Below are 54,975 nucleotides of genomic sequence, written 5' to 3' on the forward strand. Positions count from 1 at the left end.
ACGACATCGTCATCATCATCGCCTCCGCGCTGATCGTCAGCGCCGGGATCGCCCGGTCGGGGGTGATCGATGCCCTGGTGCGTCCGGTCGCGGCCAAGCTGAGCACGCCGACGCGGCAAATCGCCTTCCTGTGCGGGTCGGTCGCCTTCATATCGGCGCTGATGAAGAACATCGGTGCGCTCGCCATCTTCCTGCCGATCACCATGCAGCTCGCGCGGCGGCACCGCACCGGCGCGCACCGGGTGCTGATGCCGATGGCCTTCGCCTCGCTGATGGGTGGGCTGATGACGCTGGTCGGCACTTCTCCAAACATCATCGTGTCCCGTGTGCGCACGGAGATCGTCGGGCAGCCCTTCGCCATGTTCGATTACCTGCCGGTCGGGCTGGGCATCACGGTGATCGGGCTGCTGTTCCTGATGGTCGGCTGGCGTCTGCTGCCGCAGGACCGCAGCGGCGCCCGTTCGGCGGAGGAAACCTTCGCGGTTGAGAACTATGCCAGCGAGATGCGACTGCCGGGCTCCTCCTCCTTCGTCGGCCGCACCGTCCGCGACGTCGAAGCGCTGGCCGAAGGCGAGGCGCGGGTGATCGGCCTGATCCGCGAGCGCTTCCGCCGCTATGTGCCCGACAGGCATTGGACCCTGATAGCCGACGACGTGCTGGTGCTGGAGGGCGACGCCCCGGCCCTGCAACGCCTCGTCCAGGGGGCCTCGTTGGAGCCGCTCGGCATCCTTGAGGGCGTTGAGGGCGAACTGCTGGCGGTGGAGGCGGTGGTGACACCGGACTCGCCGTTCGCCGGCAATTCCGACCGCCAGCTCGACCTGCGGCGGCGTTTCGGCGTCAGCCTGTTGGCGGTCAGCCGGACGGGGGAGCGCATCGCGCGCCGACTGCGCCATGTGATGTTCCGCGAGGGCGACCTGCTGTTGTTGCAGGTGCCGGCCGAGCGCTATCCCGATGCGCTGGCCGATGCCGGTCTGATTCCGCTGGCCGAGCGCCGCCTGCAGATCGGCCGGCGCCGGCCGGCCTGGGTGCCGGTGGGCATCCTGGTCATCACGATGCTGGTCCTCGCCTTTCATCTTGCACCACTGGCGGTCACCTTCCTGGCGGCGGCGGCGGCGATGATCGTCACCGGCGTTCTGAGCGTCGAGGACGCTTATCACGCGGTGGAATGGCCGATCATCGTCCTGCTGGCGGCACTGATCCCGGTTAGCGGCACGCTGGAGAGCACCGGGGCGACCCAGGTGATCTCCACCCTGCTGGCCAATGCTGCGCGTGGCCTGCCGGCAGTGGCCTGCGTAACGCTGATCATGGCGGCGGCGATGGCGGTGACCCCCTTCCTGAACAATGCGGCGACGGTGCTGGTGATGGCGCCGATCGGCGCGGGCGTGGCGCAGCAGCTTGGGCTGAGCCCCGATCCCTTCCTGATGGCGGTGGCGGTCGGGGCCGGCAGCGATTTCCTGACCCCCATCGGCCACCAGTGCAATACGCTGGTGATGGGGCCGGGCGGTTACCGGTTCGGCGATTACCCGCGGCTGGGCGTGCCGCTGTCGCTGATCATCCTGGCGCTGGGCACCTGGCTGATCGTCATGGTCTGGCCGCTGAGCGGCTGAGCGGGGCGGGGAACAACGGCAGAAGCGGGCCGTTCCTTATGGCCCGACAACGAGGATCACGACCGTGCTGGTTTCCGAGATCATGGCGAAGGCGCTGGAGTTCATTTCGCCCGATGCCACCGTGCAGGATGCCGCGACGCTGATGGGCGAACTGGATGTCGGGGCCCTTCCGGTCGGATCGGCCGACGATCTTGTCGGCATCCTGACCGACCGCGATATCCTGTTCCGGGTGGTGGCGGAAGGCGGTGACAACACACGGATGCGGGTGCGCGACGTGATGTCGAGCGCGCTCTTCAGCTGCCGCGACACCGACACGCTGGCCACTGCCATGGACATCATGGGCGCATATCACGTGCGCCGCCTGCCGGTGCTGGACGGGGACGGACAGGTGGTCGGCTGGGTGACGCTGAGCGACATCTCGCGCCGCCTGCTGCTGGACACAGACACCATCCGCGAGGCGCTGAGCGAACTCAGCGCCAGCGGGCAGGACGTTTGAGGGGCTGCGGTCCTAAAGCCGCAACCCCATCTGCCGGTTCAGCCGGACCACCAGATCGGCCGGGAGACCCAGGCGCTGGGCGAGATAGCGCAGGTAGGAGCGGTTGATGGGCGCGTTCTTGTCGACTGTCGCCAGCGATACGGCATAGAAACACGCGGCCAGCCGTGGGGTATCGATACGGCGGACCAGCCCCTCAAGGCATTGCGGCTCCTCGACCATCCGCTCCAGCCGTGTCCGGCTTTCTTCGTCGAGGCTGCTGGTTTGGAGCCTGCCGCGGATCCGGCCCAGCTCCGTCGCATCCAGTTCGCCATCGGCTTGGGCTGCTGTGGCCATGGCGAGAACCAGAATATGGGTCTCCTGCGCGCTGGCGGTTCGGAAGTCGGAGGGCGCCCGGTCGAGCAACTGGTGACGGTTGCGCAGATGGGCGTCGAGGATTTGCCGGGCCAGCATGCCATGCAGCGCCGGTTCATGACCGGGATGGAGCTTTGCCGGTGCGGGGTCGGCCGCCGTGTCAACTATGGGGCCGCCATCCGCGAGGGGAGTTTCCGGCGTGCCGCCGAACAGGCGCTTCAGAAGGCCGGTCTGGGGAGCGTTGAGCATTCCGCGGCTACTCCCCGGCCGGCTGTGGCCGGCGTTGCATGGCAGTATCGATCTGGCTCAGCAGACGGGAGAAGTCGACCGGTTTGGGGTGATAGTCGTCGCAGCCCGCCTGCAAGGTCTTCTCGCGGTCGCCGGACATGGCGTGGGCGGTCAGCGCGATGATCGGGATGCCGGCGGTTTCCGCCTCCGCCTTCAGTTCCCGGGCGGCGGTCCAGCCATCAATGACCGGCAGGTTCATGTCGAGCAGGATCACGTCAGGTCGCTCGCTGCGTGCCATCTCCACCCCTTTCCGGCCGTCGAAGGCGAGAATGACGTCGAACCCGCGCCGTTTCAGCCGGCGCGACAGGAAGTCCCAGATTTCCTCGTGATCCTCGACCAGCAGCAGCTTAGCCATAGGTACCTCCTGTTCCATCCGTCGTGCTGGCTCCCGTTCTCCGTTCGACGGAAGCCGGCCGCAGGCGTGCGATCGCTTCCTTCAACTCTTCGATCACGCCATCAGCTCCATCCTCCGCCATCGGGATGATGTCCCGTACGTGGCCGCGCAGTTCCTCGGTCTCGTCGTGTCCGATCTCCTGGGCGACGACGATCACCGGGATACGGCTCCAGTCCGGGTTGCGGGACAAAGCCTTCAGGAAGGCGAAGCCGTCCAGGCCGGCCATGACTGGATCCAGCAGGATCACGGTCGGGATGGCAGCGGCGAGACGGCGGAAGGCCTCCTCCTCCGTTTCGGCCGCGCCGATTTGCCAGCCGTCGCGGCCCAGTTCGGCGGTCAGGAGAGCGCGAGTCTCGTCCGGCTCCATCAGCACCAGCGCCGTGCCGGGCGCCTGTCCGCTGAGACCGCTCAGCACCCGGTGCAGGCGCTGCCAGTTCACCGGCTTGGTGAAGTAATCGGCGGCTCCCAGCGACAGCGCCAACCCCATCTCGCGGCGGGACGAGATGATGATGACCGGGATGTCGGCGAGGTCGGGCTCCGCCTTCAGCACGGACAGCACCGACCAGCCGTCGGTCCGCGGCATCATCACGTCGAGCAGGATGACGCGCGGGCGGATTTGCCGGGCGATCGACAGGCCGGTCTGCCCGTCGGCGGCCAGCGCCACGCCGAAGCCCTCGCGGTGCAGGAAGCGGGCGAGCAGCTCGCGCATCGCCTGTTCGTCGTCGATGATGAGGATCGTCTCGCGCGCGGCCTGGGATGGCGTGACCTCCTCCACCCGCAGCGGGTCGGCATCGGCCGCACCCGGCAGCCGGCCGTGCCGCAGGTCGGCGGGAAGGCGGAGCGTGAAGCCGGTGCCCTGGCCCGCTGCCGTGTCGACGGTGATCTCGCCACCCAGCATGTCGGCGAAGGCCTTGGTGATCGCCAGCCCCAGCCCGGTTCCGCCGAAGCGGCGCGTGGTGGAGCTGTCGGCCTGCATGAAGCGCTCGAACAGCCGGCGGACCTGTTCCGGCGTCATGCCGATTCCGGTGTCGGTGACACGGAAGACGACCATGTCGGCTGGCATGACATCCTCCGCGTCCCGCGGGTGGGGTGTGGCACGTTCGACGGACAGAGTGATGGTGCCGTTCTCGGTGAATTTGGCGGCGTTGCTCAGGAGATTGAACAGGCATTGGCGCACCTTCACCACGTCGGTGTGCATGACGCCGAGCCCGTCCGTCACCTCCACCGCCAGCCGGTTGCCCTTCTTCGACACCAGCGCCTCAACTGTCGCAGCGACCTCGCGCGTCAGATCGGCGATGTCGGCGTCCTCGCCATGCACCTCCATCTTGCCGGCCTCGATCTTCGATATGTCGAGGACGCCGTTGATCAGGTTCAGCAGGTGACGGGCGTTCGCCTCGATCTTCTCCAAATCGGGCAGCATGCTGTCGACGCCGAGGTCGGCCAGCTCCTCCTCCAGCATCTCCGTGTAGCCGATGACGGCGCTGAGGGGCGTGCGCAGCTCGTGGCTCATGTTGGCGATGAACAGGCTCTTGGCCCGGTTGGCCTCTTCGGCGGCCAAGCGGGCGGCCTCCAGCTCCTCCTCCACCCGCTTGCGCACGCTGATGTCCTGCATGGCGCCGATCATGCGCAGGGGCTGGCCGATGGCGCTGCGCAGGACGAAGCCGCGGTCGAGGATGCTGGCATGGCTGCCGTCGGCACGTCGGAAGCGGTATTCATCGTTCCAGCGCGTGCCGCCGCCGTCGATCACCGCATGGATGCCGGTCACCACATGATCCTGGTCGTCGGGGTGGATGTGGTCCATCCACCAGGAGGCGGAGGTCTCTGTGGCGTCGGCGCCATAACCGAAGAGGGTGCGTACCGCCTCGTTCCAATGGATGCGGTCCGACGACAGGTTCCAGTCCCAGATGGCGTCGTTGGTGGCCTGCGCCGCCAGCCGATAGCGCTCCTCCGTCTCGCGCAGAGCCTCTTCGGCGCGTCGTCGGGTGGTGATGTCGGTGTGGACGCCGACCCATTCCTGAACGGCGCCGCTGGCATCCAGCAGGGGAACGGCGCGGACCAGCATGTCGTGATAGACGCCGTCGTACCGGCGCAGCCGGTGTTCGGCCTTGTAGATGGTCCGCCCGGTCCGCGCCGCGCGCCAAGCTTCGGAAGTGTGGGGGCGGTCGTCGGGATGGATGGCCTCGACCCAGCCGGTGCCCTTCAATTGATCGAAGGTCTGGCCGGTGAAATTGCTCCAGCTCGGCTGCGGTCCCTCGAAACGGCCGGCACCGGAGGTGTTCCAGACGATGGCGGCGGTCGCCTCCACCAGCGATCGGAAACGCTCCTCGCTGAGGCGCAGCTGTTCCTCCGCCCGCTTGGCGTCGGTGGTGTCCCAGGTGACACCGATCAGGGTGAGGCTGCGTTCCGGCGTGCAGTCGGTCACCAAGCCGCGTGCCACCGCCCAGCGCGTCTCGCCCGAGGGCAGCAGGATGCGGAATTCGGCGTCATATTCCCCGCGCTCTCGCCGGGCGGTGTCGATGATCCCGGCGATCCGCGGCTGGTCGTCAGGATGGACGCGACCGGTGACGTCGGAACCACAGATCGGCTGATCCGGGGTGAAGTCGAGGATCTCGCGCAGCCGGGCGTCGGCTTCGATGCGGTCCTCCTGCAAATTCCAGGACCATGCGCCGATCCGCGCCGCGCGGAGCGCCAGTTGCAGCCGCCGTTCCGCCTCCATCACCCGGGTTTCGGCCTTGCGCTGTTCAGTGATGTCGGTGTTGGTGCCAAGCCAGCGCAGGATGCGGCCGTCCTGGCCGCGCACCGGCACGGCACGGGACAGGAACCAGCGGTGGTTGCCGTCCTTGCCGCGCAGGGGAAAGATGTCCTCCCACGGCTCGCCCGAGCGGATGGCGCGGAAGAAGCCGTCCGACGCGCGGTCGACATGGTCGGGGTGGTGGACGTTGCGCCAGTTCCAGCCTTCCGTCTCGCCCGGTTCGGCGCCGGTGAAGTCATACCAACGGCGATTGTACCAGTAAACCGCCCCCCCGGAGTCCGCCATCCAGGTCAGCTGCGGGATCAGGTCGGCGAGGCTGCGGAACTGGGCCTCGTTTTCGCGCAGCAGGGTCTCGGTGCGGCGGCGCTCGGCGGCGTCATGGGCACGGTCGATGGCACCGCCCAGCAGGTTGGCGACTCCCTGGAGAAAGGCGGCGTCGGCACTGTTGAATTGGCCTTTCCGGCGACTGTCGATCTCCAGCACGCCGAAGGGCTCGCCCTCACCGCGGATGATGACGTTGATGGCGCGCGTCACCCCATGTTCGGCCAGCAGATCGGGACAGCGGAAGCGGGACTCGGTTCCAAGGTCGTTGGAGATGACAGGAGCGCCGGTCTGCAGCGCATAGCCGGCGGGGGAGGCGAGGTCGGTGCCGACCGACCGCTTCCCGACCACTCCCGGATTCCAACCGACACCGGCACGGACCAGCAGCCGGCCGGTGCCGTCGGGTTCCTTTATCCATTCCAGAGCCTTGCACAGTTCCGCTTCCAGCCCTTCGGCGCAGAGGGCGGTGGCCTGCTGCAACAGGGTGGGGACGTCGGTGCTTTTCAGGGCGGCGATGCCGAAGCGGGCCAGCAGGAAGTGCTGCCTCTCCCTGCGGGTCAGGGTCTCGGCAAGCTGCCGGCTGGACGGAGTGGCGGTTTGGGGTGCTTGGGCAGGGGGCATGAACCATGGACGGGTGGAGAGGGAGAACAGAGGAAACAGCCGGCGGCGGCATTCGTTCACAACGGCGTGGTGGGTACCGCTCACGACCAGCCCCATCACGGATGGAGTTCACGTATCCCCAGGGATGGCATCGGCGGTTCGCTGCTCGCCTGGGGCCCCGCCCGCGCCGCCGCAATCTTATGAAGTTTTTCTGTATGTGCTCCACTTCTGGAGCAGGATACCGGATTAATTGAAAGGTAAACGATGAGGGCAGTGGAGATATGAAATATTATCTCTACGCATTCCATACAGTAGTATGATTATTTAAAAAGACAATATTTCGATAATCAGTTGACTCATGGAGATTTGTGAGATATTGGATGAATATATCCGCATATATGCACGCTTTTCCGCGCGCTGGAAGGTCTTTGTTCGGGCGTTTCTTTTCGCTCTTATTGCTTGCGAGCAACCTGCAAAGCTCATTGGCGATCCTTGAGGGATAAGGGAGCCATTCAGCTGACGTCAGCTTTTTCAACGCCGAAGAGTTCGTGCGCCGCCGGACTGGTGGCCGTCACGATATCCTTGCATTGCCGAACCGCGCGAGCGCGAAGGACTGGAACTGTCCGTCAGCACTCGTCGCATCGTCCCTGAGGAGACCGTTCGCGCCATGACTTTCAGCATCAAAACGCACCGTCTGCATCAGGACGGCACCCCGGTCGAACTTGTCGCCACTCCGAACATGGGCGGAACCGTCCGACCCCTTTACCTAATCCTGCACTTTACCGCCGGCACATCCGGGAATGGCGCGATCAGTTGGCTGGCCAACCCTGATGCCAAGGCATCGGCCCACCTTGTCGTTGACCGCGATGGAAGTGTCACGCAGATGGTGCCGTTCAACCGTATTGCGTGGCATGCCGGCAAGAGCAGGTGGAACGACCTGGAGGGCATGAACGCCTATTCGATCGGCATCGAGATCGTCAACGCCGGCAAGCTCAAAAAGAGCGAATCCGGAACATGGACCAGTTGGTCAGGCCAGAAGATCGAAGCCGACGACGTGATCGTTGCCACGCACAAACATGAATCGTCGCCGGCCGGCTGGCATCGCTACACGTCGGAGCAGATCGCGGCGGTCGTCGCCATCGGAGCAGCCCTCAACACCCAGTATGGCTTCCTTGATGTCCTCGGCCACGACGATATCGCCCCCGATCGAAAGGTCGACCCCGGCCCCGCATTTCCCATGGTCAGCGTGCAGTCCAAGATTTTGGGCAGGGTCTGAACGCGGGGCACATGGTAGCTCCCAGGCCAGCTCCAACCGCCCGGATTTGCACCTTTTGGTTGATAGTGCCGGGAGCTGCGAATGGTTCCAGCCGATATGGCTGGAGTGATCCCCTAACAATGCACGGCTAATCCCTAAAAAAGAGGACGGCAATGCTTGGCGCAATACTTGAAACCGCCATCGGCTTGATGCTGGTCTTTCTTCTGACGTCGCTGGCGTGCAGCGTGCTTCAGGAAATTTTCGCCAACCTCACGAGTTGGCGTGGACGCAATCTGCGCAATGGCATCAGGCAACTCCTCAATGACCCTGACATGAGCGGGTTTGCCAAGATGTTTTACGAGCATCCGCTTATCGCCGGTTTGTCGAGAAACTGCTTGCCGTCCTATTTGTCGGCGTCGACCTTCGCCAAGGTGGTGGCCGACCTTGTCGAGCGGGAAGGCCTGCCGAACAACGGTGCCTTGACCGAGCCGCTGGCGGCGGTAATGCGCATCGCCGGCAGCGATCCGGATAAGTTCCGTGCGGAGTTGGAGGCCTGGTACAATGAGGCGATGGACCGTGTCGGCGGCTGGTACAAACGCAACGTCCAACTCGTCCTGTTGATTCTGGGATTCGCTGTCGCGGTGGGCCTCAATATCAATACGCTGGCGATCGCCCATACCCTGTGGACACAGCCCCTGGTCCGGGAACTGGCCGTTGCCCGTGCTGGCGAGATCGTTGGGGAGGCAAAAGCGAAAGCGGAAACGGCGCGGACGCAGCCTGCCGATGCGGGATCGAACGCCGGTCCGGGGAAATCGGAGCCGCCGGGAGTGATCCCATCGCTCCAGAAGCAACTGAACGATCTTCAGGTGCCGGTTGGCTGGGGTGGCGGCCTGCCGAACTCGACGATGAAATGGCTTGGAGCGATGGCGGGTTGGCTGATCACCGCCTGTGCCACCGCCCTTGGAACCCAGTTCTGGTTCAATGTGCTCAGCACGGCGTTGCGGTTGCGTGCCGCGGGTCCGAAGCCGGATGAAGCCACCAGCTGAGCAGTGGCGAAGGACCGATGAACGGCGACAGGTGCCGTCGGTGGCTTCGTCGTGGTGTTGAGTCGCTGTTTCTTCGAGATGGTTCAGAAGACGGCGGCCGCCGGCATCGCGCTGACCACTGCCATTTCCGCCCAGACTTCGCTGTGCGTCGGCTTCGCCGAAACGGTGGGGGGTGTCGCCTGTGTCTGTTACGGCCGTTGCACCATCCATCCAGCGCCCTTGCGGGTGGCGACGCCTGCATGACTGACTTAGGGGGGCTGATTCGCGCAATCGACACGGCAGGTCTGTCAAGTGGTCATACCACTTGACGATATGTCGCGCCCTGTCGCTGCGGTGCAGCATGCTAAGGGAATGGATGGGAGACGCGCCGGGGTCGGCCCGTCCACGCCTCCCCCTGAGGAGTGCCTTTTCCGATGAATCGCGATGTTTCGTCCCACCGCTGGTCCGTTGCCCCGGCCCAGCGTGCCCTTGACCATGAAACACTCGATGCGGACATTCGTGCCGCTTTTGCCCGGGTGGTTGTCTGCCTGCGCGGTGAGGTCGACGCGCTCGCACGGCGCATGGCCGATATCGGTACCGTCGAACTGGTGGAGCGGGATGGCGGATTGCAGGTGCTCTACCGATCCCATCATGGCGAAGACGGGGGTGAAGGGCTTCACCGGCTGATCGGTGACTTCGACCTGCACCTGACGCATGACGGTCGGGTGGCGATCCACATGCGGATCCGCGGCGATGTGCCGCCGGCCGAGAGTCTGGACTTCGACCGCGCGACGGTGGAGCATTTCCGGACCCGGCTGCATGCGTTTGAGACCGGCTGTCGTTGCCTTCCCATAGCACGCGCCGCCTGAAGGGGCTTGGTGAAGCTCGGGAAGCGGGCTTTTTGCGGACTGTCGCTGTCAGGGCGGGCCAAGTCTTTCGCCCGCCTGCAGCGCGGAGGAGAGATCATGTCCATGGACAAGGAAGTGGTCATCGCGGCGCTGCGTTACGCGGCTGAACTGCATGACGGCACTTATCGGCCCGACAGGGCGCGCACGCCCTTCGTCTCGCATCTGTCGGAAACGGCGGAACTGGTGGCGCAGGCCGGCGGCACGCCCGCCGAGATCGCCGCGGCTTGGCTGCACGATGCGGTGGAGGACGGGTTGACCACCGTTGCCGATCTCGCCAAGCGATTCGGGCAGGAGGTCGCCGATCTCGTCGCCGCGGTCAGCGACGCGCCGGAGGATGTCGGCAAGGCGATTGCCGAGCGCAAGGCGATACAGGCCGCCCGTCTCGCCGCTGCCCCGGAAGGAGCCAAGCGCATCAAGCTGGCCGAGCAGATCTCGATCCTGCAGGCACTGGCGGTCGAACGCCCGCTGTCCTGGAGCGTCGAGCGTGCCGATGCCTATGTCCAGGGCTCCCGCCTCGTCGCCGAGGCCTGTGCCGCCGCCAGCCCGCTGCTGGCCGAACGCTACGCCGCCGCCTTGGCCGGGGCGACGCATTGACCAAGCCGAGGTCAGAAGGCTGAAGAACGCCAGAGCCAGACCAGGCCGGCGACCGCACCCGCCGCCAGCAGAACCAGCGCCAGGATGATGGCAAGTGCTGTGCGGCGGTCCTTGGCCTCGCGCTGTTCGGCCTCGCGCCGCTTCTTCATCAGATGTTGCTGCTCCGGGCTGAGGAAGCGGCCGGCGGCGGCATCGCCCGTGGGCACATAGCGCACCCGGCCGCGGCCCTTGGATGTCTTGCTTGCCGCCGCCGCGCTTCCCCTGACGGAGGTCGCCAGCCCGCCCTGGGTAAGTCCGCCCTGGGCCAATCCACCCTTTGACGGCCGGGCGGCGTTGACCGGCTCCACCGCCGCCCCGCGAACCGCGGTCGCCTGCCGGCCCTTGCGTTTGCGCGGCAGTTTCCGCCGTCTGGTCGCCATACCCCTCTCCCCGCTCGCAAATCCGTTACCGCGGCGGCGAGCATAGCTGCCCGTTCCGTCCGGCGCAGCCAATCACAAGATGATCTCCGGAAAGTCACATAAGCCCATGCGAATGGCGACATGCCAACCCGAAATCCGCAGGGCCTAAGAGCATATGGTCTGTGGCGAACCGGCGCACACCCCAATGGTTTGTGGCACTAATATGGATACTAGTATACCAATTCATGAGCCCGCCGATGTTCCCTGGTGGGTGTGACTGCAATCGATTGGGAGGGTCACCATGCTCAAGAAGGCTGCTTTCAAATCCGGCCATATCCGCTCGCGCCGCGTCCTGCTGGCGACTGCCGCCGCCGGGCTGGCGATGTCCGCCGCCATAGTGCCGCTGAACGGCACGCTCGCCGCCGATGACGACCAGCAGCTGGTGGCGAAGGCGGTGAATGCGCTTCGCGACGCCATGCTGGCGGGCGACGGCACCACCTTGCTGGCGATGACGATGGACCAGTTGACCTACGGCCATTCCAACAGCCGGCTTGAGGACAAGGCCGCCTTCGTCGCCAGCCTGGACGGCAAGAAGGCCTTCAAGGAACTGGACCTCAGCGACCATGCGATCCAGGTGATCGGCGACGTCGCTGTCGCCCGCCACACCTTCGATTCGGTCAACAACCTGGCCGACGGCAAGACCAGCACCGCCCATATCAAGGTCTTGCAGGTCTGGAAGAAGGTCGACGGAACCTGGAAGCTGCTGGCTCGTCAGGCTTCCCCGCTTCCTGCCGCCTGATCCGGCCTTCTGCCGCCTCCCGTCCGCAAAGGCCGGAGGCGGCAGGGCACCGGTCATAAGGCCGCCAATCAGCGCATGCAATTTCCCACGATCTGGTAACAGAGCGTGGGGTCGCGCCTGTCATTGTAGCGGACGGCGGTGACCTGCCCGTCATGCAGTTCGACGGTGGCTTCGCAGCTGTAGGTTCGCGACCATGTCGTCACGTCGGGCTGCCAGAGCATCGGTCCGCGCGGGCCGAGCCAGGGGCTTGGCTCCCAATCCACGTCGCGGTCGACCAGGGTCTGCCGGCGGGTGTAGACCAGATACTCCGCATTGCCGGAGACGGCGGAGCGTTCGGGGACGCCAGCGCAGGACAGCAGGTTGCCCTTGCTCATCCCGACCATCGCCTCCGGCGCACGCAACGCCAGTTCTGCCTGCGGATTGGCGCAGGAGGCGCACAGCATGGCGACGGCGGCGAGAAGTCCGTCGCGCCCAGCCCACATCATTCGCTGACACCCGATGGTCATGTCTGATCCTCCGCGGCGATGCGCACCCGAACGGGACCGTTCTCCAGATAAAGCGTTCCGCCGGATGAACAACAGTGCTTAGCCCTGAAGGGTGTCGTACAGCAGCTTCAGGTTCAGCACGACGATCAGGCCGGCGACGATCCAGGACAGCCCGGCGACCCAGCCGGGAACGGCGAAGCGGCCCATCTTGCCGCGGTCTGTGACGAAGCGGACCAGTGGGATGACCGCGAACGGAAGCTGCATCGACAGCACGACCTGACTGAACACCAGCAGTTGCGCCGTACCGCTTTCGCCATAGAGTGCGGTCACCACCACCACCGGGATGATGGCGAGGCCGCGGGTCATCAGCCGGCGCACCCAGTGCGGCAGGCGAAGCCGCAGGAACCCCTCCATCACGATCTGCCCGGCCAGCGTCGCCGTAACGGTGGAGTTGAGGCCCGAAGCCAGCAGCGCCACCGCGAACAGGGTGGAGGCGATGCCGAATCCCAGCAGGGGTGACAGCAGTTCGAAAGCCTCGCCGATCTCCGCCACCTCGGTATGGCCGCTGCCGTGGAAGACGCTGGCTGCCAGGATCAGGATGGCGGCATTTACGAACAGGGCCAGCATCAGCGCGATGGTGCTGTCGACGGTGGCCCAGGTGATGGCGTCGCGACGCCCCTCGTCGGTGCGCGGATAGGCACGGGTCTGCACGATCGAGGAATGAAGGTAGAGATTGTGTGGCATCACCGTAGCGCCGAGAATGCCAATGGCGACATAGAGCATGGCGGGGTTGGTCACCACCTCCGTCTTCGGCACGAAGCCGTGCAGCACGGCGGCGACCGGCGGGGAAGCGGCGATGATCTGGACCAGGAAGCAGCCGGCGATGATCGTCAGCAGGGCCACGACGAAGGCTTCCAGATAACGGAAGCCGCGCTGCATCAGCAGCAGCACCAGGAAGGCGTCGAGCGCAGTGATCAGCGCGCCGCCGATCAGCGGAATGCCGAACAGCAGGTTCAGCGCGATGGCGGTGCCGATGACCTCGGCAAGGTCGCAGGCGATGATCGCCGCCTCGCAGGCCACCCACAGCATCAGGTTGACGGGGCGCGGGTAATGGTCACGGCAGGCCTGTGCCAGATCGCGCCCGGTGACGATGCCAAGCCGCGCTGCCAACGATTGCAGCAGGATCGCCATCAGGTTCGACAGCATGATGACGGAGAGCAGCGTGTAGCCGAACTGCGACCCGCCGGCGAGGTCGGTCGCCCAGTTGCCGGGGTCCATGTAGCCGACCGACACCATATAGCCCGGCCCGGCGAAGGCCAGCAGCCGGCGCAGCCACAGGCCGCCCTGCGGTACCGCGACGGAGGCATGGACCTCCGGCAGGCTCGGCCGGATTTCCGCGTCCGCGCTGGCGTATCTCCAGGCGTTGTGGGGCGGCACGGCGGCTTCGGCTTCCGACATCGGCGTGACTCCCGGCCAAAATGCGAACTGGTATCAATCAAGTATGTACCGGGACAACGAGTATGCAAGATGCTATACTTTCAGCATCCGAACATTTTTCCGGGTGGGTGGGGCGTGACTGACAGCGATGCGGACCTGCCCGATGCCGAACTTCATGCCGAAGGTTTCCGCAAGACGCGGGAGGCCCAGCGCTCCGCACTGGCCGAGGATTACGTGGAGCTGATCGCCGACCTGATCGAAAGCGGGCAGGAGGCGCGGCAGGTCGACATCGCCGCAAGGCTGGGGGTGGCGCAGCCGACCGTCGCCCGCATGCTGGACCGGCTGGCCGCCGACGGGTTGGTCTATCGCAAGCCCTACCGCGCCGTTTTCCTGACCGATTCCGGCAGGCGGATCGCCGAGGAAAGCCGGGAAAGGCACCGGACGGTGGTGGCCTTCCTCCGTTCCCTCGGCGTCAGCGCCGATACGGCGCGCATCGACGCCGAAGGCATCGAACACCATGTCAGCGCCGAGACGCTGGACGCCTTCCGCCGCGCCCTGGCGAAGGGGGGATGACCTGTCAGTGCGACCCGCAGGAACCGCTGTGGCGTTTCACCGCCCGCGGTCCTGCTGCCTCGCAGCCACGACAGACACCGGAACAACCGCCCGTTCGTGACGGGACCGGCCGCCCGGCCAGCCGGCGCAGGCGGTTGCGCAAACCTGCCGGTAGCAGCATTGTCCAGGTCACCCAGGCGAAGGCCGCGGCGACGATCAGTCCGACGATGACGTTCTCCATCATGGCTCATCCCCCCAGCAGGGCGCTGGACAGTCGGAAGGTGATGAAGGCGGCGCCATAGGCGAGCGCCGTCATGTAGGCGATCATCACCAGCATCCAGAACCAGCTGTTTGTCTCCCGCTTCACCACCGACAGGGTGGAGACGCATTGCGGGGCGAAGACGAACCATGCCAGCAGCGACAGCGCCGTCGGCAGGCTCCAGTCCGCCGCCAGGACACTGGCGAGCGAGCCGGACAGCGCGTCTCCCGTCTCGCTCAGCGCATAGACGGTGCCCAGTGCGGCCACCGCCACCTCGCGCGCCGCCATGCCCGGGACCAGGGCGATGGCGATCTGCCAGGTGAAGCCGACCGGGGCGAGCAGCGGCGCCAGAGCATGGCCGAGCATTCCGGCAAAGCTGTAGTCGATGGCCGGACCCGTCGCGCCGTCGGGTGCCGCCGGGAAGCTGCCGAGGAACCACAGCAGGATCATGATGGCGAAGATCACCGTGCCGGCACGGGCCAGGAAGATCCGTGTCCGCTCCAGCAGCCCCAGCAGGATGTCGCGCGGGCTGGGCAGCCGGTAGGACGGCAGTTCCATCAGCAGCGGCTCGCGGGCGCCTTTGAAGATCGTGCGCTTCAGCACGAAGGCGACCGCCAGCGCCGACAGGATGCCGGCGGCGTAGAGGGTGAACATCACCAGCCCCTGCAACCCGATCATGCCGCCGGCCATGCTCCGGTTGGGGACGAAGGCGGCGATGATCAGCGTGTAGACCGGCAGCCGGGCCGAGCAAGTCATCAGCGGCGCGATCATGATGGTGGCCAGCCGGTCGGCGCGGTTCTCGATGGTGCGGGCCGCCATGATGCCGGGGACGGCGCAGGCGAAGCTGGACAGCAGTGGGATGAAGGCCCGGCCATGCAGCCCGACCCCGCCCATCAGCCGGTCGAGCAGGAAAGCCGCCCGCGCCATGTAACCTGTGGATTCCAGCATCAGGATGAAGAAGAACAGCACCAGGATCTGCGGCAGGAAGATCACCACGCTGCCGACCCCGGCGATGATGCCGTCGGTCAGCAGGCTTTTCAGCATGCCGTCGGGCAGGGCGGCACCGGTGGCGGCCTGCACCCAGCCCAGCCCCCTGTCGATCATGTCCATCGGCACGGCAGCCCAGGCGAAGACCGCCTGGAACATCAGGAAAAGCACCAGGAACAGGAAGGGCAGGCCGATCGCCGGATGCAGCAGGGCGGCGTCGATCCGCCGGGTGGCGATGGAAGGTTTTCCCACATCGCGGAGTGCTGCGGCCAGGATGCTTTCCACCTCCTGGTGATAGGCGCGCAGGTCGTTGGCCGACGGTTCGCTCCAGCCGCAGGGGGAGGAGCCGCAAGGCGCGGGGACGAGGCCGGCCGTCATCGCCACCATGCTGCGGTCGATCTGGTCGAGCAGCCCAACCACCCCGGTGCGCCTGATCGCCACCGTTGGCACCACCGGCACGCCGAGTGCTGCCGACAGGGCGGCCGCATCGACGCGGCAGCCCCGCGCCTCCGCCACATCCATCATGTTGAGCGCGAGGATGATCGGCCGGCCGAGTTTCTTCAGCTCCAGCACCAGCCGAAGATGCAGGCGCAGGTTGGTGGCGTCGGCGACGCAGACCATCACGTCGGGTGGCGCTTCGTGCTGGAAGCGGCCCAGCACGACGTCTCGGGTCACCTCCTCGTCGGGTGAGCGGGCGCGCAGGCTGTAGGTGCCGGGCAGGTCGACGATCTGCACGCGGGTGCCGGCGGGACTGAGAAATTCGCCGACCTTGCGTTCGACCGTCACGCCGGGATAATTCGCCACCTTCTGGCGGGCGCCGGTCAGCGCGTTGAACAGGGCGGTCTTGCCGCAATTGGGGTTGCCGACGAGGGCGATGCGCGGCGGGACGCCCATGAAGGCCGAAGTGGATAGAACGGTATCGGTCATCGCGGAAACCTTTCCGCAGGAGGAGGAGGCGAGGCTCAGCCGAGCGTCACCAGAACGGCGTGTGCCTCCGCCCGGCGCAGGGCCAGGGTGTGGTCGTTGATGCGCACGGCAAGCGGATCGGCGCCGGGGAATCCCTCATGCAGGATTTCCACGCGGGCACCTTCGATCAGGCCCATCTCGATCATGCGGCGTTCCAATTCGCCGGGCGGTAGCGGGGTGGCGACGGCAGACTCGTCAAGACCGGTCACCACCGCGCGCTGGCCTTTGCGCAGCGCGCCGAGACGGCATCCTTCGCCTGTGCGGGAGGGGGGATCGGCCGAGCTGCCGGGCGCATTGGCGGGCGCGTGGCCGTAAATCCGACAGGGGGCGGGAGCAGAGGTGGCGTCGCGGGCGGAGCCGGACAGCGGCGGAATCATGGGGAGACACCTATGGGCAGCACGCCAGTGAGGGCGCGCGGAGTTGCGGCAGGGGATTTATGGCACTGGATTTGTGACAGTGGCCGCGACCCCGACAATGATGCGAATCATTTTCATTTGCGATGTGACGAAGCGTCGCGGAGCTTTGCCATCGAACCTGGAATGGCTTTAGGAGGTGGCGCGCGGTGCCGATCGGCCGAAATTTTTTTATTTTTTCCTGAAAAAAAATTGTCGGGGCCTGACGCTCCGTTCCTATTCCGCTCCTGCGTCATATGAAATTAAGGCAGCTTCTCAAATTCGATGATCGGAAGCTTGGACTTTGCTGCGGCGCAACCAAGATCTGTATTCAGATTATAAAAATCGCGGTTTGCGTGGTGGTGGACGCCAGGTGGGGCCAAAATCGGTATCCCTCCTGTAGAGTGCTCTACGAAATCTGACTGTCTGGGCGCGTATCTCCGGATTTTTCAAAGTATTTTCAGGATCCGTGGCATCAATAAAATGCATATCCACGTATGATCCATGATAATAGAAGCTTTTATTTTCGGTACAAATTCGGTTTACCAATTCTTTGGAGTTAGCAACTAGCTTCCAAAGCACTTCCTTGCAGCGGTTGTGTGTCTGGAGCTAACAATGCAACCAAATTCGGTCGCACGTCCGCGCGTGACTCTGCCAATTCTGACAATATTCAGCCTTGTTTTGTTTTCTTGTCTGATTTACGCAAAATTTTACGGAAACGTAGGGTCGGAAGCAAAGCTTTCTGCCGCAGAAGTTGTGTCGAGTGCAGCGCTCGACCATGTGGCGCTGCTGGCAGCCTTGATTTCGGTGCTGTCGGTGGCCGCGGGCCTGCTGTGGCCTGCCGCCCTGCGTGTGGCCGGCGCCACGCCATTGCGGGCGCTGGCAATGGTGGGTGCGGCGATGCTGGCCTTCAGCGCGGCAGCCCTGCCGCGGCTTGCGGGGCTGTTGCAGGTCGAGGCCGTGCATGGCTTCCTCTATGATGCGGCCGTGCTGCTGGTCGTCTGCCTGCTCCTGGCGTTCGAAGGGGTGCTCCTGCTTGCCGCTTGGCCGCGCGGAGGGCGAGGAGGGGCTTCAGAGCCGGCATCGGCGGTGGCCAGTATGCGCACCGCCCTGTTCCTCTTCATGCTGGCAGAGGAACTGTCGCGATCCTTCCTGCCACTCTACACGCGCGACCTCTACACACCCGTTTCCGGCCTGTCGGAGACCCTGATGATGGGGTTGCCGATCGGGCTGTTCATGTTCCTGGTCGCCGTCTTCACGCCCTTTGCCGGCGCCTGGGCCAACCGGTTCGGCAGCCGCCGCACGCTGCTGCTCGGCACCTTGCCGGCGGTGGCGGGGTTTGCCGGAACGGCAATGGCCGGTTCGCTGGCTGAACTGCTGTTGTGGCGCGGTGCCTGCGCGCTCGGCTATGCGGTGATGTTCATCGGCGCCCAGGGCTTTGTCGCCCGCCACACCGCGGCGGACCGGCGTGCGCGCGGCATGGCGCAATTCGTCGCCGCGGTGATCGTCGCCGGCCTGTGCGGCGCACCGTTGGGCGGCATCCTCGCCGATCAGTTCGGCTACCGTGCCACCTTCGTGGTCTCGGCGCTGCTGGCGCTGGCGGCCACCGCGACGGTGACGCTTCTTCCGGCCGACCGGGTGGAGCGTGTGCGGCGGCGGCCCTTCCGCGTCGGCGATGCGGCCGCATTGCTCGCCAATCCCCGATTCCTGGCGCTGCTGCTGTTTTCCTCGGTGCCGACGAAGCTGATGCTGACCGGATACCTCTTCTATCTCGTCCCGGTCTCCCTCCATGCGGCCGGCGAGACCCCCGCCGGGATCGGCCGGTTGATGATGACCTATGGGCTGATCATCGTTCTGCTCGGCCCCGGGGTGTCGAAGATGGCCGACCGGTCCGGCCGCCATGCCCTGTTCGCCGGGCTGGGCGGGCTGATCGGCGGAGCCGGCGCCCTGGCGATCCTGCAGGAACAGGGTGTCACCGGGGTCCTGATCGGCATCGCGGCGCTCGGCATCGCTCATGCCCTCAACAACGCCACCCAGCTGGCCCTGGTGCCGGAGGTCTGCCGCGCCGACTGTGCCCGCATGGGCGAGTCCAGCGTCTTCGCAATCTACCGCCTGCTGGAGCGCGGAGGTTCGGTGATCGGCCCGCTGCTGGCCGCGGCGCTCGCCGACCGTTTCGGGATCCAGGCCGCGCTGGTGGCGCTCGGTGTGCTCGGCATGCTGTGTGGCACGGCCTTCTGCGCCGTCTTCCTGCTGACCCCTTCAACCGCCCCGACGGCGGGGGAGGCCGCAAGATGATCCGTCCGGCTGCTCCGCCTGCATCCTTCGGTATTCCAAACCACGACCGCCTTACTTCCATCGACCCCACACCCATCGATCACGGAGGCTTCGACGCCCATGCCTGACCAGATGCTCGTGGAGCCCACTCGGACCATGCCCGTCCCCTCCCTTGCCGGAGAGTCTCTTCCCGCCTATGGCCGTCATGACCGCGCCATGGAAGCGTTGTGCGCAACGCTTGACGCGCTCGGCGTCAAATCAGCCGAGGATATGAGCTGGAAGAAATACGAAACGATCATGCGGGTGATCGAGCCGCTGGTCGGCGCCGGCCACAGGCTGCGCCATTTCGACTATACCCACAGCGCCGCGTTGCAGCCCGGCACGGTGGATCGGCTGCGCAACGACTACACGATCCGCTTGGCTTACACGGAGTGGGGCAGCTCGCGGAAGCCGGCGCTGCTGTGCCTTGGCGGCATCGCCAATTCGGCCCGACGCTTCGACTATGTCGCCCGCGCGCTGTCGCATCACTACCATGTGCTGTGCCTCGACTGGGCGGGGCGCGGGCGCAGCGGCTGGCTGGCGGACCAGTCCGATTACAGCTTCGAGGGCAACGTTGCCCAGGTCCTGGCGCTGATTCGGCACAAGCAACTGGGTCCGGTTACGCTGCTGGGTTCCTCGCTTGGCGGCAGTGTCGCGATGCGGGTGGCTGCGGAGGCGCCGGAACTGGTTGAGCGCCTGATCCTGAACGACATCGGCCCCTTCATCCCGACCGAACGCCGCCGCCGCCGTGCCGAATCCGTTGCCCGCCATTATGTTTTCCGCCATCCGGCCCAGCTGTTCCACCGCACCGGGGCGGCCCAGAAGAATGACGGGCCGGTGGACGACACCGTCCTCCTGCACAACAGCTTCCACCAGACCCGCTGGTCGGAGGAGAATGGCGGCCGGGTCTACCGCCACGACATCCGCGCGCTGCAATGCTACCGCGACGGTGCCGCCCAGGACCATGACCAGTGGGACGACTGGCAGCGCATCGACTGCCCGGTGCTGCTGGTGCACGGCATGATGAGTGATGCCCTGCAGGACGCGACCATCGCCCGGATGATGGACAAATCGGCCTTGAGCGTCCTGCACGTGCCGGATGTCGGACATACGCCGACATTGAGCGATCCGTTGCACATCGACGCCTTGGCCCGCTGGATGTCAGTGCCTCACGCCCTTCCGGTGGAAAGCACCATCGGCTGGACCACGGATGCCGTCCGCATCCTGTTCCGCTGAGGGATCGGCGATGACCGACTGCTTCCATTTCGTCCGGCATGGCGAGACCGAGGACAACCGGCGCGGCGTCCGCTGCGGCGGCGACCGCGACGTGCCGCTGACCGATCGTGGGGTCGAACAGGCAAGGCTGGAGGCGGAGCGCTTTCGCCGCTCAGGCCAGACCTGCGACCTGGTGATCACCGGTCCGTTGCAGCGCACCGCCACGACGGGGGCCATGTTCGCCGAGACGCTGAACCTGCAGCTTCTCCGGCGTGACTGGCTGCGGGAGCGCGGCCTGGGTGAATGGAATGGTCTGCCGATCGACCTGACCCGTCCCTGGTTCGCTGCCGGAGAGACGCCGCCGGGCGGGGAAAGCGAAGATGCCTTTGCCGCCCGCGTCCTGGAGGGTATCCACGAACTTGCCAATGGGCCCGCTGGCCTGCTGGCCCGCCGGCCGCTGCTGGTCGGCAGCAAGGGAATCGGCCGTATCCTGCTGCACCGCCTCGCCGGCCAGCCGGGTGTGGAGCTGGGGAATTGCACGGTCGTGACCTTCACCCGCCTGTCCGCTCAGCTGGGCGGGCCTGGATGGTGGCGGTGCGACCCGCCGGAAGACCCGCAGATGGCGAACGCCGGGGCCTGACCTTCGAGCCGGTCTGATGATCAATCGAAAATCGATGCGTGGATGCCGCGCGATGCCGCGTGGATCAGGAGTGAGGAGAGGGGCGATGAAGCTCAAGATTGGTACGCGGCTTATGCTGCTGGTGTTCGGCGTGGCGCTGCTCAGCACGCTGGCCGGGGCGACAGTCCACCTGACGGGGACGCGCGCGAACCTGATCGAGCAGCGCAAGGCCAAGGTCAAGGAGATGGTCGATGCCGCAGCCTCCGTCGTCGCGCTGTATGGCGAGCAGGAGAAATCCGGCAAGCTGCCGCGCGCCGAAGCGCAGGAGCGTGCCCGCGACGCCGTTCGCGCCATGCGTTACGGCAACGGCGAGTATTTCTTCGTCTATGACTATGCGGGTGTCAGTCTGGTGCACGGTCTGCGTCCGCAGGTCGAGGGCAAGAACCTGCTGAATCTGAAGGATCCCGACGGCGTCTCCTTCAACGTCCTGATGACTGAGGCGGCCAAGTCCGGCGGCGGTTTCGTCGCCTTCCGTCACAAGCGCAGCGACGATGCCGAGCCGACCCCGAAGATCGCCTATGCCACCGGCTACCAGCCCTGGCAGTGGATGATCGGCACCGGCGTCTACACCGACGACGTCGATGCGGATTTCCGCGCCCGCGCCTGGCGCGAGCTTGAGGTCTCGCTGCTGCTGCTGGCGATCAGCGTCGGCATCGGTATCTGGGTGTCCCGCGGGATGTCGCGTCCGCTGCTGGCGATCCGTGATGTGCTCAGCCGCATCGGTGGCGGCGACCTGACCGTCGCGGTGCCCCATGCCGGCCGTCCCGACGAGATCGGCGACATGGCCCGCGCCGTCGCCGGCCTCGCCACCACCCTGCAGGAGGCCCGCGACGAGAGCCAGCGCGCCGAGCTGGAGCGTGCCGCCCGCGACCTCCAGCGCGAACGCCTGTCGATCCGCGCCGCTGAGTTCGCCCGCGCGATGGACGAGGTCGTGGCGACGCTCAGCACCACCACCGTGGCCCTGAACGAGCGTACCGCGGCCCTGACCAACGACGCCGCCAGCACCACCGACGAGGCGCGTGCCGCCGCCGGAGCGGCGCAGGGCGCCTCCGACAGCGTCGAGTCCGCCGCCCAGGCCAGCGAGGAACTGCGCGGTTCCATCGCCGCGATCAGCCGTCAGGTCGAAAGCGCCGCCCAGACCGCGTCCCGCGCGGTGACGGAAACCGCCAACACCACCGGCATCGTCACCGGCCTCGCGTCGGCCGCCGAGCAGATCGGTGCGGTGGTGGAACTGATCAACTCCATTGCCGGCCAGACCAATCTGCTGGCACTGAACGCCACCATCGAGGCGGCGCGCGCCGGCGAGGCCGGCAAGGGCTTCGCCGTCGTGGCGAGCGAGGTGAAGAGCCTTGCCACCCAGACGGCGAAGGCGACGGAGGACATCCAGTCGCAGGTGGGCGCGATCCGCGGGGCGACCGCGAACGCCATCGGCGCCATCGAAAGCATCGCCAGCCTGATCACGAACCTCAGCGCACTGAACGGTGAGGTAGCATCTGCCGTACAGCAGCAGGAGGCGGCGACCCACCAGATCTTCGCCAACGCCCGCACTGCCGCCGACAACTCCCGCCGCGTCACCAGCAGCGTCGGTTCGCTGTCCTCGACCATGACGACCACCAGCGAACGGATGCGTCTGGTCTCCACCAGCGTGGAGAGCGTTTCACAGCAGTCGGAGCGCTTGAAGGACGAGGTCCAGCGTTTCGTGTCGGAGGTCAATGCAGCCTGATCGGCTGATCTGATCGGGCGGCGGCAGGGGGCGGGGCTCCAGCGGTTCATGCCGCCGGTGATCCGCCCCCGTGCTTTTTTGGGGTCTCTATTCAGCCCTTGCCCCGCTCGGGGATCCGCAACCAAATAGGGGCCGTTGAACGGGAAGGCACACGATGACAGAGACCCCACAGGATCCCTTCGCCGCGGCGGCGTCCTTCAATGCCGGCGTCTATGGCACCGGACAGCGGCCGGTGCGGGCGGACCGGCTGACGGAGGCGACGCGGCGCCTGCTTCAGGCCGCCGGCAGCGAGGCGGAGGAAGCCGCCGTGGTCGCCGACCATCTGGTCGAAGCGAACCTGCGTGGCCATGACAGCCACGGCGTCGGCATGCTGGCGATGTATATGCCGGCGATCGCCGCCGGCCTGCTTCACCCCAACCAGCATGCCGCCGTGATCGGCCGGTCCGGCCCCTTCCTGGCGGTTGGAGGCGGCAGCGGCTATGGACAGGTCATCGCACGGGAGGCGATGGACCTCGCCATCGAACAGGCGCAGCAGGACGGGCTGGCGGCGCTGTCCCTGCGCGACAGCCACCATATCGGCCGGGTCGGATCCTATGGTGAGCAGTGCAGCGATGCCGGACTGGTCGCGCTGGCCTTCGTCAATGTCGTCACCCGTCCGTCGGTGGCACCGCATGATGGCACCCGGCCGCGACTGGGCACCAACCCGATCTGCATCGCGGTTCCGGCCACACAGTCCACGCCTGCGCTGATCCTCGATTTCGCCACCAGCGCCGTCGCCGTCGGCAAATGCCGCGTCGCCATGGGCAAAGGGCAGGAGATGGCACCGGGCCTGCTGCTCGATCCGCAGGGACAGCCCACGCGGGATCCCGGCGTGATGTTCCAGGATCCGTCGGGTGCCCTGCTGCCGCTGGGAGGGTACCTGGGTGGGCACAAGGGATTCGGGCTGGCCCTGATGTGCGATGTGCTGGCCGGCGCGCTGGCATCGGCGATGCCGGGGACGCCAGCGCATCAGAATTCCGGGCGTGTCATGAACAACATGTTCGCCATCGTCTTCGACCCGGCGCGTGGCGGAAACACCCAATGGGCGGCGAACCTCGACGATCTGGTCGCCTATCTCCGCGACACGCCCACGGCACCGGGGGCCGAGGCCATCCAGATGCCGGGCGAGCCGGAAACCCGCACCCGCCGTCGGCGTCTGGCCGACGGCATTCCACTGGACGGCGCAACGCTGGCGATGCTGGACAGCCTGGGCCGTGAGCGTGGGCTGGAACTTGGTGAACTGCTGGGTTGAAAGCCTTTCGTCAGCCCAGCAACCTCAGCGTCGCCTCGTCGGGACGGCCATCGCAATAGCGATCCAACGCCTTGCGGTAGAGATCGCCCGCCTCCCCCGCCGTTTCAGCGAAAAGGGTCATGGAGGAGCGGAACTTCAGGTCGTCGGGCGAGCCGAGGATCTCATGGAGCGTCCGCCCCTGCACGGTCAGCAGGGCTTCCGTCGCCTGGACCAGACGGGGGGCCAGGATCGGGTGCGCCAGATAGGCCCGAGCCTCGTCCAGGGAGGTGATGCCGTAGAACTGCGCGGTGGGGGAGCGGCCCAACGCGCGCAGCTGTGGGAAAATGAACCACATCCAATGGCTGCATTTTCGCCCAGCGCGCAATTCTTCGAGCACCGTGGCGAAGACCGGATTCTGCGCAGTGACGAAGCGCTGGAGGTCGAAAGGATCGCAGTTCGGCATGGCATCGCTCCTCATCCCTGGTCTTGCTCGACAGATCGGTTGGATGGCGATGCTTCGGAACGGCTTTATGCCTCGTCGTGCGGGTCAGCCGCCATCGATCTCCACCCGCATGCGGACGAGGTCACGGTTCCAGGTGATCCGGCATTTGTCCAGGTTCAGCCGGGTCATGTAGACGTAGGCCGAATTGCCGACATCCTCGAAATTGCGGCTCTGGCTGGCGGGGTCGAGAAGGGCAGGGTAGTCGAAGGCCGCCGCGTCGCCGCAGCCGTAGCGGAACAGCAGCGGGGTGGTCCACAAAAGCTCCGGCTTCGACCAACTCACCAGATCACGCGACGTGGTGGTCCAGATGCCGGTGCGGCCGTCGCGGGTCATCGCCAGCGTGGCGATGAACAGGCCGCTGGCGCGGTGGCGGACGACGCTGCGCACGGTGCCTTGCAGGATGTCGGGGGCGACCGGCGCGCAGACATGAGCGTTTGGCGGGTCGCCGGCACCGGCTTCGTGGACGAAGCGCACCGAATAGGATTTGCCGTCCCAGCCGCGCCAGGATTGCGGATCGGCGAGGTTGTCGGTCTGCATCAGGCAGGCGCCGCGCTGCTGCGCTCCGAACCGTTCGGCCCAAAGGAAGGCGTACCAGTGGCCGCCGTTGCGGACGATGTTGCTGGGTGCGAAATAGCCGGTGCGCTGGCCGACATCGCCGCCATAGGGGTAGGGCAGCGTCGCGACGCTGTGGTTGGGCGGGGCGGCGCTCAGTCGGAAGCTCGCTCCGCCGTCGCTGGAAACCGCTGAGGTGATGCTGTTGCGCCAGCAGCGCATGTATTCGCCGGACGGGCAGAGCGCCCGGCGCTTCTGACCATGGAACTCGTTGCTGACCAGGGCGAAGACCGTGCTGCCGTCCGGCGTGTAGAAGGATGAGATCCAACTGCGGTCGTCGTTCAGCCGCGGATCGTCCCGGCCGTGGCCCTGGAAAATCACCCGGCAATTCGGCCGAACGGCGTCCAGCGACGGGCCGGTCAACGCCCGCGCGGTGGAATGCGAGGCGATCAGATGCACCGTGCCATTTGCATCGCGGAAGGCGCGCGCCGGCGTGTCCGGCGCATCGCTCTCGGTGCAGGCGTCACGCTGCCAGGAGGTCACCGTCTCGGGCTCCCCCGACGTCCTGATCGTCAGCGCCTGGGTGGGAGCGGCCACCATGCCCACGGCCAGCGCGAGGGCTGCGGTCCGGCAGAGCATGGCAGCCTCCACTTGACCCGTCACTTGCCGTTCGCGATGGACTTCAGGAAGGCCGCCGGCTGGAGCCGGTTGGCGACCAGGAAGTCCAGGTAATGGGCTGCCGACTCCGCACGATGGCGGTCGTAGGCGTCGGGATCGAATCTGATCAGCGACTTCAGGCGGTTGCGGGTCAGCGGCATCGTCAGGTCGGCGGCATCGGCATAAGGCACGCCGGTGTTCTCGCACAGCTCGCGGGTGCGGGAATCGATTGTTACAGTCAGGCCCATCCGCTCCGCCTGGATCGCCAGCGCGACGCCGTGATAGCGGCAACCGATGGTCAAATCCTGCTGGCGCAGAGTGTCCATCCAGGCCGGCACGTCATAATAGGAGCGCATATGGTTGCGGCACCAGGCCTTGAACTCCTCGAAGGAGTAATGCGGCACGGTGTGGCGGTGGATTTCCTTCAGCGCATGCGGGTCGATGCTGTCGAACAGCCCGCGCGAGGCGCGGATCATCTCGCCCATCGACTGGACGACATACTGGCCGGGCGCGATCGGGTCCATCATCAGCGCGATCAGCTGGTGTTCGATCTCGCGTGTCTTCACCCAGGCCTGATGGCCGCCGGCCACCGTGATCGAGCGTGGCAAGTCGAGCGCCGACCAGTTGGCATGGATCTTCCGGCCCAGGCCCGGCGCCTGATTGAGGAAATGCGACGGGCAGCCGCCGGGCAGCGAGCCGGTGATCCCCAGTTTGTCCAGCTGTGCCGTGGTGAAAGCGCCACGGGTGTAGATGTTGGACGAACTGGACGAAGACGGGTTCGATGCCGCGATCACTTGTGCCCAGCGTAGCGTGCCGGGGCTGAGTTCGATGTCGTGGTCGTAGCTGTTCGCCTGGGCGCCGAGACCGATGGCGACGATGGGTAGGCCGGATTTTTCCAGATTTTCCGCCATCTGGCCATAATCGGTGTGGCGGCCCAACTGGTTGGCGCAGGGGATGACGATGATGTCGGCGTTGTTCCGCAGCGTTTCGGCCGAGGAACCCCAGCTGAAATGCTTCACCGGATTGGTGATGTGGCTGCAGATCGAATGCACGAAGGCGAGGTTGCCGTTGTTGTGCCCGATCCCGTTGTAGAGGTCGTCAAAGGCGGCGTTTGAATAGAGGCCGAGATTCGGTGTTTTCCACAGCACCGCGACACGCAGAGGCTGGGACGGTGCACAGCCGGATGCCTGTCCGGAAGAGTGCGGCCGGTCGACAGGATTATCGATGGCGATGTCTTCAAGCATGTCGGCTCTAGCCTCGGGTCGGTGGATGCTGGAAACATGACAAGGCTAAGCGCAGAAGAGGTGAGGTTGCAAGTGACATCCGAAAAATAGCACGGATTACTTTTTGAAGGACGGTGTTTAGATTTTCTATATGTTTTCATTATTGTATTTTTTCTTTGAGGTGTGTGCCGATATCCGAGCAACCATCTTATGAATGTCGTTTGAATTTCGAGGAATGTTCGGTGATTGAACGGGGGTTGAAAGCCGCCGCTGGTCGTCCTATCTGGTAAACCGTTCCCGATGATCGACGCGGGAGCCATGCGTCAGCCAGGGTGCCAGGAAATTATCCTGGGCTCCCCTTTAATGCGTTCTGAAAATTACTATATAGAGTCCGTTGCGCCTCTGGTGGACCGCCCCGATAGACTGGTTTCCGACCATATGACCATGCCGCTTCCACCGGTTCGGCCGCGCTGATCGCGCGGTCCTGCCGTTCCTCTCCAGCCCTGTGGCGTGCCGGCTGCTGTGACCTCCTTCCCCGGTTGCGGCGCTGCCCGCAGGGTTGGAGAGGACCCTGCCTCCACTTCGTTTCTGCACCGGGGCCGGTGCGCGCCGTCCGGCAGCGTCGAATGCCGGCAACGCAAAGAACCAAGAACCGACCGTCAACAGGACCGACCCGAACAGCGCCGGGGCTTTGCCCACGGCGCCGTTCCCGTCGGTTGGGAGAAAAAGAGACACCATGCAGCGAAATGCTGAAACCCGCAGGACCGAGACTACCCGTACCGCCCAAACCCGTGCCGTCGCACCCCGCACCGCCGAACCGATGCAGCTCTATTTGCAGGACGCCCGCAAGTACCAGTATCTGACGCCGGAACAGGAGCATGAACTGGCCGTCCGCTGGCACGAGCATCAGGACCCGGCCGCCCTCGACAAGTTGGTCGGCAGCCATCTGCGGCTCGTCGTCAAGATGGCGCGCGGCTATCTCGGTTATGGCCTGCCGTTGGCCGATCTGGTGGCGGAGGGCAACGTCGGCGTGATGCAGGCGGCGCAGAAGTTCGACCCCGGGAAGGGCTTCCGCTTCGCCACCTACGCCTCCTGGTGGGTGCGTGCGGCGATCCAGGAATATGTCCTGCATAACTGGTCGCTGGTGAAGATCGGCACCACTGCCGGACAGAAGAAGCTGTTCTTCAGCCTGCGCCGCCTGAAGGCACGGATGCAGGAGCTGGAGAGCGGCGATCTGTCGCCGGAGGCGGTGGAGAGCATCGCCACAGAACTGAACGTGTCGAAGGCCGAGGTGGTGGAGATGAACCGCCGGCTGGGCAACGACCGTTCGCTGAATGTCGGCCTGTCGGAGGATGGCGACGCCGAGTGGCAGGATCTGCTGGCCGATGACCGGCCGGACCAGGAGACGACGCTTGCCGACTCCGAAGAGCGGCGCCGGCGTCAGCAATTCCTGAAGCTGGGGCTTGGCGTGCTTGACGACCGCGAGCGCCGGATCCTGGTTGCCCGCCGTCTGCGCGACGAGCCGCTGACGCTGGAGGAGCTGAGCCAGACCTTCCACGTCTCGCGTGAGCGTGTGCGCCAGCTGGAGGTGCGTGCCTTTGAAAAGCTCCAGAAGGCAGTGATCGCCACCGCCAAGACGGAACAGATGACGGTGGAAAAGAACCGCCTGCTGGCAGATGCCTGATCGGGCGGGGCAAAGCGTGATGTTGAAAGGGCGCGGGTTTCAAAAGCAGCGCCTTTTTCCGTGCCGACGCTCACTCGCCTTCGAATGACACCACCCGCATGTCGCGTCCGGCAAGCAGGCTGCGGTCATGACCGCCGCAGGCCGGACAAGGTGAAATCAGAGTTGCCGGAGCGTAGTCGGTGCCGCAGGCGATGCAGTGAGCCTTCAGCGCGATGTGGTTGATGCACAGAACTGCCGAGGCGGCCGGGGTTCCCTCGGTCACCAGGGGGAAGCAGAACAGCAGAGCGTCGGGATCGACGGCGGATGCGGCGCCGATGTCGATTGTCACGCGGGTGACCCGCGTCACCCCCTCCCGCGCCGCACAGTCCGTGACCAGGGAGACGATGCTTTCGCACAGCGACAGTTCGTGCATCGGAATTCCCCGAACTTGTCTTCAGTCAATCGTTTCAAGTCTTCACCACAATTGACCATGGTGCGTTGATGTAAATCATATCGGCGCATGCAAGGCGGTGATAAGAAGGTTGTGTCTGCTTCAAGGATTGTAAGACCCGCCTTCCAGACAAAGTCTCCAGACGGGCCCTATGTCTTTCTGATCATAACGGGCCGGAATGATGAACAACAAAACGGCACGCCGCCTCCTCTTGAGCAATCTCCGCGCCTGCGGATCGCCTTCCGTCGTCGCCAGCTGCCATCCGCCTTGAGGGCGCCCCGGTTCCCGACGGACCGGGCCAGTCCCCCGGCCGGTCCTGCGCGGGGTCCGACAGCCATCCCGTCCTTCTTTCCTCCACGCCCGGCGACTCTTCGCCGTTCCGGCGAAGACGCCCGCTGTGCGCGTCTTTCTTGAGGGATCGCGGGACGATCCGGGGGTTCGCCCAGGGCCGGGCGCGCGAGAACAGCTGCGGGATTCAAGCCGCGGCCAGCAATGGCGATCGTGCCCGGCATGAAGGAGGTCATCGACCATGAGCATGATGCTGATGATCCATCCGGACAAATGCACCGGATGCCGTAACTGTGAACTGGCCTGCTCCATGGAGCATGAGGGGAACTTCCGTCCGAAAGCCTCCCGAATCCATGTCTATACGTGGGAACGCGAAGGCTTCTCCGTTCCCATGATGTGCCAGCAGTGCAAGGACGCCGCCTGCGTCACCGTCTGCATGCCCAAGGCGATGCACCGCAACCCGGAGAATGGGCAGGTGGAACTGGACGCCGACAAATGCATCGGCTGCAAGATGTGCGTCCAGGCCTGCCCGTTCGGCTGTGCGTCGTGGGATTTCCTGGGGTCGCAGATCCTGAAATGCGACACCTGCGACGGTGCGCCGTCTTGTGCGGCGATCTGCCCCACCCATGCGCTTGAATGGGTCGAGGACACCGTCTCGGCGCAGGCGCGCAAGCGCTCCTTCGCCGCCAAGCTCAAGAACGCCTTCGCGGAGGTCTGATCATGCATGGCTGGATTGGCAAGATCCTTCGGGTCGACCTCGGCACCGGCAAGGTCTCGACCGAAGCACTGAAACCAGAACTGGCGCGCGACTATATCGGCGCCCGCGGGCTGGGTACGAAATACATGTATGACGAGGTCGATCCTACAGTCGATCCGCTGTCGCCGGCGAACAAGCTGATCTTCGCCTCCGGGCCGATGACCGGCACCTTCGCACCGTCGGCCGGTCGCTATGACGTCGTCACCAAGGGGCCGTTGACCGGCACCATCGCCGCCTCCAATTCCGGCGGCGCCTGGGGGCCGGAGCTGAAATATGCCGGCTACGACATGCTGATCCTGGAGGGGCGTGCGGAAAAGCCCGTCTATCTGTGGATCCAGGATGACAAGGTGGAGATCCGCGACGCCGCCCATCTGTGGGGCAAGGACGTGCCGGAAACCACCGAGGCCCTGAACGCCGAGACGGCGGCCGACGCCAAGATCGCCTGCATCGGCCCGGCGGGCGAGGCGATGTCCTACATCGCCGCCATCATGAACGACATGCAGCGCGCCGCCGGCCGCACCGGCGTCGGTGCGGTTATGGGATCGAAGAACCTGAAGGCGGTGGTGGTGCGCGGCACCGGCGCTGTCACGGTGGCCGACAAGGAATCCTTCCTGGGAGCCGTCGCCAAGGCCAGCACCATGATCAAGGAGCATCCGGTCGGCGGTACGGGCCTCCGGCTCTATGGCACCAACGTGCTGGTGAACATCCTGAACTCGGTCGGTGGCCTGCCGACGGCGAATTTCCAGGACGGCCATTTCGAGACCGCAGACAAGGTGGGTGGCGAGACTCTGGCCGCCAACCAGTTGCAACGGCCGAAGGGCTGCTTCTCCTGCATCATCTCCTGCGGTCGGGCGACCAAGGTCAGCAACCCCAAATACAAGGGCGAGGGAGAGGGGCCGGAATATGAAACCGCCTGGGGATTCGGTCCGGATTGCCGGATCGATAATCTGGATGCGGTGATCAAGGCCAACTATTACTGCAACGAATACGGCCTCGACACGATCTCGATGGGTGGCACCGTTGCCTGCGCCATGGAGCTGTATCATCGCGGCATCATCACCAAGGAGGATACCGAAGGGCTGGAATTGGACTTCGGCAATGCCGACGCGATGGTCGAGGCGGTGCGGCTGACCGGGCTGGGACAGGGCTTCGGCAAGAAGCTGGCGCTGGGGTCCTACCGGCTGGCGAGCCTCTACGGCCATCCGGAGCTGTCGATGACCGTCAAGAAGCAGGAAATGCCGGCCTATGATCCGCGCGCGGTGCAGGGCATCGGGCTGGCCTATGCCACCAACAACCGGGGTGGCTGCCATGTCCGCGGCTACACCATCAGCCCGGAGGTTCTGGGCGTGCCGGTGAAGCTCGACAAGGACAGCATCGACGGCAAGGCCGAACTGGTGGCGCTGTTCCAGAACCTGACGGCGGCGCTGGATTCGACCGGTTCCTGTCTGTTCACCACCTTCGGCATCGGCGCACCCGAATTCGCCGAGCTGATGACCGCGCTGACCGGCTTCGTCTACACCGGCGATAGCTTCCTCGAGGCGGGCGAGCGGGTCTGGAACCTGGAGCGGCTGTGGAACCTGAAGGCCGGGCTGACCGCGGCCGACGACACCCTGCCGCCGCGCCTGCTGAAAGAGCCGATCGTGACCGGTCCATCGAAGGGAGCGGTCAGCCGTCTTCCGGAAATGCTGCCGCTCTATTACGGCGCTCGCGGCTGGGATGCCGACGGCGTCCCCACCAAGGAAAAGCTGAGCGCGCTGGAACTGGCCTGATCCTGTCCCGGCCGCCGCCGCTGCGTATTGCGGCGGCCGCGGCCGGGGCGGCAGTGCCGGCGGAAAGGCAGCTGTCCCATGAAAGTGTCCTATTTCGCGCTTCTGCGCGACGCCACCAGGAAGCGTAGCGAGATTTGGGAGCGGCCGGCCTCAACCGTCCGCGACCTGCTGCGCGATCTGGCCGCCGAATACGGCCCTAACTTCGCCCGCTGGATTCTGAAGGACGGTGAACTGGCCGGCTTCGCCATCATCCTGGTCAACGGGCATGACGTGCGCGGCCTCCAGGGGCTTGACACCCCGTTGACCCCGGAATCCGACGTTTTCATCTTTCCGCCGCTGGCTGGCGGCTGAGAAAGGGGCGAGTCATGACATCCATCACGCTCCCCATCCTTCTTCTGCTCGGGGGCTTCGTCCTGCAACTGCTGCTCGGCCGCTGGCTGACGCCGGTGGGCAAGGGCGCGCTGGCGACCGCGGCGGTCTTCGCCTCCTTCCTCGCCACCCTGACGCTGGTGCCCGCCAGCATGGCCGGTATCGCCATGGCGGCGCCTCTGCTGCCGGTTTGGGACGGGCCGTTCTCCATCGGTCTGCGCCTTGACGGACTGAGCGTCCTGTTCATGCTGATGGGGACCGGCATCGGTGCCGCCATCCTGCTGTTCTCCGTGCGCTACATGGAGCATGAGGAACAGGGGACGACGCGCTTCTACGCGATCATGCTGGTCTTCATCGCCGGCCTGCTGCTGCTGTCCGGGGCCGCCGACATGCTGGGCGCCTATCTGGCCTGGGAGGTGATCGGGCTGTGCTCCTACAGTCTGGTCGGCTTCTGGTACCGGCAGCGGGCGGCGACCGACGGCGCCCGCAAGGTTCTCGTCATCACCCATCTTGCGGGCTACGGCTTCCTGATCGGGCTGGTGCTGGTCTATTCCCGCGCCGGCACTCTGGTCTGGACCGATCCGGCGGTTGGGACAGCCTTCACGTCGGGCATCGCGGCGCTGTTCGTCGTCGCGGCGATGGCGAAGTCGGTGATGTTCCCGCTGCACAGCTGGATCCCTGAGGCGATGAACGCCCCGACCCCGGTGTCGGCGCTGCTGCATTCGGCGTGCTACGTCAAGGCCGGCGTCTATCTCATCGCACGGATGTATGTGGTCGGGGATGGGCAGTGGCATGCGGCGCTGGAGGTGCCGCTGCTGGCGGTCGGCTGCGTCACCATTCTGGTCGGGGTCATCTTCGCCATGGCGCAGACCGACCTGAAGCGGCTGCTGGCCTTCCACACCGTCAGCCAGCTCGGCTACATCGTCGTCGCCCTGGCGCTCGGCAGCGATCTCGGGCTGGCGGCGGGGCTGTTCTATTGCCTGAGCCACGCGCTGTTCAAGGGCACGCTGTTCATGTGCGCCGGCGCCATCCAGCACGCCACCGGCACCCGCGACCTGCGGGAACTGGGCGGGCTGGCCACCGCGATGCCGGGGACCGCGAAGGTGTGGATCGTCGCCGCCGCCTCGATTGCCGGTGTGCCGCTGACCAACGGCTTCGTCGCCAAATGGCTGCTGTTCGGTGCGGCGCTCGACAAGGGGCTGCTCATGGTGGTGCTGGTCGGCTGGATTGGCAGCATCCTGACCGCCTTCTCCTTCCTGAAGGCCACCGTCAACGCCTTCTACGGCGTGCCGTCGACGTCGCTGATCGGCAAGCACATTCACGAGGCGTCGCCCAGCATGCTGGCCGGCATGGGATCGATGGCCGGTCTGTGCCTGCTGTTCGGGCTGGCGCCGCAGCTGCTGATGGTGCCGGTGGTGGCGCCGGCGGTGCGCTCGCTGGGCTTCGACTGGGCGGTGCAGATGAGCTGGCTCGGCATCCTGACCGATCGCGGCGGCATCGCCGTGACCGTTGGCGGCCTTGTGGTGCTGGCGTCCGCCATGCTGGGGTTGCTGGTCTACCGGGTGGCCCAGGCGCCGGCCACCGGTCTGGTGTCGGTCTATTCCGGTGGCGAGCCGCTGCCGGCCGGCGACCGTCCCGGTGCCGTCGATTTCGCCGAAATGGCGGAAAGCGCCTTCCATCCCGTCTATTCCCTCGATCCCGATCCCGTCTTCCTGCGGATCTGGCGCAGCCTGACCCGTGTGGCCGGCGCGGCGCAGATCTTGGCCGGCCGGCTGTTCGAGGATCGTCCGCTCCTGGCCATCGGCCTTGCCGCTGTCGCGGCACTGGCCGGCGTGTGGCTGGTTTGAGCGCGGCCGGAGGACTCCAACCATGGACATGGTATTGATTCCCCTCTTTCTGGCGATCGGGCTCGGCGTCGGGCTTTATGCAAGGGCGATCCCGCAGGGGAACGGCGGATGGTGGCGCTTCGCCGCCGCCACTGTCGCCCTGGCGGTTGCCGCCCGGTTGGCCGGGCATGGCTGGGCGGGAACTCTTTTGGCGTCGGCTGCCGAGCTGCTGGCGGTCGGCATGGTGTGGTGCGGCGGCACCGCCGAGGCCCGCGCCGCCGCCCGCAAATATCTGACCGCGGTGCTGCTCGCCACGCTGTGCGGCTGGACGGCGCTGGCGCTGATCCAGCTGGGTGCGGTGCGGCCCGCCGCTCCGTGGGACCGGCTGGCGCTGGCGTTGCTGCTGATCGGTGTGGCGCTGAAGCTGGGACTGGTTCCGGTCTATTTCTGGCTGCCGGCGGTGGCGCGGGCGTCGTCGGCGATGACGACGGCGCTGATCGTCGCGGTGGTCGATGTCGGCGGGTTCTGCGAGTTGCTGGCCTTGCGGGACGTTGCGCCCTGGATCTTCACCGACTTCGCGCCGTTGTGGATCGGGCTGGCGGGGCTGTCGCTGCTGGGAGCCGCCCTGCTGGCGTTGGCCCAGCGCGAGCTGAAGCCGATGCTGGCCTTCTCCTCCATCGATGACATGGGCTATCTGCTGCTCGGGCTGGTGGCCGGTGGGGCCGACGGCATGGCCGGGGCCTGGTTCGGGATCCTGGGCCATGCGCTGGGCAAGATCGTGTTGTTCGGTGCCGTCGGTGCGGCGGAGTGGCATCTCGGCCGACCGGTGACGCTGGATGACCGAGGCCTGTCCACCCCGCTGCCGGTGGCGAGTGCCGCCTTCATGCTGGGGGCACTGGGCTTCATCGGCATCCCACCGACGCTGGGCTTCGTCGGGCATTGGCGGCTGTATCTGGCTGGTGCGGAACTGGGCGGGCCGGTGCTGCTGGCGGTGCTCTATGCATCGTCCGCCATGGCGCTGCTCTGCTATGTCCGCGCCATCCACAGGGTTTGGTTGGGGCCGGCAGACGGGCTCGTCGGCGCGCGGCCCCTGCCGCATGCCGCCGCCCTCGTGCTGCTGGCCTTCGCCGTGGCGCCGGTGCTGTTCGGTCTGGCGCCGAATGCGCTGCGCCCCGCTGCCGAACCCCATCCGCATGTCGCCGAATTGGCGATTGAACCGGCGGCCAACCCGACCGGAGGTGTGAAATGAACCTGATCGAACGGGTCGTCGCCATCTCGCGCCGGCGGTCCCCCTGGATTTGCCGGCTGAACGCGGGATCCTGCAACGGCTGCGACATCGAGATCACACCGCTGCTGAGCCCGCGCTACGATGCCGAACAGCTGGGGGTGGAACTGCATGGCACGCCCAAGCATGCTGACATCGTCCTGATCTCCGGCACGTTGACCCTGCGGTCGCGGGAGGCGATCCTCGACATCTACGCCCAGGTTCCCAATCCCAAGGCGGTGGTGGCGCTGGGCTCCTGCCCGGCGTCGGGCAACGTCTTCGCCGGCAGTCCGCTGGTGCTGAGCGAGTCCCTGGACAGCGTTGTTCCGGTCGATGTCTGGGTGCCCGGCTGCCCGCCGCGGCCGCAGGCCATCCTGGACGGCATAGCCCGCGCCGCCAAGCTGCTGGAGGACGGCGCCACCAAAAGCCAATTGCAGAACTGGCTGGGGAGGCTGTCATGAATGCCGTCTGGTCCTATCTGATCGCCTTCGCCGTCTGGCCGGGCCTGCTGTTCGCAGCCCCGCTCGGCTGGCTGGAGCTGTGGTTCATGCGCAAGCTGGTCGCCCGCTTGCAGGGTCGCCGGGGCCCGCCCTTCTTTCAACCCTTTTTCGATTTCATGAAGCTGCTGGGCAAGGAGACGGTGATCCCGCGCGGCGTCAACCGCGGCATCTTCCTGGCCCTGCCGCTGGTGTCGGTGGGGGCGGTGACGGCGGCGCTTGCCATCGTTCCGCTGCCCGGCAATCCGGTGCCGTCACTGCCTGGCGACGTCGTGCTGCTGCTGTACCTCATGGAAGTGCCGGTGCTGTGCGAGGTGCTGGCCGGCTATGTCAGCCGCTCCATCTACGGACAGGTGGCGGCGATGCGCGAGGCACTGCTGTCGCTGGCCTACAACCTGCCCTTCCTGGTCGCCATCATTGCCATGGCGCAGGAGGCCGGCAGCTTCCAGATGAGCGCCTTGCAGGCTGCGCCATATGGGGTCGTGCATCTGCTGGCGGGGGCGACATTCCTGCTGGCGCTGCCGGCGCGGATGAAGCTGAATCCCTTCTCAATCGCCAATGCCGAGCATGAGATCGTCGCCGACAGTCACATCGAATACAGCGGCCCGCCGCTGGCCCTGTTCAAGCTGTCGCATGCCGTAGAGCTGGTTCTGCTGACCGAGCTGTTCGCCGTGGTCTTCATCCCGGCCACGCCCTGGCCGCTGCTGAACCTGCTGGTCTATCTGGCGGCGGGCGTCGCGGTGCTCGGCGGGGTGACGCTGCTGGCGACGGCGACGGCGCGGCTGCGGCTGGCGCAGGCCTTCCGTTTTTATTGGGTGTGGGGCGGCATTGCGTCGGCGGTCACCATGGCCGCCACGCTGGTCCGCTGAGGGGGTATGCCATGGCCATGCTGAAAACCATCCTCGGCAATCTGCTGCGCCCGTCGCGCACCCGGGATCCTGCCGACATGCCGGACGTGCCGCCGGTTTATCGCGGTGCGCTTGCCCATGATGCCGCCCGCTGCACCGCTTGCGGCACCTGCGCCTTCGTCTGTGCGCCGAAGGCAATCAGCTTCACCCAGGATCCTGGCGTGTCGGTGTCCTGGCATTTTTTCATCGGCCAATGCTCCTTCTGCGGGCTGTGCGCGCAGAACTGCCCGACGCAGGCGATCAGCCTGAATGCGGACGTGCCGGCGGGGATGGACAGCGCGGCCGGCGACGGGTTGCGGCTGGAGAGCGTCGTCCACTTGCAGCCCTGTACCCGCTGCGGCGCTGCCCATGTGCCGCTGCCGGACGCGACGATGGCCGTGCTGTGGGGCACGGAGGAGGCCGAGCGCGGCTATTGCCCGGACTGCCGGCGCTGGGCGGCGAGCGCGCGGCTGCGCTCCGCCTTCGTCCCGGCCGCCGCGGAGGAGGTGCATCATGAGCGCTGACAGTTCCCTCCGCCGGCTGACCGAAGCCTTGCAGGCCATTCCCGGTGTGCGGTCCGTCACCGACGACAACGGTGCCCTGTGGGCCGATGCTCCGCTGCTGGATGTGGAGGCGATGGCCGCCACCATGGCGGACCTCGGCATCCGGCTCGGCACCGTCACGGCGATCCCGCATGCGGGGGATGGCGAAGCGACGGTGATCTACCACTATATCGACGAACATCGGGTCATCAGCGTGAAGACCTGCACCCGCAACGGCGCGCTGCCTTCGCTGGCGCCGACCGTCCGGGCAGCATCCTGGGCGGAGCGCGAGATCCGCGACCTGTTCGCGGTGGAGTTCCCCGGCCATCCCAATCCGGTGCCGCTGATCCGGCCCGACGGCATCGATACCGCGACCCTGCGCGAGGCGATGTGCCGTCCGGCGGCCGTTGCCCGCAAGCCGGTGTCACCTCTGGCTTCTCCGCAGTCTTCCAATCCGGTCCGTTCCTAGGAGTTTCCGGCCATGCCCTACAGCTTTCCGCTCGGCCCCTATCACCCGGCGTTGGAAGAGCCCTTCAAGGTCAAGGTCCAGTGCCGCGGGGAGGTCATCGACAGTGCCACCGTTGAGGTCGGATTCAGCTTCCGCGGGATCGAACTGCTTGCCCAGAAACGCAATTGGGTGGAGGTCATCACCCTGATCGAGCGGGTCTGCGGCATCTGCTCCAACACCCATGCGATGACCTTCTGCATTGCGGCGGAAACCATCGCCGGCATCGAGATTCCCAAGCGTGCCGCCCACATCCGCACCATCATCGCCGAACTGGAGCGGCTGCACTCCCACCTGCTGTGGGCGGGTGTGGGGGCGGAGGACATCGGATTCCACTCCCTGTTCATGGAGGTGTTCAGCCTGCGCGAACTGGTGATGGACATGCTGGAAGCGATCAGCGGCAACCGGGTGAATTACGGCATGAACTGCATCGGTGGCGTCCTTCGCGACATCCCCGATCCGGCGCGGTATCTGCCGGCACTCGACGCGCTGTCGAAGGGGCTGGCGGAGATCGTCATTCCGACCTTCACCGAAAATCCGACGGCGCTGGCCCGCACCCGCGGCGTCGGCCGGCTGAACCGCGAGCAGGCGGTGGACTGGGCGGTGGTCGGGCCGGTCGCCCGCGCCTCCGGCCTCGACATCGACGTGCGCAAGGATCAGCCCTACCTGTCCTATACCGATCTTGGATTCCGCAGCGTCGTCCGGGAGGAGGGCGACGTACTGGCCCGCGTGGTGGTGCGGGCGCTGGAAATGGTCGAGAGCTTGCGGATGATCCGCGAGGCGCTGCTATCGCTGCCCGCCGGGCCGTTGCGGGCGACAGAGGGGCTGCCGGAGATCCCCGTCGGCGAAGCCACCATCCGCACCGAGGCGCCGCGGGGGGAAGCTTTCTATTACGTCGCTTCCGAGGGTGGCGCCACGCCGGCACGGGTAAAAATCCGCACGCCGTCCTTCGTCAACATCCCGGCCATCGAAGCCATGGTGACTGGTCAGCCGTTGGCCGACCTGTCGATCATCCAGGCGTCGGTCGATCCCTGCATCTCCTGCACGGACAGATAGCGGAAGCCGGTTGTAAAGGGCGATTGATCGGAATGGCGCCACGCTTACGCCCTTCAGGTGTCCAGGCAGCCCCCCTTCGGCGCGACGGTGATGCGGATCAGTTCCGACCCGCCGCCGCCGAAGACATTGCCGCCGGTGTAGGTCAGGCAGCCTTCGTTGCGGTAGATGACCTGGAGCCGCTGGGCATCGTTGCCGAAATAGAAGGGGATCCAACGCTTGCCGGTCTCGTGCCGGATCATGTTGTCCGGCGCGCCGATCATGGTGGAGACCTCCTCCATCGTCATGCCGATCTGGAGCTTGGCGAAGCGGCTGCCGGGGGCAGGGGTGCCGATCACCTCGCCCTCGTACCGGCCGTCGCGCGACTTCACCATGCGCGCGCCCGGCGTCGAAGGCGAGGCCGAGGCGGCGGCACCGGTCCCGTCCCCGGTTGCAGCCCCCTGCTGTTGCCCAGCGCAGCCGATCAGCAGCGCCACCATCGACAATGCCGCCCAGGTCGTCTTCCCTGCCATGTCTTCCCTCACCGTCTCTGTTCTGGTTGTTGCCCTGCGGGGCCGACTATGAGGGTGATAACCCCGGGACGGCATCGGCAAAGGCGGATGAAGAACGTCTAAGAGGGGTAGTAACAACAGAGAGTTATTCGGGCGTCATGCCTTCATGCCCTTGTTTCACTCTGCCGTTTACCCGTGTAGTTCTTGAACAGGTCGTAATCGGTGTCGCAGCGCACCTGAGCCAGTCCGGCCTCTGCCATAGCAGCGGTGATTACCTCCGGTTCCACGCAGCGGTCGATCGTTTCCCAGTAATAGCGCATCAGAGTCCGCCCGCTCTCGCCACCCCCGCTGAGGCGCGACACCGCCGGCACCACCATGCCGAGATAGGCGTTCATCAGATGCCGGGTGACTGGGCGGCATGGTCGGCCGATCTCCATCACCAGCACGCTACCGCCGGGGCGCAGCACGCGCCGGAACTCACGGAAGGTGGCTGTCAGGTCGCCGACATGGCGCAGCGCGTAACCGATGGTGACGAGGTCGACGCTGGCATCCGCCAACGGCAGTGCATCGGCCACGCCCTGGATCAGCGGGATGGGCAGGCTGCGCCGCGCCTCCGCCAGCATCGCTTCGCTGAGATCCAGGCCGATCACGTCGCCGGGATTGCCGCAGAGCGCCACAGCTTCCCGTGCCACCAGACCGGTGCCGATGGCGACGTCCAGCACCCGCATGCCCGGCCGCAAACCTGCCCGCTTCAGGCACTGCGCCCGATACCAGGAGCCGGAACCAAGGGCGAAGATGGCGTTGATGCGGTCGTAATGGTGAGCGGTTCGGTTGAACAGCCTGCGGACGAAATGCTGCCGCTGCGCCTTGTCGCCGTAATAGGAGTCCAGAACGGGGTGCGGTTCAACGGCGGTGCCGACGCGGGGCGAGGATTCGGTCGGCACGTCGGTATCTCCTTCATATCCGGATTCGGGATCAGTCGAAGATGTCGCTTGCTCCGCTGACCCGGCTGTCGGTGTTGGTGGCGCCTGAAATCAGCTCTCCCTGCCCGGTGTCACCCGAACCATGCATCCCCGGTTGAGTTGAGCGGTTTCCGGAGGTTGGTATCTTGTGGGTGCTGCCCGCCGGTAGGCAAGTGTGTTCGCATGTCACCAAATGGGTAATCACTTAAGACAGTTGCCAAGTGTCAAGTGCATTGGCGGTATTGTGCGGAAGTTCGCAGCATAATTCAAATCGTGCTAAAACAATTCTGCATCAGGATACTGGATCAGTGAGCGTTGATATCGGCGGCGATTGAATATGTCATTTTGGTTAGGTCCTGGATAAACGGCAGTATCAGGGTTTTGTCCCTGGATTGTGCGCATTGGGGTGCGGTAAATTTAGATGCAAAGTTGCCGCTCGCGAGAGCCAGAAACGGGTATCCACATCGAACATCCCCGAAGCGGGACAAGCCTAGAGCGGGAGAGCGGCAAAGCCCATGGTGTCGAACGGCTCAAATTACGATTGCGATGTCCTGGTGGTGGGCGGTGGGCCTGCCGGGTCAACCGCGGCGGCGCTGCTGGCCGGTAAGGGCCATCGGGTGGTGCTGCTGGAAAAGGACCATCACCCCCGCTTCCACATCGGCGAATCGCTGCTTCCCTGCAATCTGCCCCTGCTGAAGCAGTTGGGCGTGCTGGAGGAGGTGGAGCGGATCGGCATGCTGAAATGCGGGGCGGAGTTCGTTTCGACCTATCACGGCAAGTCCGTCACCTTCGACTTTGCCAATGCCTGGGACAAGACAAAACCCTACGCCTATCAGGTCCGTCGGTCGGAATTCGACGACATCCTGATCCGCAACGCCGCCGCCAAGGGCGCCACCGTCATCGAGGGCTGCAAGGTGACGGACGTTGACATCCAGGGGACGGAGGGGGCCACCGTCACCGCCCGGCGGGAGGACGGCACGATCCGGACCCTGCGCACACGCTTCCTCGTCGACGCGTCAGGCCGCGACACGCTGCTGGCCTCCCGCTTCGGCATCAAGCGGCGCAATGCCAAGCACAACAGCGCTGCGGTGTTCGGCCATTTCACCGGTGCCAAGCGACTGTCCGGCAAGGCGGAAGGCAACATCTCCATCTTCTGGTTCGACCATGGCTGGTTCTGGTTCATCCCGCTGGCAGACGGCACCACCAGCGTGGGTGCGGTGTGCTGGCCCTATTACTTTAAAATGCGCAAGACCGACCAGACCCGTTTCTTCCTCGACACCGTGGCGCTTTGCCCGCCGCTGGCCGAACGGCTGGAGGGCGCGGAACTGACCGGTCCGGTGACGGGAACCGGCAACTTCTCCTACCAGGCCGATCGAATGGCGGGGCCGGGCTACGTGATGCTGGGCGACGCCTTCGCCTTCATCGATCCGATGTTCTCCACAGGTGTCTATCTGGCGATGACCAGCGCCTTCGAGGGGGCCGAAGCGGTTGACGCCTGCCTGCGGGAGCCGGCACGGCAGGAACAGGCTCTGAAACGCTTTGAACGGACTGTCCGTCAGGGCGTCGGCACTTTCTCCTGGTACATCTACCGGGTGACGTCGCCGGCATTGAGGAACCTGTTCATGGGGCCGCGCAACGTCTTCCGTGTGGAGGAGGCGCTGCTGTCGCTTCTGGCCGGCGACGTCTTCCGCCCGTCGCCGATCCGGACGCGGCTGAAGATATTCAAGGCGATCTACTACATGAACGCCCTGCTGGACTTCAAAAGGAACTACATGGCATGGCGGAAACGGCGGCAGAACGTGCGCACCCCCGTGGGCGACGCGGTCTAGGCATTCTCGGCGCGGTCCGGCGGGCCTGGGACTATCCCCTGTTCTATGGCCTGCTATTCCTGTTCGGTCTGATGTCGCTGGCCTGGAGCCTGACCGCGGCTCTGGTCGGCCCGCTTCTGCCGCGCCGGATTGCCGGTCCGCTCGGCCGGCTGGCGATCAAGTCGGGGTTCAGCCTGTATCTGGGGACGCTGCGCGCCTGCGGGGTGCTGAAGACCGACCTCTCGGCGCTGGATGAATTGAAGGGCGATGGCGGCCTGCTGATTTGCCCGAACCATCCGTCGATCCTGGATGCCGTCCTGCTGATTTCTCGGTTGCCGGATGTCGTCTGCATCGCCAAGGCCCCGGTCTACGACAACCTCTTCCTCGGCGGTGGGGCGCGGATGGCCGGCTATATCCGCAACGACGCACCCAATTCGCTGGTCAAGATGGCGGCGCAGCGGGTGCGCGCCGGTCACCAACTGCTGATCTTTCCGGAAGGCACCCGGACGGAACGGGCGCCGGTCAATACGCTGAAGGGTGGCTTCGCGCTGATCGCCAAGACGGCGGGGGTTCCGGTGCAGACCGTGTTCATCGAGGCTAACAGCAACTTTCTCGGCAAGGGCTGGCCGCTGTTCCGCAAGCCGGAGTTTCCGCTGGTCTACACCGTTCGCCTCGGCCGCCGCTTCGATCCGCCGACCGATGTGCGCGGGCTGGTCGAGGATGTGGAACGCCATTACAGGGCAGAGCTTTGATCACCGACGCCTCCACCAGCCATCTCGTTCTGATCCCCAGCTACAACACGGGGCCGAAGCTGTTCGAGACGGTACGAGCGGCCCGCGCACAGTGGGCGCCGGTCTGGGTCGTCATCGACGGCAGCACCGACGGCACGGCGACGGAGTTGCGGACGATGGCGGCGGACGATCCGCATCTGCGCGTGCTGGAACTGCCGGTCAACCGTGGCAAGGGGGCCGCCGTCCTGCATGGGCTGGATGAGGCGGAACGCTGCGGCTTCACCCACGCCCTGACCATGGACGCCGACGGCCAGCATCCGGCCGATCGCATCCCGCAGTTCCAGGGCGTGTCTCTGGCTAATCCCGACGCGCTGGTGCTGGGCCGGCCGGTGTTCGACGCCGCCGCCCCTCGCCTGCGGGTGGGTGGACGCAAGATCTCCAACTGGTGGGCCAATCTGGAGACATTGTGGGGCGGGATCGGCGATTCGCTGTTCGGCTTCCGCGTCTATCCGATCAAGCCGCTGCGGGCGGTGATGCGGGGCAATCCGTGGATGCGCCGCTTCGACTTCGATCCTGAGGTGGCGGTGCGCCTCTGCTGGGCCGGCCTGCCGACCATCAACCTGCCGGCGCCCGTCCGCTATTTCAAGGCGGAGGAGGGCGGCGTTTCCCATTTCAACTATGTCCGGGACAACGCCCTGCTGACCTGGATGCACACGCGGCTGATGATTGGCTTCATTGGCCGGCTGCCGATGCTGACGGTACGGCGGCTGCGCACCCGTCCCGTCAGATCATTCCTCCGTTGATCGAGACGATCTGGCCGGAGATGTAGGCGGCGCGGTCCGACGCCAGGAAGGCGACGAGGTCCGCCACCTCCTCCGGCCGGCCGGCGCGCTTCATCGGCACCATCCGCTTGACCATGTCGGCGTCGAAGACGGCATCGGCCATCGGCGAGGTTATGATGCCCGGCGCCACCGCGTTGACGGTGATGCCGCGCGGCGCCAGTTCCAGCGCCAGCGATTTGGTGGCGCCATGCAGTCCGGCCTTGGCGGCGGCATAGTTTGTCTGGCCGCGGTTGCCGGTGACGGCCGTCACCGACGATACGCTTACGATCCGGCCCCAGCGCGTGCCGATCATCGGCATCAGCAGCGGTTGCGTCACATTGAAGAAGCCGTTCAGCGAAACATCGATGACGCGGTTCCATTGCTCCCGCCGCATCGCCGGCATCGCCGCATCGTCGTGGATACCGGCATTGTTCACCAGGATCTGGATCGGGCCGGACTCCAGCATTTGGTTGAGCGCCACGGCGGTCGCCTCTGCATCGGCGACGTCGAAGGCGACCGCTTCGGCCGATCCGCCGGATGCAACGATTTCGGCCGTCAGCGCTTTGGCGCGCGCGGGGGAGCCGTTGGCGTGCACCAGCACATGGCAACCGTCGGCGGCCAGCGCTTTGCAGACCGCTGCCCCAAGCACGCCGCTGCCGCCGGTGACGAGTGCGCGTTTCATGCCGCCCCCAAACTCGTGATGTCGGTGTCGATCACCACCGCCGCCCTGCCACTCAGCAGGTCGCGAGATCCGGTGGTGATGGAGAAGGCGTAGATCACCCGGTTGCCTTCGCCGGTCAGATTCTCGGCGTCGATGACCAGATCCTCCGCGATGTCGTCGAGGCGGGCGATATGGCAGGTGAGGTCGCGCAGGCTGGCGAGGTATCCCGCGGCCGGACGGTTGCCGCCGGCGGTCAGCCCACCATGCACAGCCATCGCCTGTGACGCATATTCCACTCCGCACAGCGTGGCCAGCCTTCCCCCATGGCGCAGGGGATTGTCGGGCGCGCGATGGCTGTGGGCGATACAGCGGATGCGGCTGCCATCCCAGGACAGCACGCCGTCCAGCAGGCACATGGTCCCGGTATGGGGGATCAGGCTGGCAATCTCCGCACGGTTCATCAGCATGGTGCACTGACTCGAACGATCACCCGCCCGCTCGGCGGCAGATCGAGCACCACCTGTTCCGGCGCGCCGCCCGTACAAACCCGCGCCAGCGCGGCCAGCATTGGCAGGGCGCGCGCGGTCGGATTGCCGACGCGCAATGCTTCCAGCCGGACACCGGCCATGCGGTCGATCGGTTCGGTCCCGCGCGACAGCTCGATGTCCAGGCAGGCGAGGCAGCGATCGGTCGGCTGCGGGACCAGGACCAGGGCGGTGCCGAAAGTTCCGGCGATGGGGCGGACCATGCTCAGTGGCTCCGGATAGGGCAGGTCGTAGGCGATCAGCCCGACGGTCCAGCCATCGACCGCCACCTCCGCCGCCGCTTCCAGCAGGCCGGTCTGGAAGCTCTCGTCATGGGCGGACAGGCTGGTGGAGGGCTCGCGGCAGCGGGTGGCGATGCTCCAGTAGCCGGCTGGCGCATTGTGGACGGAGTTGTGGAAGCGCGTCGGCGAGATGTCGCGCTCCTCCGTCGCCAGCGCTTCGAGGATCTGGTGCAGCGTGTCGGGATCGCCGCTGGAGGACGTGAAGACGGTGGCGACCGTGGCGGCATCGCGGCCAGCCTGTTCCAGCGCCTCCGCCCCCACCGCCATCGCGAGCTTGACGGTCGGCACGCTGCGACGTCGCTCGGCAGGTGGAAGAAGGGGGCTGGCGGTCAGCACGGCCGGCGAGGCGACATAGGTGGTATCGCCGGTCAGAACCGCGCGCGACTGCTCCCAGCCCGGAAGGCCGGGACCGAGCAGGCCGATCCCCTCGACATAGGCGCGCATCAGGCAGCCCACCCGAAGATCAGGCTGCTGTTGCTGCCGCCGAAGCCGAAGGAGTTGGTCATCACCCGGTCCAACCGCCCCGTCTCGTTGGCCGTCAGATATCGGCTGCGCAGGGCAGGGTCGAGGATCCGGGTCTGCGGGCTGCCGGGAATCAGGCCGGTGCGCAGAGCCAGCACGCTGATGATCGCTTCCACAATCCCGGCTGCACCCAGCGTGTGGCCGGTGTAGCCCTTCGTCGAACTGACCGGGGTGCAGGTGCCTAGCAGGCCGGTGATCGCCTGATCCTCCGCCGCGTCGCCATAGGTGGTGGCGGTGCCGTGCAGGTTGACATAGTCGATGTCCCCCGGCCGCAAGGCGGCGCTGGCCAGCGCCCGCTCCATCGCCAGCCGGGCGCCCAGCCCGTCTGGGTGCGGGGTCGACATATGGTGGGCGTCGTTGCTTTCACCGGCGCCTAGCAGGTGGACGGTCCCGGCGGCAGGACTCTGGTTCGCGCGTTCCAGCAGGGCGAAGCCGGCCCCCTCGCCCAGCGAGACGCCGCTGCGCTCCGCATCGAAGGGCCGGCAGGGGGTGGGGGAGACCAGCTCCAGCGAATGGAATCCGTAGAGCGTCGTCAGGCACAGGCTGTCGGCCCCGCCGACCACTGCCGCGTCGCACAGGTCGGCGGCGATCATGCGGGCCGCGTTGGCGAAGACCTTCGATGTCGTAGCGCAGGCGGAGGAAACGACGAAGGCCGGCCCCGTCAACCCCAGGCGATGGCGGACGAAGTCTGCCAGCGAACCGGTGCTGTGGGTGGTGGCGAAGCTGAAGGCGGCTGGCAGCGCCCCGGTCTGCGGGTCGCGCGCGCGGAAGGCCAGCTCCGCTGACAGGATACCGGATGTGCTGGTGCCCAGGAAGACACCGATCCGGTCGGCGCCGTAGCGCTCTCGGGCACCGGCGACCGCCTCGGCGAAGCCGTCCCGGTGCAGGGCCATTTCGGCAAGCCGGTTGTTGCGGCACTCGAAGCTGGCAAGGTTGTCCGGCAGGCGCACATCGTTCACCCCGGCCACTTCGCCGATATGGGTGTCCAGTGTAACCGTCTCGAAACTGCAAGGTTTCAGGCCGCTCCGGCCGGTGTGCAGAGCATCCAGGGTTGCTTCCTGGCCAGGGCCAAGACTGCTGACGATGCTCATATGGCTTACGGCGAGTGGTTGCACGATAAACTTCTTAGGAATTTCGGATGGGTACGGCTGTATAATGCTGTTTCATATTTGGAAGAATGCTAGCATTGGCGATTTCATGCGAGAAAGGACAAATTTGGACTGAGGCATTGCTTCGTTGGGCTATGAACAAAGTGTTGGCGAAGGGTGTGCCTTGGCTCATCGGCAGAGCTTCCGCTTCAAATCCAAGGCTGCCCAACAAGGCCGACCAGTCCGCCGCCGGACGGTAGGTCAGCGACTGGCGCCAGTGGCCCCGTATGACGCTGGCGATCCGTTCGGCCCAGCGGGTGATCTGGAAGGGCAGGCCACCCTCGGCGTCGGCCTCCCGCAAGAGCAAGATGCCGCCCGGTGCCAGCGCGTTGGCACAACGGGCGAGCACCGTCGCCTGCTCGTCCGGCTGGAGGTAGAGCAGCACGTCCAGGATGACGATGGCGTCGCAGGGCGGCAGGTGGACGCTGCGGATGTCGCCCTGCAAGACGGCGTCGGTGCCCAGTGCCGCCTGGGCGATCCGCACCCGCTTCGGCGACAGCTCGACGCCCTGGACGGTGAGGGTGGCCGGTGGAGCGGGCCAACCCGCCGGCCAGTCGCCGCCGGCATGCCGCTTGGCCGCCGCGCGCAGCAGAGCCGTGAGCACTCCTTGGCCGCAGCCAAGGTCGAGCAACCTTCCATGGGTGGGCAGCAACTGGTTTCGCAAAAGGTGGTGGAAGACAGGATCACCCGCCAGCTTGCCTTTGGTGAAATGCCACGCATAGCGGCCACAGCGGCGATAAGGGCGGGCGGCAGCGGCGACCAGATCACGGAAGACGGCGTCAGTCATTGGCCACGACCTCCAGCGAAACCGCCGTCAGCCTGCGAGCGGTCAGCGTGGCGAGCAAGTGCGGCAGCACCGTGAGCACCACGGGCCGCCCATCTGCGTCGCGGGCGGCGGAGCCGTCATGCAGCATCAGCAGGTCGCCGGCGGCGAGATTGCGGACGAGGCGCCGCTCCACCCCTACCGGGTTGCGCCGTACCGCGTCGTAGCCGCGGCGGGTCCAGGTCGCCAGACGCAGGCCGAAACTGGAAAGGGCAGGCTCTAGAAGCGGATTGCGCAAGCCGGCCGGCGGCTTGAAGAAGCGGGGCGGCCTACCTGCCAGGTCGGTCAGGATACGCTGCGCTTCCCCCACCTCGCGGCGGATGGCACGGATGCCCATCGCGGCGAAGCGGTGCGAATGGTGCCAGCTGTGGTTTTCCACCGTGTGGCCGCGGCCGACGATGGCTTGGACGAGAGCGGGGTGTCGGGCGGCCCGTTCGGCGATGCAGAAGAAGCTCGCCTTGGCCTTTGCGTGGTCCAGCAGGTCGAGGACAGCAGGCGTCACGTCAGGATCGGGGCCGTCATCGAAGCAGACGCCGACCTGACCGAGCCGGGCATTCTCCGCCGGCAGGCGGCGCAGGTTGGGGCCGAGCAGGCAGCTTCGGGGCCAAAGCCCGATGGCGCCGAGCAGGGCGTGGTTGCTGGCCACCGCGCCCAGCGTCCATGGCCATGCGGTGGGCAGGGCCGCCGTAGCAGCCAGGGCTGCGACATGCAGAGCGGCTGATGCGTGGAGCAGGGGCGATGGCGACCAGCGGTGCTCAGTCATGGTTCGCACCCTTCGGTCCAAGCACCGCCGCAAAGGCGAGGCAGAGAAAGGCGCCGATGGCGACGGTCATGCCGATGCCGTGCAGCACGGGAATGCCGGAAAAGGCCAGCGTCCCGAAGCCGATGACGGTGCAGAAATTGGCGATGGCGACAGAGGCGACGGTGCGCTCCCGCAATGCAGGGGATGGCTCCGGCCGCTCGAACAGCAGGGAATAGTTGGAACCGACGCCGACCACCAGCAGCAGGCCCACCAGATGGAAGATCGTCAGCGTCTGGCCGAGTGCCGTCACCAGCGCCATGGTGATGACCACCGCCGCGGCCAGCGGCATCACTGCCGCGACCAGTGCGCGGATAGAACGCAGAGCCGCCGCCAGCAGCGACGTGATGGCGATGGCGCCCAGCACGGCCAGCGTCAGCGCCTCCTCCCGATAGGTGCGGTAGAGGTTGTTGGACTCCACCTTCAGGTTCAGCAGGATGGCGCCCCGTACAGCCGGGGCACCGGACAGCCGGGTGGAGAGCGCCTGCGGATCGGTCACGCCGCGCAAAGGCAGCATGGTGGTCCAGCCGATACCGGTGCGGACCAGCAGGGATTCGAACTTCAGCTTCAGGCTGGTGCCGTCGAGGCTGGCCGGGGTCAGCAGCGGCTGGGTCCGTGCCCTCTCTGCGTCGGTCAGGAATGGGACGAAGGCATCAGGGCGGAAGGGCAGGCCGTGCAGGGCCTGGGTCAGCGAGGTCCGCAACTGGTCGGGTGGCGGCAGGGCGGCTTGGCGGGCCCGTTGGGTGGCCTGGCTCGGCAGGGTGTGGGCGGGGGATTCGTAGCCGGCGATCAGGTGGTCGCGGGTCAGCGCCTCCAGCGGGGCGGCCAGCCGTTCGGTGGCGGTCAGCGCGTCCTCCATCGTGGCGGCGCTTATCACCAGCAGATGGCCGGCGTCGGGGGCGCCGAGGTCGCGGCGCAGCGCCTCGTCCAGCCGCTGGTCGGCCTCCGTTACTGGGCTGAGGCTCGACAGTTCGGCCGACCAGATGTTGGAGCCCTGGTAGGCCAGCCAGGCCAACGCCAGCAATGTCGCGGCCAGCAACGGCAGCCGTAGGACCGGTGCCGCGCTGGTCAGGGCGGTCAGCAGCGGGGCCATCCGGGCCGGGCGTTCTGTCCCATAGCCCTTCGGCAGCAGGGTCGGCAGCACCCAGCGGGTGACGGCCAGCGCCACCAGCAGTCCGGTGATGGAGAAGAGGCCCAACTGCGCCAGTCCGCTGAAGCTCGAGAACAGCATGGTGCCGAAGCCGACGACGGAGGTCGCCACCCCCAACAGCAGCGTCGGCCAGATGCGCAGAAGGGTGCGACGCGCCGGGCTGCCCGGCTGGGTCTGGGTGAACAGATAGATGGCGTAATCGACACTCTCGCCCAGCAGGGTGATGCCGAAGCCCAGCGTGATGCCATGAACGGTGCCGAAGCCCAGACCGACGGCGGCGATGCCGGCCAGTGTGCCGGTCGCCGCCGGCAGCAGCGCCAGCGCCAGGACGCGCAAGGAGCGGTAGACCAGCAGCAGGACACCGGCCACCAGAGCCGTGGCGATGATGGAGGACCGGGTGGCGTCCGCCTCGATCCTGTCGCGGGTCTGGACGGAGAAGACAGCCGGGCCGGTCATCACCAGTCGGGCGGTGCCGGCGGTGCCTTTTGCATCGGCGAAGGCGCTGCGGATCAGGTCGAGCGTCTTCTGCTGGGCATCCATGTCGAAGCCGGGGGCGGCGGTCTGCACCAGCAGCAGCGCCCGCGCCCCGTCGGCAGAGACCCAGACGCCGTCACGGCTGGCCGGGCCGCCGGCGTCGCCCAGCATGCGGTCGGTCAGGCGCAGGATCTCGGCGGTCGGATCGGCGGGAAGCGCCTGCTTCAGCGCCATGCCGGCCGGCGATTGTAGGAGGCGCAAGTCGTTCTGAAGCGCCTCGCGCAGCCCGTTCGCCGTGAAACGGTCGCGGGTGACGCCGGGGCTGAGCAGATAGCGGTTGGTCCAGACATAGGCACCGTCGGCGCTGCGCCCGGTCCGCTCGCCATTCTCCACCGTCGCGACCAGCGGGTTGCCGCGCAGCCGTTCGGCAAGGGCGCGGCTGAATCCTGTCAGGCGATCCGGCACGTCGCCCTCGATGCCGATCAGGATCAGGCGGGAGACGGCGCCGTCGCGCAGCTGGTCGACCAGCAATTGCTGGGTGGAGGAGGGGGAGCGGGGCAGGAAGGCGGACAGGTCGGCGGTGACCGGCGTGCGCGCCACCAGCAGGCCGCAGGCGATCAGCCCGGCGAGCCACAGCGCGACGCCCCATCCGGCGCTCCATCCGGTCCTGCGCACCCCTTCGGTCATGCCGGGTCCGGCTGGATCGTCATGATGGAGCGGTCGCCGTCGGCCTGGAGAACCTCGATCCGGCGGATGTTGGCGTCGCGGCCGGCGATGACGATGCGCTGGACGGTCCGACGTGCCTCTTCCGCCCGCGGGGTCAGCTGCATGCGCCAGTCCTGCGGCGTGCCCTCCAGCGCCACCTCGTAGAAGCGCATGATGGTGGGGACGTCGCCACGCAGGGTGGAGCGGATGCTCTCCACATAGGTCTGGATTTCCGGCATGGCGGAGACCGACAGCGTTCGGGACGTGCCGTCCCCCTGGGTCAGCGTCAGGCGGTCGCCGTCCAGCCGCAGGCTTTCCGCCTGGGGTTGGAGGGTGCGTTTTTCCAGGATATCCGGCCGGCGGTAGGTCAGGGTGCCGCTGCTTTCCAGCGGGGTGGTCAGCAGGCCGACCTCGCGTGTTTCGGCGAAGCGCGCGTTGGAGCTGCCAATCCGGGCGAAGCGGGCGAACAGATCCTCCAGGCCCCAGGGTTCGGCCGCTTGCGATGGGACGGCCCCCGCCAGAAGGAGGGCGGCGATACCCGCGAGAATTGGGCGACGGGCCGGTCTATTTCCAGAAATCATAGAAATTGAACCAGTTGTAGGGGGAGGACAGGGCATGCTGCTCCAGCCGGTCGGCGAAGCGTCCGGCCGCCCAGCGCACAAGGCCCGGCCGGTCCTGCACCGGCACATCGGAAAAGTCGGCGATGCGCTCGAAATGGACGTCGTAGCGCCGGCCACCCTGGTACAGCCCGACCATCAGAACCACCGGTCGTTTCAGCATCGCCGCAAGCTGGAAGGGGCCGAGCGCGAAGCCGGCGGGCTGGCCGAGGAAGGGCAGGCGGACCTCCTCCTCCCCATCCAGGGTGCGGTCGGCCAGCATGCCGACGAAATGGCCCTGGTCCAGCCTTTCGCGGACGCGCAGCATCGAATCCGGCCGGCCCAACCCGATCACCTCCATCGACAGCAGCGGGTTGATGGCGTTGAGGACCGAATTGATCTTCCTCGCATTCTCCTCATACATCACCAGGCTGACGCGCAGATCCCGCTGGCGGTGGCCCAGCATGCGGATCGCCTCGAAGCTGCCCATATGGGCGCCGAGCAGCAGACAGCCCTCCCCCGCTGCATCAGGTCGATGACGATGTCCTCGCCATGGACGCGGATGTCGAAATCGTCGGACTGGTCGTTCAGGAAGAAGACGCGGTCGAGCAGGCAGGCGGCGAAGACGTGATAGTGGCTGAACAGGTCGCCGAAGCCGGGCGCACGGCCCAGCGCCTTGGACAGGAACAGCGCCGACGCCCGGCGCGGCTTGCGCGAGAACAGGACGAAGTAGAGGCAGATCGGATAGAGCAGCAGCCGCGCTGCCCGACGGCCGAGCCGCAGGGCGATCCAGACGATGAACTTGATGGCGGCGGTCGTGCTGCGTTCCGGCCGGTTCATCCACTCCTTGCGGCGGCGTCGGTGTGGTGGCGGCGCGATGGGGGAGGGTGTGGCGTCGGCCCGAGCTTCACCGGTCGGCTTGGCGCGCAGGGGGAGCTTCATGATGCGATGCTGCCAACAATGAGGGTGCAGTTCATCACGGGACGGCCTCCCACGCTGCCGGTGAAGGCGATGCCGGTGAAGGCGATGCCGCCGGTCGCGGTGGCCTGCCATTCGATCCGCATGCACTCGCCGGGGCGAACGGGGGACAGGAACTTGGCAGCGCGCAGGCGGCAGGGGCCGGATGCGAGGCCTTCCGCCGCCGCGATGGCGGTCAGGGCGGTGTCGAGCAGGACCGCTCCGGGGATGACCGGGTTTCCGGGGAAATGGCCGGCGGCGGTGGGATGGTCGGCGGGGAAGTGGATGTCGGTCTGCTTGGGCACGGCGGCGGCACCTAATCTGGACGGCTGTCGTCGAGCATCCGCAGCAAGGCCTCGCGCGGCAGCTTGCCGGTCGGGTTGCGTGGCAGGGCATCGACGAAGCGCAGGGGGCGCGGCAGGAAGATCGGGTCGATCCGCTCGCGCAGGCGGGCCAGCAGGGTCTCGGCGGTCAGGCCGGGGGCCACCACCAGGGCGGCGAGGCGGATGGTTCCGCTTTCCCCGTCCCGCGGCATGAAGAAGACGCCGTCCTTCACCCCGTCCACCGAGTTCAGATGGTGGTTGAGGAAGGCCAGCGAGCTGCGCTTACCGGCGATGTTGACCTGATCGGCGGAGCGGCCATGCAGGACGAAGCGTGTGTCGCTCTTCAGTTCGATCACGTCGGCCAGCAGGGTCTCGCCGTCGAGGAAATCGCCGGACGCCCAGGTTCCCTGTTCGTCCTGGCGCAGGCGGATGCCGTCGATGCACAGCCAATCCGCCGTGGCGCTGGTTCGGCGGACGGCGAGCTGTCCCGTCTCCGAACAGCCGTAGATTTCGTGCAGCGGGGCGCCCAGCCGGGCTTCGGCGTCGACGGCGAGCTGCGGCGCCAGCGGGGCGGTGGCGCAGAGGATGAAGTCGAGCGGCGGCAGATCGCCGCCGTCGGCCAGCAGGGCCTGAAGATGGACCGGCGTGGTCACCAGCATACGACGGTCGGGCAGGTCGGCGAGGCTGGCGGCGATGTCGGCCGGGAAGAGGGGGCGGCCGGCGTGCAGCACCAGACCATGCTGGATCGCCAGCAGGATGACCGACTCCAGCCCGTACATGTGCTGGTGCGGCACGGTGCCGACCAGGCCTGCGGGGCCGAGCTTTGCGACCTCCAGTGCAGTGCCGGCGCCATGGACGCTGCGAACCAGGGTACCCCAGCTTTTCACCTGCGGCATCGGCCGGCCGGTGGAGCCGGAGGTGAATGCGATGGCGGCCACCTGATCGGCCGGGAAGGCGAGGTCGCCGTCGAAGGGTGAACCGGTCAGGCTGTCGAGACCACCGGGGGGAAGCGCCTCGATGCAGGTCATGCCGGGATAGGCGGCGCCGGTATCGGTCAGGCAGATCAGGCCGGGATAGCTTTCCTCCAGCTGGCGCAGCGTGGTCGGTGTGTCGTTGGGAGGATGCAGGCTGATCTGCCGGCGCAGCAGGGCCGCACCGAGACCCACGGCGAAGCCCAGCCGGTCACCGCACAGGTTCAGCAGATAGGCGCTGTCGGGCAGGCGGCGGGCCAGATCACGCACGGCGGCGAGGTAGCCGCGCACCGTCACCGGTTTGCCCTCATGCAGGGCGAACAGATCGTCGGGGCCGCCGTGGCGCAGCAGCGGCAGGCGGGTGGTGGACAGCATCGTCATGAGTTTGGCCGCTCCGAAAAGACGCGGACGACGTCGGCGAGGGAGCCGTGTGAGTGGTTCCGGAATTTGCGCAGTCGGTAGGCGTATTCCGTCAGGAACATCGCCGCAACCAGCGGCAGGTCGAGGACGTTGATGAAGAAGGACCAGACCGCCGGCGGGGCGACGCAGAACAGCAGGGCCGACATCGCCAGCTGGCCGGCGAAGAACAGGCACCAGGCGACGGTGACGCGGCGGGTGTAGACCAGCATCCCGTCTGTCAGGCTGCCGCGGATGCGCCGGGCGATCCAGGTGATCAGCGGCTCCCGCCCGGCCAGCAGGGTGCGGCCGAACAGGGCGAGCAGCCCGACATAGATGGCGGCATGGCTGATCGCCGAGGCGGCCAGCAGCCCGTCGCGGGCGGAACGCCAGGACAGGCCGAACAGGGCGATGGCGCCGGCCAGTGCGATCCAGCGGAAGCGCGGCACGGCGCGGCCGACCGCCAGCCCGGTAACGCCTGCCTGCACCAACGCCAGGGCCAGGGCGGTTTCGGCGTCCAGATCGGCGACGATGGCGCCATGGACCAGCAGGGGATAGAGCGCGAAGAGCGACAGGCCGACGCCCGCCGCGGTCCCACCCCTGGTCCAGGCGGCGGCGGACGGCATCAGGCGGCTTTGAGCTGCTGGATGTGGCCGTTCAGGGTGCGCAGCGAGGCGAAGATCCTGGTGTTGTTCTCGTCATCCGCCCGCAGCTTCACCCCGTAGCTCTTGGAGACGGCGAGCGCCACCTCCAGGATGTCGATGGAATCGAGGCCAAGCCCTTCGCCATAGAGGGGGGCGTCCGGGTCGATGTCTTCCGGGTCGGCTTCCAGGGTAAGGGTGTTCACAATCAGCGTCGCCAGATCAAGTTCGGCTGGCGACAGGGTCTTCAAGTCACTCATCATGCCTCGCTAAAGCAACGCCTGTAACTCCTGGGATAT

57 protein-coding genes (1 of these 57 cut by a window edge) are annotated in these 54,975 nt (G+C 66.4%); 28 read left to right on the forward strand and 29 right to left on the reverse strand.

Going from position 1 to position 54,975, the window contains the following annotated elements; genetic code table 11:
• Both E6C72_RS23325 and E6C72_RS23330 read left to right on the forward strand, forming a co-directional pair.
• On the forward strand, positions 1–1,607 hold the 3' portion of the coding sequence (locus tag E6C72_RS23325) for an SLC13 family permease (RefSeq protein WP_109084244.1). 160 nt of this gene lie to the left of the window's left edge; only the last 1,607 of its 1,767 coding nucleotides appear in the window; the start codon falls outside the window, past its left edge; the stop codon is at positions 1,605–1,607.
• 64 nt (positions 1,608–1,671) lie between these two features.
• Complete coding sequence (locus E6C72_RS23330; RefSeq protein ID WP_247875484.1) at positions 1,672–2,103, forward strand: CBS domain-containing protein; 432 nt, start codon at positions 1,672–1,674, stop codon at positions 2,101–2,103.
• A 12-nt stretch (positions 2,104–2,115) separates the two neighbouring features.
• Here E6C72_RS23330 and E6C72_RS23335 read toward each other — a convergent pair whose 3' ends face one another.
• From E6C72_RS23335 to E6C72_RS23345, 3 genes are read right to left on the reverse strand one after another with little or no spacing between them, the layout of a single operon-like run.
• Positions 2,116–2,703 carry a DUF533 domain-containing protein gene (locus E6C72_RS23335; protein ID WP_109084243.1) on the reverse strand — a complete coding sequence of 196 codons (588 nt, stop codon included), beginning with the start codon at positions 2,701–2,703 and terminating at the stop codon, positions 2,116–2,118.
• A 7-nt stretch (positions 2,704–2,710) separates the two neighbouring features.
• Positions 2,711–3,097, reverse strand: a complete 387-nt coding sequence (locus tag E6C72_RS23340; RefSeq protein WP_109084242.1) for a response regulator — start codon at positions 3,095–3,097, stop codon at positions 2,711–2,713.
• Positions 3,090–6,914 (reverse strand): PAS domain-containing protein, encoded by a 3,825-nt coding sequence (locus tag E6C72_RS23345; protein ID WP_247875483.1) that lies wholly within the window; start codon positions 6,912–6,914, stop codon positions 3,090–3,092. Before E6C72_RS23345 ends, E6C72_RS23340 begins: the two co-directional genes overlap by 8 nt.
• Positions 6,915–7,476: 562 nt before the next feature.
• On the opposite strand from E6C72_RS23345, the gene E6C72_RS23350 reads away from it, so the two are divergent.
• The 5 genes from E6C72_RS23350 (at position 7,477) to E6C72_RS23370 (ending at position 10,591) form a co-directional block, all read left to right on the forward strand.
• Positions 7,477–8,085 carry an N-acetylmuramoyl-L-alanine amidase gene (locus tag E6C72_RS23350; RefSeq protein ID WP_109084241.1) on the forward strand — a complete coding sequence of 203 codons (609 nt, stop codon included), beginning with the start codon at positions 7,477–7,479 and terminating at the stop codon, positions 8,083–8,085.
• A 152-nt stretch (positions 8,086–8,237) separates the two neighbouring features.
• Entirely contained in the window at positions 8,238–9,110 is an 873-nt protein-coding gene (locus E6C72_RS23355) for a hypothetical protein (protein WP_109084240.1), read from the forward strand.
• Positions 9,111–9,188: 78 nt separating this feature from the next.
• Positions 9,189–9,353, forward strand: a complete 165-nt coding sequence (locus E6C72_RS23360) for a hypothetical protein (protein WP_109084308.1) — start codon at positions 9,189–9,191, stop codon at positions 9,351–9,353.
• Positions 9,354–9,523: 170 nt separating this feature from the next.
• Positions 9,524–9,958 (forward strand): hypothetical protein, encoded by a 435-nt coding sequence (locus E6C72_RS23365; protein WP_109084239.1) that lies wholly within the window; start codon positions 9,524–9,526, stop codon positions 9,956–9,958.
• A 96-nt stretch (positions 9,959–10,054) separates the two neighbouring features.
• A complete protein-coding gene (locus E6C72_RS23370) occupies positions 10,055–10,591 on the forward strand; it encodes an HD domain-containing protein (RefSeq protein WP_109084238.1) in 537 nt (178 codons plus the stop codon).
• 11 nt (positions 10,592–10,602) lie between these two features.
• Here the strand turns inward: E6C72_RS23370 and E6C72_RS23375 are convergent, their stop codons facing one another.
• Entirely contained in the window at positions 10,603–11,010 is a 408-nt protein-coding gene (locus E6C72_RS23375; protein ID WP_109084237.1) for a hypothetical protein, read from the reverse strand.
• A 280-nt stretch (positions 11,011–11,290) separates the two neighbouring features.
• Between E6C72_RS23375 and E6C72_RS23380 the strand changes: the two genes are divergently transcribed.
• A complete protein-coding gene (locus E6C72_RS23380) occupies positions 11,291–11,788 on the forward strand; it encodes a nuclear transport factor 2 family protein (RefSeq protein ID WP_247875482.1) in 498 nt (165 codons plus the stop codon).
• 68 nt (positions 11,789–11,856) lie between these two features.
• On the opposite strand, the gene E6C72_RS23385 is transcribed toward E6C72_RS23380, so the two are convergent.
• Both E6C72_RS23385 and E6C72_RS23390 read right to left on the reverse strand, forming a co-directional pair.
• Positions 11,857–12,294 (reverse strand): hypothetical protein, encoded by a 438-nt coding sequence (locus E6C72_RS23385; RefSeq protein WP_109084236.1) that lies wholly within the window; start codon positions 12,292–12,294, stop codon positions 11,857–11,859.
• Between the two features lie 78 nt (positions 12,295–12,372).
• Entirely contained in the window at positions 12,373–13,731 is a 1,359-nt protein-coding gene (locus E6C72_RS23390) for an Nramp family divalent metal transporter (protein ID WP_109084235.1), read from the reverse strand.
• Positions 13,732–13,845: 114 nt separating this feature from the next.
• Between E6C72_RS23390 and mntR the strand changes: the two genes are divergently transcribed.
• Entirely contained in the window at positions 13,846–14,283 is a 438-nt protein-coding gene (gene mntR / locus E6C72_RS23395) for a manganese-binding transcriptional regulator MntR (RefSeq protein WP_109084234.1), read from the forward strand.
• A 4-nt stretch (positions 14,284–14,287) separates the two neighbouring features.
• Here mntR and E6C72_RS23400 read toward each other — a convergent pair whose 3' ends face one another.
• From E6C72_RS23400 to E6C72_RS23410, 3 genes are read right to left on the reverse strand one after another with little or no spacing between them, the layout of a single operon-like run.
• The gene (locus E6C72_RS23400; RefSeq protein WP_109084233.1) at positions 14,288–14,506 is read right to left on the reverse strand and encodes a hypothetical protein; all 219 of its coding nucleotides are present in this window, start codon (positions 14,504–14,506) and stop codon (positions 14,288–14,290) included.
• A gap of 3 nt (positions 14,507–14,509) precedes the next feature.
• Positions 14,510–16,435, reverse strand: coding sequence for a ferrous iron transport protein B (gene feoB / locus E6C72_RS23405; RefSeq protein ID WP_109084232.1), 1,926 nt, complete (start codon positions 16,433–16,435; stop codon positions 14,510–14,512).
• A gap of 35 nt (positions 16,436–16,470) precedes the next feature.
• The gene (locus E6C72_RS23410) at positions 16,471–16,851 is read right to left on the reverse strand and encodes a FeoA family protein (protein WP_109084231.1); all 381 of its coding nucleotides are present in this window, start codon (positions 16,849–16,851) and stop codon (positions 16,471–16,473) included.
• A 771-nt stretch (positions 16,852–17,622) separates the two neighbouring features.
• Here E6C72_RS23410 and E6C72_RS23415 point away from each other — a divergent pair.
• The 5 genes from E6C72_RS23415 to E6C72_RS23435 all read left to right on the forward strand — a co-directional run bounded on the left by E6C72_RS23415 (position 17,623) and on the right by E6C72_RS23435 (position 24,087).
• Positions 17,623–19,161, forward strand: coding sequence for an MFS transporter (locus E6C72_RS23415; RefSeq protein ID WP_247875480.1), 1,539 nt, complete (start codon positions 17,623–17,625; stop codon positions 19,159–19,161).
• Between the two features lie 135 nt (positions 19,162–19,296).
• A complete protein-coding gene (locus E6C72_RS23420; protein ID WP_247875479.1) occupies positions 19,297–20,415 on the forward strand; it encodes an alpha/beta fold hydrolase in 1,119 nt (372 codons plus the stop codon).
• A gap of 10 nt (positions 20,416–20,425) precedes the next feature.
• On the forward strand, positions 20,426–21,034 hold the full coding sequence (locus E6C72_RS23425) for a histidine phosphatase family protein (RefSeq protein ID WP_109084228.1): 609 nt from the start codon (positions 20,426–20,428) through the stop codon (positions 21,032–21,034).
• 85 nt (positions 21,035–21,119) lie between these two features.
• Positions 21,120–22,796, forward strand: coding sequence for a methyl-accepting chemotaxis protein (locus E6C72_RS23430; protein WP_109084227.1), 1,677 nt, complete (start codon positions 21,120–21,122; stop codon positions 22,794–22,796).
• A gap of 154 nt (positions 22,797–22,950) precedes the next feature.
• Positions 22,951–24,087 (forward strand): malate/lactate/ureidoglycolate dehydrogenase, encoded by a 1,137-nt coding sequence (locus tag E6C72_RS23435; protein WP_109084226.1) that lies wholly within the window; start codon positions 22,951–22,953, stop codon positions 24,085–24,087.
• Between the two features lie 10 nt (positions 24,088–24,097).
• Here the strand turns inward: E6C72_RS23435 and E6C72_RS23440 are convergent, their stop codons facing one another.
• The 3 genes from E6C72_RS23440 to E6C72_RS23450 form a co-directional block, all read right to left on the reverse strand.
• Entirely contained in the window at positions 24,098–24,529 is a 432-nt protein-coding gene (locus tag E6C72_RS23440) for a DUF1810 domain-containing protein (protein ID WP_109084225.1), read from the reverse strand.
• 84 nt (positions 24,530–24,613) lie between these two features.
• Positions 24,614–25,759, reverse strand: coding sequence for a hypothetical protein (locus E6C72_RS23445; RefSeq protein ID WP_109084224.1), 1,146 nt, complete (start codon positions 25,757–25,759; stop codon positions 24,614–24,616).
• A 20-nt stretch (positions 25,760–25,779) separates the two neighbouring features.
• Positions 25,780–27,021 (reverse strand): polysaccharide pyruvyl transferase family protein, encoded by a 1,242-nt coding sequence (locus E6C72_RS23450; protein WP_109084223.1) that lies wholly within the window; start codon positions 27,019–27,021, stop codon positions 25,780–25,782.
• Between the two features lie 715 nt (positions 27,022–27,736).
• Here E6C72_RS23450 and rpoH point away from each other — a divergent pair.
• Positions 27,737–28,684, forward strand: coding sequence for an RNA polymerase sigma factor RpoH (rpoH, locus tag E6C72_RS23455; protein ID WP_109084222.1), 948 nt, complete (start codon positions 27,737–27,739; stop codon positions 28,682–28,684).
• Positions 28,685–28,754: 70 nt separating this feature from the next.
• Here rpoH and hypA read toward each other — a convergent pair whose 3' ends face one another.
• Positions 28,755–29,096: a hydrogenase maturation nickel metallochaperone HypA gene (gene hypA, locus E6C72_RS23460; RefSeq protein WP_109084221.1), complete on the reverse strand. Its 342-nt coding sequence runs from the start codon at positions 29,094–29,096 to the stop codon at positions 28,755–28,757.
• A 547-nt stretch (positions 29,097–29,643) separates the two neighbouring features.
• Between hypA and E6C72_RS23465 the strand changes: the two genes are divergently transcribed.
• The 10 genes from E6C72_RS23465 to E6C72_RS23510 all read left to right on the forward strand — a co-directional run bounded on the left by E6C72_RS23465 (position 29,644) and on the right by E6C72_RS23510 (position 38,874).
• Positions 29,644–30,120 carry a 4Fe-4S dicluster domain-containing protein gene (locus E6C72_RS23465; protein WP_109084220.1) on the forward strand — a complete coding sequence of 159 codons (477 nt, stop codon included), beginning with the start codon at positions 29,644–29,646 and terminating at the stop codon, positions 30,118–30,120.
• Between the two features lie 2 nt (positions 30,121–30,122).
• A complete protein-coding gene (locus E6C72_RS23470; RefSeq protein ID WP_109084219.1) occupies positions 30,123–31,928 on the forward strand; it encodes an aldehyde ferredoxin oxidoreductase family protein in 1,806 nt (601 codons plus the stop codon).
• Between the two features lie 78 nt (positions 31,929–32,006).
• Entirely contained in the window at positions 32,007–32,279 is a 273-nt protein-coding gene (locus tag E6C72_RS23475; protein ID WP_109084218.1) for a MoaD/ThiS family protein, read from the forward strand.
• A 14-nt stretch (positions 32,280–32,293) separates the two neighbouring features.
• Positions 32,294–34,144 carry an NADH-quinone oxidoreductase subunit L gene (locus tag E6C72_RS23480; protein ID WP_109084217.1) on the forward strand — a complete coding sequence of 617 codons (1,851 nt, stop codon included), beginning with the start codon at positions 32,294–32,296 and terminating at the stop codon, positions 34,142–34,144.
• Positions 34,145–34,166: 22 nt separating this feature from the next.
• A complete protein-coding gene (locus E6C72_RS23485; protein ID WP_109084216.1) occupies positions 34,167–35,372 on the forward strand; it encodes a proton-conducting transporter membrane subunit in 1,206 nt (401 codons plus the stop codon).
• Positions 35,369–35,848: an NADH-quinone oxidoreductase subunit B family protein gene (locus E6C72_RS23490; protein ID WP_109084215.1), complete on the forward strand. Its 480-nt coding sequence runs from the start codon at positions 35,369–35,371 to the stop codon at positions 35,846–35,848. Before E6C72_RS23485 ends, E6C72_RS23490 begins: the two co-directional genes overlap by 4 nt.
• Complete coding sequence (locus E6C72_RS23495; protein WP_109084214.1) at positions 35,845–36,753, forward strand: complex I subunit 1 family protein; 909 nt, start codon at positions 35,845–35,847, stop codon at positions 36,751–36,753. The genes E6C72_RS23490 and E6C72_RS23495 overlap by 4 nt, the downstream gene beginning before the upstream one ends.
• A gap of 11 nt (positions 36,754–36,764) precedes the next feature.
• Positions 36,765–37,295, forward strand: a complete 531-nt coding sequence (locus E6C72_RS23500; protein ID WP_109084213.1) for a 4Fe-4S dicluster domain-containing protein — start codon at positions 36,765–36,767, stop codon at positions 37,293–37,295.
• A complete protein-coding gene (locus tag E6C72_RS23505) occupies positions 37,285–37,782 on the forward strand; it encodes an NADH-quinone oxidoreductase subunit C (protein WP_109084212.1) in 498 nt (165 codons plus the stop codon). Before E6C72_RS23500 ends, E6C72_RS23505 begins: the two co-directional genes overlap by 11 nt.
• A 12-nt stretch (positions 37,783–37,794) precedes the next feature.
• Positions 37,795–38,874 (forward strand): nickel-dependent hydrogenase large subunit, encoded by a 1,080-nt coding sequence (locus E6C72_RS23510; RefSeq protein ID WP_109084211.1) that lies wholly within the window; start codon positions 37,795–37,797, stop codon positions 38,872–38,874.
• A gap of 53 nt (positions 38,875–38,927) precedes the next feature.
• Here the strand turns inward: E6C72_RS23510 and E6C72_RS23515 are convergent, their stop codons facing one another.
• Together E6C72_RS23515 and E6C72_RS23520 are read right to left on the reverse strand one after the other, a co-directional pair.
• Entirely contained in the window at positions 38,928–39,383 is a 456-nt protein-coding gene (locus E6C72_RS23515; protein ID WP_109084210.1) for a hypothetical protein, read from the reverse strand.
• 143 nt (positions 39,384–39,526) lie between these two features.
• Entirely contained in the window at positions 39,527–40,306 is a 780-nt protein-coding gene (locus E6C72_RS23520; RefSeq protein ID WP_247875477.1) for a class I SAM-dependent methyltransferase, read from the reverse strand.
• 533 nt (positions 40,307–40,839) lie between these two features.
• Here E6C72_RS23520 and E6C72_RS23525 point away from each other — a divergent pair.
• The 3 genes from E6C72_RS23525 to E6C72_RS23535 are packed head-to-tail and all read left to right on the forward strand — an operon-like array spanning position 40,840 to position 43,666.
• Positions 40,840–42,153, forward strand: a complete 1,314-nt coding sequence (locus E6C72_RS23525) for an NAD(P)/FAD-dependent oxidoreductase (RefSeq protein ID WP_109084209.1) — start codon at positions 40,840–40,842, stop codon at positions 42,151–42,153.
• Positions 42,102–42,884 carry a 1-acyl-sn-glycerol-3-phosphate acyltransferase gene (locus E6C72_RS23530; protein WP_109084208.1) on the forward strand — a complete coding sequence of 261 codons (783 nt, stop codon included), beginning with the start codon at positions 42,102–42,104 and terminating at the stop codon, positions 42,882–42,884. Before E6C72_RS23525 ends, E6C72_RS23530 begins: the two co-directional genes overlap by 52 nt.
• Positions 42,881–43,666, forward strand: a complete 786-nt coding sequence (locus E6C72_RS23535) for a glycosyltransferase family 2 protein (protein ID WP_247875476.1) — start codon at positions 42,881–42,883, stop codon at positions 43,664–43,666. The genes E6C72_RS23530 and E6C72_RS23535 overlap by 4 nt, the downstream gene beginning before the upstream one ends.
• Here the strand turns inward: E6C72_RS23535 and fabG are convergent.
• The 14 genes from fabG to E6C72_RS23595 are packed head-to-tail and all read right to left on the reverse strand — an operon-like array spanning position 43,647 to position 54,918.
• Entirely contained in the window at positions 43,647–44,366 is a 720-nt protein-coding gene (gene fabG, locus E6C72_RS23540; protein ID WP_109084207.1) for a 3-oxoacyl-ACP reductase FabG, read from the reverse strand. The genes E6C72_RS23535 and fabG overlap by 20 nt on opposite strands.
• On the reverse strand, positions 44,363–44,812 hold the full coding sequence (locus E6C72_RS23545; RefSeq protein WP_109084206.1) for a hydroxymyristoyl-ACP dehydratase: 450 nt from the start codon (positions 44,810–44,812) through the stop codon (positions 44,363–44,365). The genes fabG and E6C72_RS23545 overlap by 4 nt, the downstream gene beginning before the upstream one ends.
• Positions 44,806–45,615 carry a beta-ketoacyl synthase chain length factor gene (locus E6C72_RS23550; RefSeq protein ID WP_199228672.1) on the reverse strand — a complete coding sequence of 270 codons (810 nt, stop codon included), beginning with the start codon at positions 45,613–45,615 and terminating at the stop codon, positions 44,806–44,808. The genes E6C72_RS23545 and E6C72_RS23550 overlap by 7 nt, the downstream gene beginning before the upstream one ends.
• Positions 45,615–46,784 (reverse strand): beta-ketoacyl-[acyl-carrier-protein] synthase family protein, encoded by a 1,170-nt coding sequence (locus tag E6C72_RS23555; RefSeq protein ID WP_109084205.1) that lies wholly within the window; start codon positions 46,782–46,784, stop codon positions 45,615–45,617. Before E6C72_RS23555 ends, E6C72_RS23550 begins: the two co-directional genes overlap by 1 nt.
• A 34-nt stretch (positions 46,785–46,818) precedes the next feature.
• Positions 46,819–47,628 (reverse strand): class I SAM-dependent methyltransferase, encoded by an 810-nt coding sequence (locus E6C72_RS23560; RefSeq protein ID WP_109084204.1) that lies wholly within the window; start codon positions 47,626–47,628, stop codon positions 46,819–46,821.
• A complete protein-coding gene (locus tag E6C72_RS23565; protein WP_109084203.1) occupies positions 47,621–48,427 on the reverse strand; it encodes a polysaccharide deacetylase family protein in 807 nt (268 codons plus the stop codon). Before E6C72_RS23565 ends, E6C72_RS23560 begins: the two co-directional genes overlap by 8 nt.
• The gene (locus E6C72_RS23570) at positions 48,420–50,774 is read right to left on the reverse strand and encodes an MMPL family transporter (RefSeq protein WP_109084202.1); all 2,355 of its coding nucleotides are present in this window, start codon (positions 50,772–50,774) and stop codon (positions 48,420–48,422) included. Before E6C72_RS23570 ends, E6C72_RS23565 begins: the two co-directional genes overlap by 8 nt.
• Entirely contained in the window at positions 50,771–51,373 is a 603-nt protein-coding gene (locus tag E6C72_RS23575) for a LolA-related protein (RefSeq protein ID WP_109084201.1), read from the reverse strand. Before E6C72_RS23575 ends, E6C72_RS23570 begins: the two co-directional genes overlap by 4 nt.
• A complete protein-coding gene (locus E6C72_RS32035; protein WP_247882175.1) occupies positions 51,357–51,854 on the reverse strand; it encodes a hypothetical protein in 498 nt (165 codons plus the stop codon). Before E6C72_RS32035 ends, E6C72_RS23575 begins: the two co-directional genes overlap by 17 nt.
• Positions 51,812–52,330: a hypothetical protein gene (locus E6C72_RS32040; protein WP_211100508.1), complete on the reverse strand. Its 519-nt coding sequence runs from the start codon at positions 52,328–52,330 to the stop codon at positions 51,812–51,814. The genes E6C72_RS32035 and E6C72_RS32040 overlap by 43 nt, the downstream gene beginning before the upstream one ends.
• On the reverse strand, positions 52,327–52,650 hold the full coding sequence (locus tag E6C72_RS32045; RefSeq protein ID WP_199228671.1) for a hypothetical protein: 324 nt from the start codon (positions 52,648–52,650) through the stop codon (positions 52,327–52,329). The genes E6C72_RS32040 and E6C72_RS32045 overlap by 4 nt, the downstream gene beginning before the upstream one ends.
• An 11-nt stretch (positions 52,651–52,661) precedes the next feature.
• A complete protein-coding gene (locus E6C72_RS23585) occupies positions 52,662–54,020 on the reverse strand; it encodes an AMP-binding protein (protein ID WP_199228670.1) in 1,359 nt (452 codons plus the stop codon).
• Positions 54,017–54,661, reverse strand: coding sequence for a hypothetical protein (locus E6C72_RS23590; protein ID WP_109084199.1), 645 nt, complete (start codon positions 54,659–54,661; stop codon positions 54,017–54,019). The genes E6C72_RS23585 and E6C72_RS23590 overlap by 4 nt, the downstream gene beginning before the upstream one ends.
• Entirely contained in the window at positions 54,661–54,918 is a 258-nt protein-coding gene (locus tag E6C72_RS23595; RefSeq protein WP_305764655.1) for a phosphopantetheine-binding protein, read from the reverse strand. The genes E6C72_RS23590 and E6C72_RS23595 overlap by 1 nt, the downstream gene beginning before the upstream one ends.
• Between the last annotated feature and the right edge of the window lie 57 nt (positions 54,919–54,975).

This window comes from Azospirillum sp. TSH100, assembly GCF_004923295.1.
GTDB lineage: Bacteria > Pseudomonadota > Alphaproteobacteria > Azospirillales > Azospirillaceae > Azospirillum.

Coding starts and splice junctions, on each gene's coding strand:
- E6C72_RS23420 (WP_247875479.1), top strand. CDS start 19,297: ATGCCCGTCCCCTCCCTTGCCGGAGAGTCTCTTCCCGCCTATGGCCGT.
- E6C72_RS23400 (WP_109084233.1), bottom strand. CDS start 14,506: ATGATGGAGAACGTCATCGTCGGACTGATCGTCGCCGCGGCCTTCGCC.
- E6C72_RS23590 (WP_109084199.1), bottom strand. CDS start 54,661: ATGCCGTCCGCCGCCGCCTGGACCAGGGGTGGGACCGCGGCGGGCGTC.
- E6C72_RS23385 (WP_109084236.1), bottom strand. CDS start 12,294: ATGACCATCGGGTGTCAGCGAATGATGTGGGCTGGGCGCGACGGACTT.
- fabG (WP_109084207.1), bottom strand. CDS start 44,366: ATGAAACGCGCACTCGTCACCGGCGGCAGCGGCGTGCTTGGGGCAGCG.
- E6C72_RS32040 (WP_211100508.1), bottom strand. CDS start 52,330: ATGAAGCTCCCCCTGCGCGCCAAGCCGACCGGTGAAGCTCGGGCCGAC.
- E6C72_RS23390 (WP_109084235.1), bottom strand. CDS start 13,731: ATGTCGGAAGCCGAAGCCGCCGTGCCGCCCCACAACGCCTGGAGATAC.
- E6C72_RS23425 (WP_109084228.1), top strand. CDS start 20,426: ATGACCGACTGCTTCCATTTCGTCCGGCATGGCGAGACCGAGGACAAC.
- E6C72_RS23575 (WP_109084201.1), bottom strand. CDS start 51,373: ATGATTTCTGGAAATAGACCGGCCCGTCGCCCAATTCTCGCGGGTATC.
- E6C72_RS23435 (WP_109084226.1), top strand. CDS start 22,951: ATGACAGAGACCCCACAGGATCCCTTCGCCGCGGCGGCGTCCTTCAAT.
- E6C72_RS23555 (WP_109084205.1), bottom strand. CDS start 46,784: ATGAGCATCGTCAGCAGTCTTGGCCCTGGCCAGGAAGCAACCCTGGAT.
- E6C72_RS23570 (WP_109084202.1), bottom strand. CDS start 50,774: ATGACCGAAGGGGTGCGCAGGACCGGATGGAGCGCCGGATGGGGCGTC.
- E6C72_RS23505 (WP_109084212.1), top strand. CDS start 37,285: ATGAGCGCTGACAGTTCCCTCCGCCGGCTGACCGAAGCCTTGCAGGCC.
- E6C72_RS23350 (WP_109084241.1), top strand. CDS start 7,477: ATGACTTTCAGCATCAAAACGCACCGTCTGCATCAGGACGGCACCCCG.
- E6C72_RS23485 (WP_109084216.1), top strand. CDS start 34,167: ATGGACATGGTATTGATTCCCCTCTTTCTGGCGATCGGGCTCGGCGTC.
- E6C72_RS23550 (WP_199228672.1), bottom strand. CDS start 45,615: ATGCGCGCCTATGTCGAGGGGATCGGCCTGCTCGGTCCCGGCCTTCCG.
- feoB (WP_109084232.1), bottom strand. CDS start 16,435: ATGACCGATACCGTTCTATCCACTTCGGCCTTCATGGGCGTCCCGCCG.
- E6C72_RS23500 (WP_109084213.1), top strand. CDS start 36,765: ATGGCCATGCTGAAAACCATCCTCGGCAATCTGCTGCGCCCGTCGCGC.
- E6C72_RS23340 (WP_109084242.1), bottom strand. CDS start 3,097: ATGGCTAAGCTGCTGCTGGTCGAGGATCACGAGGAAATCTGGGACTTC.
- E6C72_RS23450 (WP_109084223.1), bottom strand. CDS start 27,021: ATGCTTGAAGACATCGCCATCGATAATCCTGTCGACCGGCCGCACTCT.
- E6C72_RS23560 (WP_109084204.1), bottom strand. CDS start 47,628: ATGACTGACGCCGTCTTCCGTGATCTGGTCGCCGCTGCCGCCCGCCCT.
- E6C72_RS23430 (WP_109084227.1), top strand. CDS start 21,120: ATGAAGCTCAAGATTGGTACGCGGCTTATGCTGCTGGTGTTCGGCGTG.
- E6C72_RS23585 (WP_199228670.1), bottom strand. CDS start 54,020: ATGACGATGCTGTCCACCACCCGCCTGCCGCTGCTGCGCCACGGCGGC.
- hypA (WP_109084221.1), bottom strand. CDS start 29,096: ATGCACGAACTGTCGCTGTGCGAAAGCATCGTCTCCCTGGTCACGGAC.
- E6C72_RS23360 (WP_109084308.1), top strand. CDS start 9,189: ATGGTTCAGAAGACGGCGGCCGCCGGCATCGCGCTGACCACTGCCATT.
- E6C72_RS23475 (WP_109084218.1), top strand. CDS start 32,007: ATGAAAGTGTCCTATTTCGCGCTTCTGCGCGACGCCACCAGGAAGCGT.
- E6C72_RS23365 (WP_109084239.1), top strand. CDS start 9,524: ATGAATCGCGATGTTTCGTCCCACCGCTGGTCCGTTGCCCCGGCCCAG.
- E6C72_RS23480 (WP_109084217.1), top strand. CDS start 32,294: ATGACATCCATCACGCTCCCCATCCTTCTTCTGCTCGGGGGCTTCGTC.
- E6C72_RS23465 (WP_109084220.1), top strand. CDS start 29,644: ATGAGCATGATGCTGATGATCCATCCGGACAAATGCACCGGATGCCGT.
- E6C72_RS23380 (WP_247875482.1), top strand. CDS start 11,291: ATGCTCAAGAAGGCTGCTTTCAAATCCGGCCATATCCGCTCGCGCCGC.
- E6C72_RS23545 (WP_109084206.1), bottom strand. CDS start 44,812: ATGCTGATGAACCGTGCGGAGATTGCCAGCCTGATCCCCCATACCGGG.
- E6C72_RS23530 (WP_109084208.1), top strand. CDS start 42,102: ATGGCGGAAACGGCGGCAGAACGTGCGCACCCCCGTGGGCGACGCGGT.
- E6C72_RS32035 (WP_247882175.1), bottom strand. CDS start 51,854: ATGCTGGGCCACCGCCAGCGGGATCTGCGCGTCAGCCTGGTGATGTAT.
- E6C72_RS23515 (WP_109084210.1), bottom strand. CDS start 39,383: ATGGCAGGGAAGACGACCTGGGCGGCATTGTCGATGGTGGCGCTGCTG.
- E6C72_RS23370 (WP_109084238.1), top strand. CDS start 10,055: ATGTCCATGGACAAGGAAGTGGTCATCGCGGCGCTGCGTTACGCGGCT.
- rpoH (WP_109084222.1), top strand. CDS start 27,737: ATGCAGCGAAATGCTGAAACCCGCAGGACCGAGACTACCCGTACCGCC.
- E6C72_RS23470 (WP_109084219.1), top strand. CDS start 30,123: ATGCATGGCTGGATTGGCAAGATCCTTCGGGTCGACCTCGGCACCGGC.
- E6C72_RS23565 (WP_109084203.1), bottom strand. CDS start 48,427: ATGACTGAGCACCGCTGGTCGCCATCGCCCCTGCTCCACGCATCAGCC.
- E6C72_RS23525 (WP_109084209.1), top strand. CDS start 40,840: ATGGTGTCGAACGGCTCAAATTACGATTGCGATGTCCTGGTGGTGGGC.
- E6C72_RS23490 (WP_109084215.1), top strand. CDS start 35,369: ATGAACCTGATCGAACGGGTCGTCGCCATCTCGCGCCGGCGGTCCCCC.
- E6C72_RS23375 (WP_109084237.1), bottom strand. CDS start 11,010: ATGGCGACCAGACGGCGGAAACTGCCGCGCAAACGCAAGGGCCGGCAG.
- E6C72_RS23510 (WP_109084211.1), top strand. CDS start 37,795: ATGCCCTACAGCTTTCCGCTCGGCCCCTATCACCCGGCGTTGGAAGAG.
- E6C72_RS23440 (WP_109084225.1), bottom strand. CDS start 24,529: ATGCCGAACTGCGATCCTTTCGACCTCCAGCGCTTCGTCACTGCGCAG.
- E6C72_RS23495 (WP_109084214.1), top strand. CDS start 35,845: ATGAATGCCGTCTGGTCCTATCTGATCGCCTTCGCCGTCTGGCCGGGC.
- E6C72_RS23410 (WP_109084231.1), bottom strand. CDS start 16,851: ATGATTCCGCCGCTGTCCGGCTCCGCCCGCGACGCCACCTCTGCTCCC.
- E6C72_RS23355 (WP_109084240.1), top strand. CDS start 8,238: ATGCTTGGCGCAATACTTGAAACCGCCATCGGCTTGATGCTGGTCTTT.
- E6C72_RS23335 (WP_109084243.1), bottom strand. CDS start 2,703: ATGCTCAACGCTCCCCAGACCGGCCTTCTGAAGCGCCTGTTCGGCGGC.
- E6C72_RS23445 (WP_109084224.1), bottom strand. CDS start 25,759: ATGCTCTGCCGGACCGCAGCCCTCGCGCTGGCCGTGGGCATGGTGGCC.